The 57,671-nt window shown below is 62.3% G+C and carries 43 protein-coding genes, 2 tRNA genes and 7 pseudogenes (2 of these 52 cut by a window edge); 33 read left to right on the top strand and 19 right to left on the bottom strand.

What is annotated here, in order from left to right; all coding sequences use genetic code 11:
• Positions 1-849 (bottom strand): annotated as a pseudogene (locus tag HU719_RS03325) (lipid A biosynthesis lauroyl acyltransferase) (it extends 82 nt beyond the left edge of the window).
• Between the two features lie 100 nt (positions 850-949).
• Here HU719_RS03325 and minC point away from each other — a divergent pair.
• From minC to HU719_RS03300, 5 genes and pseudogenes are all read left to right on the top strand, one after another.
• Positions 950-1,697 (top strand): annotated as a pseudogene (minC, locus tag HU719_RS03320) (septum site-determining protein MinC).
• Positions 1,698-1,793: 96 nt separating this feature from the next.
• Positions 1,794-2,606: a septum site-determining protein MinD gene (minD, locus tag HU719_RS03315; RefSeq protein ID WP_186520613.1), complete on the top strand. Its 813-nt coding sequence runs from the start codon at positions 1,794-1,796 to the stop codon at positions 2,604-2,606.
• Positions 2,576-2,863 (top strand): cell division topological specificity factor MinE, encoded by a 288-nt coding sequence (gene minE / locus HU719_RS03310; protein WP_217843711.1) that lies wholly within the window; start codon positions 2,576-2,578, stop codon positions 2,861-2,863. Before minD ends, minE begins: the two co-directional genes overlap by 31 nt.
• A gap of 113 nt (positions 2,864-2,976) precedes the next feature.
• Entirely contained in the window at positions 2,977-3,612 is a 636-nt protein-coding gene (locus HU719_RS03305; protein WP_186520611.1) for an RluA family pseudouridine synthase, read from the top strand.
• A 187-nt stretch (positions 3,613-3,799) separates the two neighbouring features.
• Positions 3,800-5,088 (top strand): annotated as a pseudogene (locus tag HU719_RS03300) (M18 family aminopeptidase).
• Here HU719_RS03300 and HU719_RS03295 read toward each other — a convergent pair.
• From HU719_RS03295 to HU719_RS03285, 3 genes are all read right to left on the bottom strand, one after another.
• Positions 5,064-5,873 (bottom strand): hypothetical protein, encoded by an 810-nt coding sequence (locus HU719_RS03295; protein ID WP_186537043.1) that lies wholly within the window; start codon positions 5,871-5,873, stop codon positions 5,064-5,066. The pseudogene HU719_RS03300 and the gene HU719_RS03295 overlap by 25 nt on opposite strands.
• A 46-nt stretch (positions 5,874-5,919) precedes the next feature.
• Positions 5,920-6,354 (bottom strand): hypothetical protein, encoded by a 435-nt coding sequence (locus HU719_RS03290; RefSeq protein ID WP_217843693.1) that lies wholly within the window; start codon positions 6,352-6,354, stop codon positions 5,920-5,922.
• 223 nt (positions 6,355-6,577) lie between these two features.
• Positions 6,578-6,961 (bottom strand): hypothetical protein, encoded by a 384-nt coding sequence (locus HU719_RS03285; RefSeq protein WP_217843692.1) that lies wholly within the window; start codon positions 6,959-6,961, stop codon positions 6,578-6,580.
• 577 nt (positions 6,962-7,538) lie between these two features.
• Here HU719_RS03285 and HU719_RS03280 point away from each other — a divergent pair.
• From HU719_RS03280 to HU719_RS03250, 6 genes and pseudogenes are all read left to right on the top strand, one after another.
• On the top strand, positions 7,539-7,706 hold the full coding sequence (locus HU719_RS03280) for a hypothetical protein (RefSeq protein ID WP_186520607.1): 168 nt from the start codon (positions 7,539-7,541) through the stop codon (positions 7,704-7,706).
• 44 nt (positions 7,707-7,750) lie between these two features.
• Positions 7,751-9,903: pseudogene (locus HU719_RS03275) on the top strand (mechanosensitive ion channel family protein).
• Positions 9,904-10,487: 584 nt separating this feature from the next.
• A complete protein-coding gene (locus HU719_RS03270) occupies positions 10,488-11,528 on the top strand; it encodes a SagB/ThcOx family dehydrogenase (RefSeq protein ID WP_186537039.1) in 1,041 nt (346 codons plus the stop codon).
• 30 nt (positions 11,529-11,558) lie between these two features.
• Positions 11,559-12,155, top strand: coding sequence for a diiron oxygenase (locus tag HU719_RS03265; protein ID WP_217843691.1), 597 nt, complete (start codon positions 11,559-11,561; stop codon positions 12,153-12,155).
• A 340-nt stretch (positions 12,156-12,495) separates the two neighbouring features.
• Positions 12,496-12,891, top strand: a complete 396-nt coding sequence (locus HU719_RS23745; RefSeq protein WP_217843708.1) for an MFS transporter — start codon at positions 12,496-12,498, stop codon at positions 12,889-12,891.
• A 106-nt stretch (positions 12,892-12,997) separates the two neighbouring features.
• Positions 12,998-13,762, top strand: a complete 765-nt coding sequence (locus HU719_RS03250) for an MFS transporter (RefSeq protein ID WP_217843690.1) — start codon at positions 12,998-13,000, stop codon at positions 13,760-13,762.
• On the opposite strand, the gene phnR is transcribed toward HU719_RS03250, so the two are convergent.
• On the bottom strand, positions 13,674-14,387 hold the full coding sequence (gene phnR / locus HU719_RS03245; RefSeq protein ID WP_186537036.1) for a phosphonate utilization transcriptional regulator PhnR: 714 nt from the start codon (positions 14,385-14,387) through the stop codon (positions 13,674-13,676). The genes HU719_RS03250 and phnR overlap by 89 nt on opposite strands.
• A gap of 319 nt (positions 14,388-14,706) precedes the next feature.
• Between phnR and HU719_RS03240 the strand changes: the two are divergent.
• The 6 genes and pseudogenes from HU719_RS03240 to HU719_RS03215 all read left to right on the top strand — a co-directional run bounded on the left by HU719_RS03240 (position 14,707) and on the right by HU719_RS03215 (position 19,910).
• A pseudogene (locus tag HU719_RS03240) lies at positions 14,707-15,763 on the top strand (ABC transporter substrate-binding protein).
• A 63-nt stretch (positions 15,764-15,826) separates the two neighbouring features.
• A complete protein-coding gene (locus tag HU719_RS03235; RefSeq protein ID WP_186520603.1) occupies positions 15,827-16,633 on the top strand; it encodes an alkaline phosphatase family protein in 807 nt (268 codons plus the stop codon).
• Positions 16,630-17,468 (top strand): annotated as a pseudogene (locus HU719_RS03230) (ABC transporter permease). Before HU719_RS03235 ends, HU719_RS03230 begins: the two are co-directional and overlap by 4 nt.
• Positions 17,458-18,252: an ABC transporter permease gene (locus HU719_RS03225; protein WP_186520601.1), complete on the top strand. Its 795-nt coding sequence runs from the start codon at positions 17,458-17,460 to the stop codon at positions 18,250-18,252. Before HU719_RS03230 ends, HU719_RS03225 begins: the two are co-directional and overlap by 11 nt.
• Before the next feature lies 1 nt (position 18,253).
• Complete coding sequence (locus HU719_RS03220; RefSeq protein WP_186537033.1) at positions 18,254-19,243, top strand: ABC transporter ATP-binding protein; 990 nt, start codon at positions 18,254-18,256, stop codon at positions 19,241-19,243.
• 13 nt (positions 19,244-19,256) lie between these two features.
• On the top strand, positions 19,257-19,910 hold the full coding sequence (locus tag HU719_RS03215) for an HAD family hydrolase (RefSeq protein ID WP_186537032.1): 654 nt from the start codon (positions 19,257-19,259) through the stop codon (positions 19,908-19,910).
• 323 nt (positions 19,911-20,233) lie between these two features.
• On the opposite strand, the gene HU719_RS03210 is transcribed toward HU719_RS03215, so the two are convergent.
• The gene (locus HU719_RS03210; RefSeq protein ID WP_186521338.1) at positions 20,234-21,196 is read right to left on the bottom strand and encodes a zinc-binding dehydrogenase; all 963 of its coding nucleotides are present in this window, start codon (positions 21,194-21,196) and stop codon (positions 20,234-20,236) included.
• A gap of 140 nt (positions 21,197-21,336) precedes the next feature.
• On the opposite strand from HU719_RS03210, the gene HU719_RS03205 reads away from it, so the two are divergent.
• Entirely contained in the window at positions 21,337-23,412 is a 2,076-nt protein-coding gene (locus HU719_RS03205) for a carboxy terminal-processing peptidase (protein ID WP_424803849.1), read from the top strand.
• 166 nt (positions 23,413-23,578) lie between these two features.
• Here the strand turns inward: HU719_RS03205 and HU719_RS03200 are convergent, their stop codons facing one another.
• From HU719_RS03200 to HU719_RS03175, 6 genes are all read right to left on the bottom strand, one after another.
• Positions 23,579-23,947 (bottom strand): hypothetical protein, encoded by a 369-nt coding sequence (locus HU719_RS03200; RefSeq protein ID WP_186521342.1) that lies wholly within the window; start codon positions 23,945-23,947, stop codon positions 23,579-23,581.
• The gene (locus HU719_RS03195) at positions 23,944-24,285 is read right to left on the bottom strand and encodes a helix-turn-helix domain-containing protein (RefSeq protein ID WP_186521344.1); all 342 of its coding nucleotides are present in this window, start codon (positions 24,283-24,285) and stop codon (positions 23,944-23,946) included. The genes HU719_RS03200 and HU719_RS03195 overlap by 4 nt, the downstream gene beginning before the upstream one ends.
• A 90-nt stretch (positions 24,286-24,375) precedes the next feature.
• Positions 24,376-24,816, bottom strand: coding sequence for a YkvA family protein (locus HU719_RS03190; protein ID WP_186536345.1), 441 nt, complete (start codon positions 24,814-24,816; stop codon positions 24,376-24,378).
• Positions 24,817-25,102: 286 nt separating this feature from the next.
• The gene (bamJ, locus tag HU719_RS03185) at positions 25,103-25,831 is read right to left on the bottom strand and encodes a BamJ family beta-barrel-assembly machinery protein (RefSeq protein WP_186521348.1); all 729 of its coding nucleotides are present in this window, start codon (positions 25,829-25,831) and stop codon (positions 25,103-25,105) included.
• A gap of 188 nt (positions 25,832-26,019) precedes the next feature.
• On the bottom strand, positions 26,020-26,952 hold the full coding sequence (gene pcaQ, locus HU719_RS03180; RefSeq protein WP_186536343.1) for a pca operon transcription factor PcaQ: 933 nt from the start codon (positions 26,950-26,952) through the stop codon (positions 26,020-26,022).
• 10 nt (positions 26,953-26,962) lie between these two features.
• Positions 26,963-27,925, bottom strand: a complete 963-nt coding sequence (locus HU719_RS03175) for a helix-turn-helix transcriptional regulator (RefSeq protein ID WP_186536341.1) — start codon at positions 27,923-27,925, stop codon at positions 26,963-26,965.
• 339 nt (positions 27,926-28,264) lie between these two features.
• Between HU719_RS03175 and HU719_RS03170 the strand changes: the two genes are divergently transcribed.
• From HU719_RS03170 to HU719_RS03140, 7 genes are all read left to right on the top strand, one after another.
• Positions 28,265-29,608: an MFS transporter gene (locus HU719_RS03170; protein WP_186521354.1), complete on the top strand. Its 1,344-nt coding sequence runs from the start codon at positions 28,265-28,267 to the stop codon at positions 29,606-29,608.
• A gap of 104 nt (positions 29,609-29,712) precedes the next feature.
• The gene (locus tag HU719_RS03165; protein ID WP_186521356.1) at positions 29,713-30,405 is read left to right on the top strand and encodes a fumarylacetoacetate hydrolase family protein; all 693 of its coding nucleotides are present in this window, start codon (positions 29,713-29,715) and stop codon (positions 30,403-30,405) included.
• Between the two features lie 14 nt (positions 30,406-30,419).
• The gene (locus HU719_RS03160; protein ID WP_186536339.1) at positions 30,420-31,184 is read left to right on the top strand and encodes an SDR family oxidoreductase; all 765 of its coding nucleotides are present in this window, start codon (positions 30,420-30,422) and stop codon (positions 31,182-31,184) included.
• Positions 31,185-31,451: 267 nt separating this feature from the next.
• Positions 31,452-32,402 carry a 2-hydroxyacid dehydrogenase gene (locus HU719_RS03155; protein WP_186536337.1) on the top strand — a complete coding sequence of 317 codons (951 nt, stop codon included), beginning with the start codon at positions 31,452-31,454 and terminating at the stop codon, positions 32,400-32,402.
• Positions 32,403-32,520: 118 nt separating this feature from the next.
• A complete protein-coding gene (locus HU719_RS03150; protein WP_186521359.1) occupies positions 32,521-32,946 on the top strand; it encodes a DcrB-related protein in 426 nt (141 codons plus the stop codon).
• 111 nt (positions 32,947-33,057) lie between these two features.
• A complete protein-coding gene (locus HU719_RS03145) occupies positions 33,058-37,527 on the top strand; it encodes an RHS repeat-associated core domain-containing protein (protein WP_367616361.1) in 4,470 nt (1,489 codons plus the stop codon).
• Complete coding sequence (locus HU719_RS03140; RefSeq protein WP_186536333.1) at positions 37,524-38,093, top strand: hypothetical protein; 570 nt, start codon at positions 37,524-37,526, stop codon at positions 38,091-38,093. Before HU719_RS03145 ends, HU719_RS03140 begins: the two co-directional genes overlap by 4 nt.
• Positions 38,094-38,262: 169 nt before the next feature.
• On the opposite strand, the gene nirD is transcribed toward HU719_RS03140, so the two are convergent.
• The 3 genes from nirD to HU719_RS03125 form a co-directional block, all read right to left on the bottom strand.
• On the bottom strand, positions 38,263-38,625 hold the full coding sequence (gene nirD, locus HU719_RS03135; protein ID WP_186536331.1) for a nitrite reductase small subunit NirD: 363 nt from the start codon (positions 38,623-38,625) through the stop codon (positions 38,263-38,265).
• Positions 38,625-41,177, bottom strand: a complete 2,553-nt coding sequence (nirB, locus tag HU719_RS03130; protein ID WP_186536330.1) for a nitrite reductase large subunit NirB — start codon at positions 41,175-41,177, stop codon at positions 38,625-38,627. The genes nirD and nirB overlap by 1 nt, the downstream gene beginning before the upstream one ends.
• Positions 41,178-41,540: 363 nt before the next feature.
• Positions 41,541-45,314: a bifunctional nitrate reductase/sulfite reductase flavoprotein subunit alpha gene (locus HU719_RS03125; protein WP_186536329.1), complete on the bottom strand. Its 3,774-nt coding sequence runs from the start codon at positions 45,312-45,314 to the stop codon at positions 41,541-41,543.
• A gap of 409 nt (positions 45,315-45,723) precedes the next feature.
• Between HU719_RS03125 and HU719_RS03120 the strand changes: the two genes are divergently transcribed.
• The 4 genes from HU719_RS03120 (at position 45,724) to HU719_RS03105 (ending at position 50,319) form a co-directional block, all read left to right on the top strand.
• Positions 45,724-45,927 (top strand): ParD-like family protein, encoded by a 204-nt coding sequence (locus tag HU719_RS03120; RefSeq protein ID WP_186521367.1) that lies wholly within the window; start codon positions 45,724-45,726, stop codon positions 45,925-45,927.
• Positions 45,924-46,706, top strand: coding sequence for a type I methionyl aminopeptidase (map, locus tag HU719_RS03115; RefSeq protein WP_186536327.1), 783 nt, complete (start codon positions 45,924-45,926; stop codon positions 46,704-46,706). Before HU719_RS03120 ends, map begins: the two co-directional genes overlap by 4 nt.
• A 278-nt stretch (positions 46,707-46,984) precedes the next feature.
• The gene (locus HU719_RS03110) at positions 46,985-47,677 is read left to right on the top strand and encodes a DUF1266 domain-containing protein (RefSeq protein ID WP_186523486.1); all 693 of its coding nucleotides are present in this window, start codon (positions 46,985-46,987) and stop codon (positions 47,675-47,677) included.
• The gene (locus HU719_RS03105; RefSeq protein ID WP_186536325.1) at positions 47,674-50,319 is read left to right on the top strand and encodes a J domain-containing protein; all 2,646 of its coding nucleotides are present in this window, start codon (positions 47,674-47,676) and stop codon (positions 50,317-50,319) included. The genes HU719_RS03110 and HU719_RS03105 overlap by 4 nt, the downstream gene beginning before the upstream one ends.
• On the opposite strand, the gene HU719_RS03100 is transcribed toward HU719_RS03105, so the two are convergent.
• The 3 genes from HU719_RS03100 to HU719_RS03090 all read right to left on the bottom strand — a co-directional run bounded on the left by HU719_RS03100 (position 50,313) and on the right by HU719_RS03090 (position 52,333).
• Complete coding sequence (locus HU719_RS03100; RefSeq protein ID WP_186536324.1) at positions 50,313-52,010, bottom strand: molecular chaperone HscC; 1,698 nt, start codon at positions 52,008-52,010, stop codon at positions 50,313-50,315. The two genes, HU719_RS03105 and HU719_RS03100, sit on opposite strands and share 7 nt — an antisense overlap.
• A gap of 157 nt (positions 52,011-52,167) precedes the next feature.
• Positions 52,168-52,244 (bottom strand) — tRNA-Asp (locus tag HU719_RS03095).
• Positions 52,245-52,257: 13 nt separating this feature from the next.
• Positions 52,258-52,333 (bottom strand) — tRNA-Val (locus tag HU719_RS03090).
• Between the two features lie 203 nt (positions 52,334-52,536).
• On the opposite strand from HU719_RS03090, the gene rdgC reads away from it, so the two are divergent.
• From rdgC to sugE, 3 genes are all read left to right on the top strand, one after another.
• The gene (gene rdgC / locus HU719_RS03085) at positions 52,537-53,457 is read left to right on the top strand and encodes a recombination-associated protein RdgC (protein ID WP_186523480.1); all 921 of its coding nucleotides are present in this window, start codon (positions 52,537-52,539) and stop codon (positions 53,455-53,457) included.
• Between the two features lie 345 nt (positions 53,458-53,802).
• Positions 53,803-54,768, top strand: a complete 966-nt coding sequence (locus HU719_RS03080) for a bile acid:sodium symporter family protein (protein ID WP_186536323.1) — start codon at positions 53,803-53,805, stop codon at positions 54,766-54,768.
• Positions 54,769-55,045: 277 nt separating this feature from the next.
• A complete protein-coding gene (sugE, locus tag HU719_RS03075) occupies positions 55,046-55,363 on the top strand; it encodes a quaternary ammonium compound efflux SMR transporter SugE (RefSeq protein ID WP_186521163.1) in 318 nt (105 codons plus the stop codon).
• A 19-nt stretch (positions 55,364-55,382) separates the two neighbouring features.
• Here sugE and HU719_RS03070 read toward each other — a convergent pair whose 3' ends face one another.
• Positions 55,383-57,257 (bottom strand): MFS transporter, encoded by a 1,875-nt coding sequence (locus HU719_RS03070; RefSeq protein ID WP_186536322.1) that lies wholly within the window; start codon positions 57,255-57,257, stop codon positions 55,383-55,385.
• Positions 57,258-57,503: 246 nt separating this feature from the next.
• Between HU719_RS03070 and HU719_RS23805 the strand changes: the two are divergent.
• Positions 57,504-57,671: pseudogene (locus tag HU719_RS23805) on the top strand (methyl-accepting chemotaxis protein) (its annotated part continues 897 nt past the right edge of the window); the annotation flags it as partial.

Genomic DNA, 57,671 nt, shown 5'->3' with positions numbered 1-57,671 from the left:
CACTCGCGCAACACACCTTCGATCCACTGGTTGATACGCAGGCAATCGGCCTCTTCGCTTTCGCCGGGGAAGCCTTCCAGCGCCGGGTGAACAACCAGCCGGTAACCGCTGCCGTCTTCAAGGCGCTTCTGGGTGAACGGGATGACCCGCGCCTTGCCCAGGCGGGCGAACTTGGTGGTCGCGGTGACCGTTGCTGCCGGGATGCCGAACAGCGGCACGAAGATGCTCTGCTTGCTGCCGTAGTCCTGGTCTGGTGCGTACCAGATCGCCCGGCCCTTGCGCAGCAACTTGAGCATGCCGCGCACGTCTTCGCGCTCGACGGCCAGCGAATCGGGGTTGTGGCGCTCGCGGCCACGGCGCTGTATGAAGTCGAACACCGCGTTGCCATGCTCGCGGTACATGCCGTCGATGGTGTGCACCTGGCCAAGCAACGCCGCGCCGATTTCAAGCGTGGTGAAATGCACCGCCATCAAGATCGCGCCCTCGCCTTCGCGCTGGGCAGCCTGCAGGTGCTCGATGCCTTCGATGTGGGCCAGGCGAGCCAACCGGGCCTTTGGCCACCACCAGCTCATGGCCATTTCGAAGAAGGCGATGCCGGTGGACGCAAAATTTTCTTTGAGCAAATGCAACCGTTCGTCGTCCGAAAGCTGCGGGAAGCACAGCTCCAGGTTGCGCGCAGCTGCGCCGGCGCTCACCGGCCAGGCGGAACATCACTGCGCCCAGGCCACGCCCCAGCCCCAGCAGCACGCGGTAAGGCAGTTGGGCAATCAGCCACAGCAGCCCAAGGCCAAGCCACAGGGCCCAGAATTGCGGGTGAAGATAGAAGGTACGAAAACGCGGGCGTTCCATTGAAGCTTCCGGCAAGACGAGGGCCGGGCATTCTACATCGGTTGCGGCCAATCAGTCTTATCGCTATAAGTCAGGGCACTTTTCTCGCAACAAGCCGTCTATGCAGACCATGAGCCTCAACCAGACACCCGACAACGCCCCCGTGTTCCAGCTCAAGGGCAGCATGCTTGCCATCACCGTGCTGGAACTGGCGCGCAACGACCTCGAGTCCCTCGACCGCCAACTGGCGGCCAAGGTCGCTCAGGCGCCGAATTTTTCAGTAACACGCCGTTGGTACTGGCGCTGGACAAGCTGCCAAGTGGTGAAGGCGCCATCGACCTGCCCGGGTTGATGCGCGTCTGCCGCCACCACGGCCTGCGCACCCTGGCGATCCGTGCCAGCCGCATCGAGGACATCGCCGCCGCGATCGCCATCGACCTGCCGGTGCTGCCGCCTTCCGGCGCGCGCGAGCGCCCGCTGGAGCCGGAGCCTGAGGTGCGCAAGCCCGAACCTGCGCCAGCGCCGGCCGAGCCGCAAGTGCGCCCGACGCGCATCATCACAGCGCCCGTGCGCGGCGGCCAGCAGGTCTATGCCCCGGTGGCGACCTGGTGGTGACCGGCTCGGTAAGCCCCGGTGCGGAACTTCTGGCCGATGGCAACATCCATGTGTACGGCGCCATGCGCGGGCGAGCCCTGGCTGGCATCAAAGGCGACACCAAAGCCCGCGTCTTCTGCCTGCAGATGACCGCGGAAATGGTCTCCATCGCCGGCCAGTACCGGGTCTGCGAAGACCTGCGCCGCGAACCACTGTGGGGTACGGCCGTGCAGTTCAGCCTGTCCGGCGACGTGTTGAACATCACCCGTCTTTAACGGATACTTGCCGGCATTTTTAGCGCAACTTCTTTATCGTTGCCGTTTCATGTATTTGCAGGGACGTCTGTCCCGACTATTTTAGGGTGAAACACCTTGTCCAAGATCATCGTGGTTACTTCCGGCAAAGGGGGTGTGGGCAAGACCACCACCAGCGCCGCCATCGGTACCGGTTTCGCCCTGCGCGGCCACAAGACGGTCATCGTCGACTTCGACGTCGGCCTGCGTAACCTCGACCTGATCATGGGCTGCGAGCGCCGCGTGGTGTACGACTTCGTCAACGTGGTCAATGGCGAAGCCAACCTGCAGCAGGCCCTGATCAAGGACAAGCGTCTCGAGAACCTCTACGTGCTGGCCGCAAGCCAGACCCGTGACAAGGACGCCCTGACGCTCGAAGGCGTCGAAAAAGTCCTGATGGAACTCAAAGAGCAGTTCGAATACGTGATCTGCGACTCCCCGGCCGGTATCGAAAAAGGCGCGCACCTGGCGATGTATTTCGCCGACGAAGCCATTGTCGTGACCAACCCCGAAGTATCGTCGGTACGTGACTCGGACCGCATGCTGGGCATCCTGTCGAGCAAATCGCGCCGTTCCGAAAACAACGAAGACCCGATCGTCGAGCACCTGCTGATCACCCGCTACAACCCTGAGCGTGTGGCCGGCGGCGAAATGCTGAGCATCGACGACGTCACCGACATCCTGGCCATCAAGCTCAAGGGCGTGATCCCCGAGTCGCAGGCCGTGCTCAAGGCCTCCAACCAAGGTGTGCCGGTTATCCTCGACACCGAAAGCGATGCCGGCCAGGCGTACAACGACACGATCGACCGCTTGTTGGGCAAGGAAGTAAAACTTCGTTTCGTCGAAGTGCCGAAGCAAGGATTCTTCGCGCGTCTGTTTGGAGGCAAGTAAACCATGAACCTTTTGACTTCTTTCGCGGCAGACAGAAACAGACCAGCGCGTCGGTAGCGAAAGAGCGTCTACAGATCATCGTGGCGCACGAACGCGGTCAGCGCAGCACGCCGGACTACCTGCCTGCCTTGCAGAAGGAACTGGTCGAGGTGATCCGCAAATACGTCAACATCGGCAACGATGACGTGCAGGTCGCACTGGAAAACCAGGGCAGCTGCTCGATCCTCGAACTGAACATCACCCTGCCTGATCGCTGATATTCCAGCGCTACAAGGCTGACCCTGTGGGAGCGGGCTTGCCCCGCGATGGCGTATCCACGCTGTCGCGGGCCAGGGCCGCTCCCACAGTGCTTTGCAGAGAACACCTGAACATGCCGCTGTCGAACATCCAGATCCTTCACGAAGACGCCGCGATCCTGGTGATCAACAAGCCGACCCTGTTGCTGTCGGTGCCGGGCCGCGCCGACGACAACAAGGACTGCCTGATCACCCGCCTGCAAGAAAACGGCTACCCCGATGCGCTGATCGTGCACCGCCTGGACTGGGAAACCTCCGGGATCATCCTGCTGGCCCGTGATGCTGACAGCCACCGCGAGCTGTCGCGCCAGTTTCATGACCGCGAAACAGAAAAAGCCTACACCGCACTGTGCTGGGGCCAGCCGGCGCTGGACAGCGGCAGCATCGACCTGCCACTGCGCTACGACCCGCCGACCAAACCCCGCCACGTGGTCGACCACGAGCAGGGCAAACACGCACTGACCTTCTGGCGTATCGTCGAGCGCTGCGGCGACTACTGCCGCGTGGAACTGACACCCATCACCGGCCGCTCGCACCAGTTGCGCGTGCATATGCTGTCTATCGGCCACCCGCTGCTGGGTGACCGCCTGTACGCCAACCCGCAAGCACTGGCAGCCCATGAGAGGCTGTGCCTGCACGCCTCGATGCTGAGTTTCACCCACCCGGTGTCCGGGCAGCGGGTGAAGTTCGAGTGCCCTGCGCCGTTCTGAGCGGTAAGTGTCGAGCTGCAAGCGGCCAGAAAAAGCGCAGGCAAACCACGCCCGGCCCATCGCCGACTGCCTTCGCCCAAGCTTGCAGCGCCCAAAACCTCGTGTAGTTCGCGGCAGCACTTGCCCTGCGGGCTGCCTTTGCTTGAAGCTTGCGGCTTGCAGCTTGAAGCTCAATCTGGAGTGAGTTATGCGCGATGCCCTGAACGCCGGCCTGATCGAATTCCTCAAGGCCTCCCCGACGCCCTTCCACGCCACCCAAAGCCTCGTGCACCGCCTGGAAGCCGCAGGCTACCAGCGCCTGGACGAGCGTGACAGCTGGGCCACCGTGCCTGGTGGGCGCTATTTCGTAACCCGTAACGACTCCTCGATCATTGCCATTCGGCTGGGCAAGCACTCCCCGCTGATCAGCGGCATTCGCCTGGTCGGCGCCCACACCGACAGCCCGTGCCTGCGGGTCAAGCCGCAACCGGAGCTGCAGCGCCAAGGCTTTTGCAACTGGGTGTCGAGGTGTATGGCGGCGCGCTGCTGGCGCCCTGGTTCGACCGCGACCTGTCGCTGGCCGGCCGCGTGACCTTTCGCCGCGACGGCAAGGTCGAAAGCCAGCTGGTCGACTTCAAGCTGCCGATCGCGATCATTCCCAACCTGGCCATCCACCTCAACCGCACCGCCAACGAAGGCTGGCAGATCAACCCGCAGACCGAGCTACCGCCTATTCTGGCCCAGGTTGCAGGCGATGAACGGGTCGATTTCCGCGCGCTGCTGACCGAGCAACTGGCCCGCGAGCATGGCCTGAACGCCGATGTAGTGCTCGACTACGAGCTGAGCTTCTACGATACCCAGGGCGCTGCACTGATCGGCTTGAACGGCGATTTCATCGCCGGCGCGCGCCTGGACAACCTGCTGTCGTGCTATGCCGGGTTGCAGGCACTGCTGGCGGCCGACACCGACGAAACCTGCGTACTGGTGTGCACCGACCATGAAGAGGTCGGCAGTTGCTCGGCCTGTGGCGCCGACGGCCCGATGCTCGAGCAGACCCTGCAACGCCTGCTGCCGGACAACGACGACTACGTGCGCACCATCCAGCGCTCGCTGCTGGTGTCGGCTGACAACGCCCACGGCGTGCACCCCAACTACGCCGACAAGCACGACGGCAACCACGGCCCCAAGCTCAACGCCGGCCCGGTCATCAAGGTCAACAATAACCAGCGCTACGCCACCAACAGCGAAACCGCCGGCTTCTTCCGCCATCTGTGCATGGCCGAAGAAGTCCCGGTACAAAGCTTCGTGGTGCGCAGCGACATGGGCTGCGGCTCGACCATCGGCCCAATCACCGCCAGCCACCTAGGTGTGCGCACGGTGGATATCGGCTTGCCGACCTTTGCCATGCACTCCATCCGCGAGCTGTGCGGCAGCCATGACCTGGCGCACCTGGTCAAAGTGCTGGACGCGTTCTACCGCAGCCGCGAACTGCCCTGATCGCCCGCAGGGCCTGCCTCGGGTGACGGGGCAGGCTCGGGGTTTGTGGGGGCGAGCAAGGCTTCCAGGTTCAGGCGGCCCTTGGGGGCCCATTGCATGTAATCGAGGACCGAGAAGTCACTCGGTAACGTGCCCTGCGCCTGCTCCGATTCTGCTAGCCGCACAGCAACCTGCTCACGCTCATTGCTCGGATACTTCAGCCGTTCGGCAGGGGACATCTGGTCGAGTAATTCAAGATAGGCACGGCGTAGCGGGCGGACATCCGATGTTTCCAGTGCATAGCCCATAACGCCCGAAAAGTACTGCTCATCAAGATCCTCCCTGGCATACAGCGCCGTATAGCGCTCTTCATCAGAAAACCCTTGGCCGTTTTCGATTATGTCGGTGAGGCCAGCACGGTCCAGCCCGGCAAACGGATTTTGCACTTGGCGATCGTTGCTGAAGCGGCCCGCAAGAAATGCCAGGGAGGCCCGAAAACGCTCGGCCTCATCGGGCGTGTAGTGCTCAGGAGCATCGGTTTGAGTGAATGCCCCCTGCCCCGCCTCATGGAAACGCCCAGTTACTCGTTGGCCCAAGCCAGCCGCCCCATAGACGTTTTCATAAAGGGCGCGTGAGTCGGCAGCACTTTGCTGCCCAACCGCCAGAGCCCGCCCCTGCTCGGAGATGATCACTGCGTCATTTTGAGCCGATGCAGTGTGGGGACTATCGGCTTGGACGGGAGGTGATTGAGGTTGCGCGGGGGCTTTCCAAGTTACTGCACCTTGAGGAGATGGATTGATCTTCATGGTTCACCTGTCATTAGAGGGCGGGGCACAAATGCCCCGCGTTGGGTCACTTGATAGTGAAACGAACCGAGTAGTTGTGCGGCATGTTGAAATCTGCCTGCTCAAGCTGAGCCAAACATGTCGCGCGCACTTTCCCTATTGAAGCGGCTTCTTTCTTCCATACTGCCCCAGGATTCGGAAACTGAGCAGAGTGCGAGGCTGAAAACCGGCATTGTTTTTGTCCTGATGTATAAACAAACCGCATACCAGATACAGAATCAGCAAGACTGGTAACCACGAAAGTGCGCGTATCGCCCGAGAACACTTCAGCCATACCCGGTTCAGACACACCAAGTAGGTATTCATGGGTAAATTTCGCAGTGCCTGTAGTCTGATTATCGATCGACACCTTGTAGTAGTAGTGTTTTGAGCAAATGCGTAGCCACTGATAATCCATAGTACAAGCAAAGTAAGAGCTTTCATTCTGTGCATGATAAATCATCCTAAGTCGAGCCGAGCGGGTTATTCCGCCGGCACTCACCGCTGTATCGACTCGAGTGTGTATTTCTGTGTAGGACGTGAGTCTGATAAATGCGTAGGACGTTTCACCTGCAAGCGTCAGATTTAGCACCCTCTACCTCGCCCACACTTCTGCATACAAATGGTTGCTTATACGTCCGTGCGTGACTGGGCTGAAGAAGTGGGTTCAACTACCGTCGCGTCTGCTAAGACCTCGCGGTTACAGCGGCCCTTTGGGTCCCAATTAATATATTTCCACAGAGAGAAGCCTGAGGGAGGCTGCCTTGCTCTTCCTCTGCATGGGCAAGCCTGGCGGCAACGGCCGCCCGTTCATTGTCTGGATAATTGAGGCGCTCTACGGGGGTCAGGTTATCCAGATATTCGAGATAGCCTTTTTCCATCGGCCTATGATCATGGGTGCTAGTCGTATATTCAGCAAGACGGGTGAAGAACATATTATCCAACGCTCCTTTCGCCCTAAAAGCGGCATAACGCTCTTCCTTAGTGTAGCCTGCCTCATCCATTTCAATGGCCGCTAGTTCACCCCGCCCCATTCCCCAGAATGGGTTCTCATCAAACTTGGTCTCCACCCCGAAAGTTTATATATGCCGTCGAGATACCGCAGAGTTTTGGTGAAACGCTGTGCATCGACGGGGCCATAATCCTCCGGAGGCGCCAAGCTTTTGAACGCGTGCTCACCTAGAGTACGGTACTCATTCCCAACTTGCTGATCCAGCCCTCTGGGGCCATAGATCCGCGCATGCAACGCCCATATCTCATTCTTGGTCTTGGCTGTGGCAAGGCTCTGTTCTGAGAGGCTGACCTGATCGCCGTCAACGACCGGCAACTGCTGCTGACTGGGGATGAACGTAAAACAGTGACGGGCAGTGCCGGAAGCGAAACTGTTACAGGCAGTACTTTCATGGCAGATCCTCCAATAAATAGCGTGTTCTAAAACGCTGCTTCGCTCGCGCCAACCACTATGCAATGTGTGGTGAACGCTTTATCGGCCCCGCCCGATTTTCCTATAGGAAATTATTCTGAGAAAGTTGTGGGAAATTTCCCCGCATAGCCCAAAACAGTAAATAATTTGTGACGCATCCCCTTTGCCACCCCATGCGGGCTAAGCTTGTAGAAACACTCCGATACCGCAGAAGGACCCCTGCCATGTCCCCGTTCCTGTCACTGTTCGTCCCGGTTTTCCTGTTCCTCATGCTGCTGACCATCGGCTTCGGCCTGCGTGAGCGCAATGTCGGGGTGCTGATGATGTGGCTGGGTACCTTGGGCATCTTTGGCCTGACCTGCTGGAAGATCCTGGAGAAACTGCCCACATAAACCTCTACACTCGGGCAAACGTTTTGCCTGAGGTAGATTTCCCGGTGCCTGCATTTCTGCGTTGCCTTGCCCTTCTGCTACTGCTGTTCGTCACCCCCACCCACGCCGCCGGCTTGCGGGGCTGCTGGGTAGCAGCGCGCCCGCGCAGCCACAAGCCAGCGAGCCGTTGGGCAAATCGCTGGATGAGGTGATCAAGAACCTTGAGAACGACCAGCAACGGGCAAAACTGCTGGCCGACCTCAAGAAGCTGCGCGATGCCACCCGCCAATCGCAGCCCAGCGTCGAGCAAGGCGTGCTTGGGCTGATCGGCGGTGCGCTGCATGACTTCGAACAGCAGTTCAGCGGTGACGCCAGCCCGTTCGTGCGCTGGTCCGAAGAAATCGACCTGGCCCAGGATGAACTGGCAGCCCTGGTGGTGCCGGTGCATCAGTGGCCGGCAATTCTGTTCGGCTTTGCCGCCGTGATTGCGCTGTGGAGCGTGCTGGCCTACACCTTCAACTGGGTCGGCCACCGGGTGCGGGTGCGCTTTGGGCTGACCGAGGAACTGCCGCAGCATCCACGGCCCTGGGACCTGGTGCGCTTTGCCCTGCGCAAGCTCGGGCCGTGGCTGGTGGCGCTGGTCATTACCGTCTACCTGAGCTTTGCCCTGCCTTCGTCACTGGGCAAATCCATGGCCATGGTGCTGGCCTACGCCTTGGTGGTCGGTACGCTGTTCTCGGCGATCTGCGTGATTGCCTTCTCGCTGCTCGACGGCCCGCACCGCCACCGCGCGCTCTACATCCTGCGGCACCGGGCGTTCCGGCCACTGTGGCTGATCGGCAGCTTTGCAGCCTTCGGCGAGGCGCTGAGCGACCCGCGCCTGACGGCAGCCTTGGGTATCCACCTGGCCCATGCCCTGGCCACCCTGGCAAACGTCATCGCCGCACTGTGCACCGGGCTGTTCATCCTGCGTTTTCGCCGCCCCATCGCCCACCTGATCCGTAACCAGCCGCTGTCCCGGCGCCTGACCCGGCGCACGCTGAGCGACACCATCGAGATCCTTGGCAGCTTCTGGTACATCCCGGCGCTGATTTTGGTGGCCATTTCGCTGTTCGCCACCTTCGTCTCGGCCGGCGACACCAGCACCGCCCTGCGCCAGTCGCTGATGTGCACGGTGCTGGTGGTGCTGTGCATGGTGCTCAACGGCCTGGTGCGCCGCCACGCCGCCAACCCCAAGCGCGTCAACCGGCGCCAGGAGGTGTACACCGAGCGGCTGCGCAACTTCGGTTACGCGCTGGCGCACTTGCTGGTGTGGCTGTTCTTCATCGAACTCGGGCTGCGCGTCTGGGGCCTGTCGATGATCCGCTTCGCCGAGGGCGACGGCCACGAAATCAGCCTGCGCCTGCTGGGCCTGGCCGGCACCTTGATTGTGGCGTGGCTGGTGTGGATTCTTGCCGACACCGCCGTGCACCACGCGTTGGTGCGCTCACGCCGCGGGCAGGCCAATGCCCGCGCACAAACCATGATGCCGCTGATCCGCAACGTGCTGTTCGTGGCGATCTTCCTCATTGCGGTCATCGTGGCCTTGGCCAACATGGGCATGAACGTCACGCCACTGCTGGCCGGTGCCGGTGTAATCGGCCTGGCGATCGGTTTTGGCGCGCAATCGTTGGTTGCCGACCTGATCACCGGGCTGTTCATCATCATCGAAGACAGCCTGGCCATCGACGATTATGTCGATGTCGGCGGCCACCTAGGCACGGTCGAGGGCCTGACCATCCGCACCGTGCGCCTGCGTGATATCGACGGTATCGTGCATACCATCCCGTTCAGCGAAATCAAGAGCATCAAGAACTACTCCCGCGAGTTCGGCTACGCGATCTTCCGCGTCGCCATTCCGCACAACATGCACATCGACCAAGCCATCACGCTGGTGCGCGAGGTGGGCCAGAAGCTGCGCAGCGACCCGCTGATGCGCCGCAACATCTGGTCACCGCTGGAGTTGCAGGGTGTGGAGAGTTTCGAGTCAGGCTCGGCAGTACTGCGCGCCCGCTTCAAGACCGCGCCGATCAAGCAGTGGGAAGTGTCGCGGGCGTTCAACCTGGCGCTCAAGCGCCAGCTTGACGAAGCCGGGCTGGACCTTGCCACACCGCGCTTGTCGGTGCAGGTGGTCACGGCCGGGGGTGGGGATGTTGTGGAGCGCAGTGTTTCTGGGTGATTTGCGAGGAAAAGGTTTGCAGCGATCACGTGTGCGAGAGGTCAGACTGCGATGAGGCCGGTACAGGGTTGCACATAACCAACGTGCGGGCGCCCCAACAGGGCATCGCTGCCCGGTATCTAGACGGTAAACGGGAGGCTGTATGTATTTTAATTACACAGCCCCTGCTAGCTGTGCCTTACAAAGTCCGCTGTATTCTAAATAACGCCTTCCTATCATTAAAATAGCCCCACCGACAAATTGTCGATCTATTACCCTGAGCATCGCCGCTAGGAACTGACCTACGGGGTCAAAATCGAGTGAGTGTAGGACAGAAGCTGTTTTCTGCTGCGCGCAAGGACTTTTCCTACATGACTGATCGACTTTTCCCGCACAATCAAAGCTTGTACATCTTCCCATATTGCCTAAGCTGAAGATGTCGCAATCAAGCGATATCAACGGAGAACAATAATGAAAGAAGTGAAAATGGAGTCATCCAAACTAGCAAATCTGGCCCATCTGGTGCGTAAGGCGCAGTAAGCGCTAGCTGAAAATTCTAGGCGTAGTGCCGGCCTGCGCCTAGCATCCCTCCGGAGGCACTAGTAATGAACGATGGCTGCTTTTTTATAATTTTTGAAAAGAAACTGATCTGTTGGAACTATAGGAGTCACAAACAGTACGAACTTACTTTAGCACATGCACAACGACTTATCTTTTTGGCCTACAACCCAGACAAAACTGACAAAAACAACCCACTAGACAGCGAACTTAAAAGCAGCGGAATTTTAGACTCAACGCCGTATAACTCGTGGGGCTGGGATATACTTTCGCACATTTTTCATTTTGGCACTAAAAACATCCCACTCGACTTTCAACCGGGTGACAAATCCGAATGGGCAGCGCACTATCTAGAACACTGTGAAGATATTTCAAACAAAGAAATACCTACAATCAGCCAAGGCCAGAATATCAAGGACACCGTAAGTTTACCAAGATCATTAAAGCTAAGCACAGTGGAAAGCACTCTTAAACTCCGATCGACATCTAGAGTCTTCTCCGACCACCCTGTGCAACGCAACATCTTCGCGAGACTCCTAGAGTCTTCTCTTAGTTTCAATGCTGAAAGAAAGCTACCTGACACAGCGGGCATTGCAGAGATGTTTCGCAACCGCCGCAGCAGTCCTTCCGGTGGAGGACTTAATGCGACGGAGGCGTATGTCTACGTCCACAACATTGAAGGCATCAAGCGAGGCATCTACTATTACAACCCCACTGAGCACTGCTTGCACTTAACCTCCTCAGAACTGCCTGCCTTGGGAAATCTTTTATCAGGGCAGCATTTTGCGGACGATCTTGCGTTAGGATTTTTCCTTACCTCTAGGCTCGATAAGCTATGGTGGAAGTATGAACATTCGCGAGCATATAGAAATGCGCTACTTGAAATTGGGCACGTGGCACAGACTCTACAAATCGCAGCGACCTCCTTGGGCCTAGGAACTTGGCCGACTGGCGCACTTAACGAAAATCTTATCGACCCTCTCCTAGGCATAAAAGATTCTGATGAGCAGGTATTCTTTTTTGTAGGATGCGGCTATACGGACGGAGCCCCCACACCTACAGAACTTCAAGCAATGATTAAAATTTAAATATCTTCATTCGGACAACGGGCAGGCACCATGAAAAAAACCGATAGCTGCCGCTACTTTGCCACCTGGGATACAACCAGTACCGTTCGTTCCCGCCCTAACCGTTACTTGTTTACAGATACCGAATTCAGCGAGACCACTCCTGAGCGCTGGTTCCCCAAAGCTCTAATCCCGCTTGCCAACCAAGCTGGAATGGAAATCCTGCCAGAGGCGGCTCTTCTGAGAATACATATCGGCCACTTAGTTCATTTCCTGGACTACACGACCGAGCTAGAGATATCCTATGTAAACCGTGCTATATGCTGTATAACCCAGGGGGCACTCTCTCAACATTTTAGCTCACAAGAACGTTTCTGCGCCCTTAAACTTTACGCCGACGAAGGATATCACGCGCTATTTTCCAGAGAGCTATCAGATCAAGTCACAAATCGATTCTCTCTTCCTCGAATGCGATCTGCAAGGCTTCACCATCTGGACAGAAGTCGCGCGACGCAACGTCATAAACACCAAGAGCTCGCAGCATTTATAATTGCCTTTGTATCAGAAACCATCATCACCGAGAACTTTCATGGCTATCACACGGCGACTTACTACCACCGATACTCCACATGTTTCAAGATCACTTAATCGATGAGTCACGGCACTCAATTTTCTTTTCAGACCTGTTCGTAACATTATGGGGAGGACTGTCCAACTCTCAAAAAGACTTCATGGTAACCTGCCTGATAAAAACCATCCCTTTTTTTCAAGGCCGAACATCCACTTCATACGATTAATCGCTGACACCCATCTGACCGTCATAGAAAATGCCATCAAAACCCTGCAAAACAATTGGCTGGATAGAATATCAGACTCAACGGCACTAACGATGAGAGCAATAAAACGTACCGACCTATTTAAAAATCATACCTACATTAACGCGTTCCGTGAAAACGGATTGCCAACATGACAAACCACATTAACAAACATCACCCCACCCCTAACCTCCCTGACCCTATTAGTTACCTTTCTTGGTGTTTTCCCACTGGATGTCATTCTCCCGTCGTTTCCCGCCCTCGCCGTAGAGTTCAATACTTCAACCCAAAGCATTGCCTACTCCGTAACGCTGTTCATCTTAGCAGTGTCGGCATCCCAAATCATCATAGGCCCGTTGTCGGATGCCCTAGGCCGCAAACGCCTGCTCGTCATCGGGCTTTTAGCATCAGCAAGCGGGGCGGCGGGTTGTCTGCTGTCCGACAGTTTCGAAGTTTTTCTTTTATTCCGTTTGCTGCAAGCATTAGGCTGTGGCTGCTTCGTGCTCACCCACGCATTGGTACAAGATCTGTACGGGGGCAAGATCGAAATAACATGCGAATCTTGTTAACAAGTGCCAGCGGGCTGTTTATTTCCTTATCCCCGTTTGTTGGAAGCATGCTCCAAGTTCACTTTGATTGGCAGGGTAGTTTTTGGGTGTATGCAGCGCTAGCAGCTTGCAGCGCGATAATGGCCTTTACGGTGCTACAGGAGCAGCCGGCGCCTGCGAAGGTGGAGGGCATCATTGCAAGCTACAGGGCCCTCACAAAGGACGGGCTTTTTTAATCCTCACTTTATTTTCCTGCCTGGCATTTGCCTGCCATTTTTCATTTATCATCAATGCGCCCTTGATCTTGATGGACCATATGGATTTTTCGGTGACAGGTTTCGGCGTCGTATTTACCGCTTATGGCTCGGCCTATGTCTTGGGCGGTGTGGTCGCTCGCTGGCTGAGCCGTCATGCGCGTGCAGGCTCGCAAATCGGGATTGGTTTCATGCTCGTCGGTTGTTCGGGTATTACCTCATTTATATGGGGGCTTGCAGCACAAGCGTCGGTTACCAGTGTTTTGCTGCCTGTGATCATCTGCGCCACCGGCATCACCATTATCAGGCCCGCGGCAACGTCCCTGGCTCTGGCCCGGCACCCCGAACGCGCGGGCGCTGCAGCCTCCCTAAGTAGTACCTTAGTATTCGGCACCGGAGCACTGTTCGGCGCCGTGCTTGCGACCACCGGCGTCCAGGTCATGGCGAGTCTCGCTACGACATTCTTCATCACGGGAGTAATCGGCTTGGTGCTGCTTGTTCAACTGCCTGACTTGGATTCTCAGGAGGCAATCAGCCCAGCCACACCCCTCACCCCGCCTCGGCCCGTATGCGAATCGCATCATGCCGCCAATACTCCAGATCACAATCAATCAGATGCCCGTGCTGATCGCTATTGACCCGGGTGATATGCAGCCCAGGGCTGCCGGCCGAGACTTTCAGGGCGCTGGCCGCCTCCACCGGCAAGGCCGTCGGCAGTATCTCGAAGCACACCTGCCCATATTCAAGCTGGTAGTGCCGGGCGTAGATCTCGGTCAGCGACTGGGCAAGGTCCAGCTGCAAAATGCCGGGAAAATACTGCGGGTTGAGGTAGTGCTCGGCATACAGCACCGCACGGCCGTCAATACGCCGTAGCCGGCAGATGCGTACCACGCTCGACAGCGGCGCCAGGCGCAGGCGTGCGCAGATGGCGGCGGAGGCGGGTTGCAGCCGCGCCGACAGCAACTCGGTGGCAGGCTGGCGGCCCTGGTTGCGGACCATCGCGTGGAAGTGGCTGCGCTCGATCAGGTCATAGGTCAGCCGGTCGGGGGCCACGAACCAGCCGCGCCGCTCCTCGCGGTAGATCAACCCTTGGGCTTCCAGCTGCACCAGTGCCTCACGCAGGGTGATACGCGTGGTATCGAACACCTCGCTGAGCTTGCGCTCGGCCGGCAGCTTGCCGCCCGGCGCCAGCAGGCCGTGTTCTATCTGCTCCTGCAAGGCGTGGCAGATGGCTGTTACCGCACGCGGTGGCGTCGCTTGCATCAAAGGTTACCTATCTGGACTAGTCCAGCCCCATAACAGGGCAGGTGGAGAATAGTGCAAGCCTAGGCAGGGCTGATGAACATCCTGTGACAACGGCTGCCCGCCAGCCCTTGCCAGAACCGCGCCAGCCCACGCAGCACCTGTGGTCTACGCTGTAATGCCAGGGCCGTGTGGCACCCGTGCACGCCCGCCCCTTACATCAAATTGTCATGCAAGCGGCCTAACTTGGCTCAAGGTTTGCTGACCTAGACCAACGTCAAGCAGGCACGGCTTCTCCTCATCACAACGAATGCAAGGCACCCCACCCAAGGAGCTTCGGATGAAAAAGTTGTTCATGGCGTCACTGCTCGGTTCCGCCATCGCTTTCGGCACCTCGGCCATGGCCCAGGACCTCAAGGCCCTCGAAGACGCTGCGCGCAAAGAAGGCGCGGTCAACAGCGTCGGCATGCCCGATGCCTGGGCCAACTGGAAAGGCACCTGGGACGTCCTTGCGAAAAATACGGCCTCAAGCACAGCGACACCGACATGAGTTCGGCCCAGGAATCGCCAAGTTCGACGCAGAGAAAGACAACGCCAGCGCCGACATCGGTGACGTTGGCGCAGCGTTCGGGCCGATTGCCGTCGCCAAGGGCGTTACGCAGCCTTACAAGCCGAGCACCTGGGACCAGGTCCCGACCTGGGCCAAGGACGCCGATGGCCACTGGGCGCTGGCCTATACCGGCACCATCGCGTTCATCATCAACAAGGACCTGGTCAAGGAAGGCGAGCGGCCAAAAACCTGGCACGACCTGGAAAAGGGCAAATACAAGGTTGCCATCGGTGACGTCGGCACTGCGGCCCAGGCGGCCAACGGCGTGCTGGCGGCGGCCATCGCCTACAAGGGCGACGAAAGCAACATCGAGCCGGGCTTGCAGCTGTTCACCAAGCTGGCCCAGCAAAAGCGCCTGTCGCTGGCCAACCCGACCATCCAGACCCTCGAAAAGGGCGAAGTGGAAGTCGGCGTGGTGTGGGACTTCAACGGCCTGAGCTACCGCGACCAGATCGACCCCAAGCGCTTTGAGGTGCTGATCCCCTCGGACGGCTCGATCACTTCGGGCTACACCACCATCATCAACAAGTACGCCAAGCACCCGAACGCCGCCAAGCTGGCCCGCGAGTACATCTTCAGCGACGCCGGGCAGACCAACCTGGCTATCGGCCACGCCCGCCCGATCCGCGCCGAGCACCTGAAACTGCCAGCCGACGTGCAGGCCAAGCTGCTGCCTAACGAGCAGTACCAAGCGGCCCAGCCGATCAAGAACGCCGAGGTGTGGGAAACCACCTCCAAGGCCCTGCCGCAGAAGTGGCAGGAGCAGGTGATCATCGAGATGGAATAAGCGCCGTCTGCGGGCAGGAGCGGGCTTGCTCGCTCCTGCCCGCCCTATGCCCTTGGAGCGAACATGCAACACAACGTCATTCTGGTCCTGCTCGACGGCCTCAACTACCAGGTCGCTCACCACGCCATGGGCCACCTGCACGCCTACGTCGAGGCCGACCGCGCCGCGCTTTACCGGGTCGAATGCGAGTTGCCGTCGCTGTCGCGGCCGCTCTACGAATGCATCTTGACCGGGGTGCCGCCCATCGACAGCGGTATCGTGCACAACAACGTCAACCGCCTGTCCAACCAACGCAGCGTGTTCCACTACGCCCGCGAGGCTGGCCTAGGCACGGCAGCGGCGGCCTACCACTGGATGAGCGAGCTGTACAACCGCTCCCCGTTCGACCCGCTGCGCGACCGCCACACCCACGCGCCGAAGTTGCCGATCCAGCACGGGCTGTTCTATTACGCCGATCACTACCCCGACTCGCACCTGCTGGCCGACGCCGAGTACCTGCGGCGGCGCCATGCACCGAACTTTCTGCTGGTGCACCCGATGAACATAGACGACGCCGGCCACCGCCACGGCCTGGACAGCAGCCAGTACCGCAACGCTGCGCGCAGCGCTGACATTCTGCTGGCCGACTACCTGCCGCGCTGGCTCGAAGAGGGCTATCAGGTGCTGGTAACCGCCGACCACGGCATGAACAACGACCGCTCGCACAACGGCCTGCTGGCCGAGGAGCGCGAGGTGCCACTGTTCGTGTTCGGCAAGGCGTTCAGCCTGGATCCTGCGGCCAAGCCACTGCAGACCGAGCTGTGCGGCACCATCTGCCAACTGCTGGGCGCCGCCCACGACAAGACCGTCTGCCGGGAGCTGCTCACGTGAATTCCAGCCGCCGAGGCCGCTACCTGGCCCTGCTCTGTTTATTGCCGTTCGCGGTGTTTTTCATCATTTTCCAGATTGCGCCGCTGGCCTGGGTGGCGATCAACAGCCTGCAAAGCGACAGCGGTTGGGGCTTGGCCAACTTCAGCAAGGTGTTCGCCTCGAAGTTCTATCTGCAAGCGCTGCAACGCAGCCTTGAGATCAGCTTCTGGTCGAGCCTGTTCGGCATCGTGATCGCCACCCTGGGCGCCTACTCGCTGCACAAGGTCGACTCGCGCCTGCGCGACTTCGTTACCGCCTTCGCCAACATGACCAGCAACTTTGCCGGCGTGCCGCTGGCGTTCGCCTTCATCATTCTGCTGGGCTTCAACGGTGCGCTGACCTTGCTGCTCAAGCAGATGGGCCTGCTCGGCGACTTCAGCATCTATTCCAAGACCGGGTTGATCCTGGTGTACACCTACTTCCAGATCCCGCTGGGGGTGCTGCTGCTGTTCCCCGCGTTCGATGCGGTGCGCGAAGACTGGCGCGAATCCGCTGCGCTGCTGGGCGCCAGCCAATGGCAGTTCTGGCGGCATATCGGCCTGCCGGTGCTGGCCCCGGCGTTGCTGGGCACCTTCGTGATTCTGCTGGCCAACGCCTGGGCGCCTATGCCACCGTCTATGCCCTCACCACCGGCAACTTCAACGTACTGCCCATCCGCATCGCCGGGCTTGTGGCAGGTGATATCAGCCTTGACCCGAACCTGGCCAGCGCCTTGGCCATGGTGTTGGTGGGGCTGATGACGCTGGTCACCGTGGTTCATCAATGGCTGTTGCGAAGGAGCTACCATGCGCGCTGAAACTGGCAAGGGCGGGCTCTACCACAAGCTGGTGGTGTACCTGTTGTTTCTGATTCTGCTGCTGCCGCTGGCCGGCACCCTGCTCTACTCGCTGGCCACCAGTTGGTCGGCGACCATGCTGCCCAGCGGGCTGACCTTCAAATGGTATGTGGCGCTGTGGAGCGAACCGCGCTTTCTGGCAGCCTTTGGCCAGTCCCTGCTGGTGTGCGTGGGGGCCTTGCTGCTGTCGGTACTGTTGATTCTGCCGCTGTTGTTCGTGGTGCATTACCACTTCCCCAGGCTCGATGCGTTCATGAACGTGCTGATCCTGCTGCCGTTCGCGGTACCGCCGGTGGTGTCCTCGGTGGGGCTGCTGCAACTTTACGGCAGCGGGCCGATGGCGATGGTCGGCACGCCGTGGATTCTCATCGGCTGCTACTTCACCATCGCCCTGCCGTTCATGTACCGGGCCATCACCAACAACCTGCAGGCCATCAACCTGCGCGACCTGATGGACGCCGCCCAACTGCTCGGTGCCAGCACCTGGCAGGCCGCGATGCTGGTGGTGCTGCCCAACCTGCGCAAGGGGCTGATGGTGGCCTTGCTGCTGTCGTTCTCGTTCCTGTTCGGCGAGTTCGTGTTCGCCAACCTGCTGGTCGGCACCCGCTACGAAACCCTGCAGGTTTACCTGAACAACATGCGCAACAGCAGCGGCCACTTCAACAGCGCGCTGGTGATCTCCTATTTCGCCTTCGTGCTGGTACTCACCTGGGTGGCCAACCGTTTGAACAAGGACAAGACCTGAGATGAGCTTTGTCAGCGTACAGAAACTGCAAAAAAGCTACGCCGGTAGCCCCGTGTTCGAAAACATCGACTGCCAGGTCGAGCGCGGCGAGTTCGTCACCCTGCTTGGCCCGTCCGGTTGCGGCAAGTCGACCTTGCTGCGCTGCATCGCCGGGCTGACGCCGGTAGACAGCGGGCAGATCCTGCTCGACGGCCAGGACATCGTGCCGCTGACCCCGCAAAAACGCGGCATCGGCATGGTGTTCCAGAGCTACGCGCTGTTCCCCAACATGACCGTTGAACAAAACGTCGCCTTTGGCCTGCGCATGCAGAAGGTCAAGGCCGACGAGAGCCAGGTGCGGGTGCGCGAAGTGCTGGAGCTGGTCGAGCTGAACAGCTTTGCCGGGCGCTACCCGCATCAGCTTTCTGGCGGGCAGTGCCAGCGGGTGGCGCTGGCCCGCTCGCTGGTCACCCGCCCGCGCCTGCTGCTGCTCGACGAGCCGCTGTCGGCGCTGGATGCACGCATTCGCAAGCACCTGCGCGAGCAGATCCGCGCCATCCAGCGCGAGCTGGGGTTGACGACTATCTTCGTCACCCACGATCAGGAAGAAGCGCTCACCATGTCGGACCGCATCGTGCTGATGAACCAAGGGCGCATCGTGCAGAGCGGCGATGCCGAAACCCTCTACACCGCCCCGGTCGACCTGTTTGCCGCAGGCTTTATCGGCAACTACAACCTGCTCGACGCCGACCGCGCCAGCCGCTTGCTGCAACGCCCGGTCAGCGGGCGCCTGGCGATCCGCCCGGAGTCGATCACCCTGGGCCTGAACGGTGAGCTGGACGCCGAGGTGCGCAGCCACAGCCTGCTCGGCAACGTGATCCGCTACCGGGTGCAGGTGCGCGAGGTCGAGCTGGTGGTGGACGTGCTCAACCGCTCGGCAGCCGACCTGCACGCCGATGGCAAGCGCGTATCCTTGTCGATCGACCCAACGGCGCTACGGGAAGTGGCCTAAGGAGACGCAGCACATGGCACTGGCAATTTTCGATCTGGATGAAACCTTGATCCACGGCGACTGCGCGTCGCTGTGGAGCGAACAGATGGCCCGGCTTGGCTGGGTCGATGGCAAGGCATTCCTCAAGCGCGACCATGAACTGATGAAAGCCTATGGCAAGGGCCACCTGCAAATGGAGGACTACATGGCGTTCAGCCTGGAGCCGATTGCAGGCCGCACCCTGGAGGAAGTCGAGCACCTGGTCGAGCCGTGGGTCGAGGAGGTGATCGAGCCGATCATCTTCGGCGATGCCTGCCGCTGCATTGCCGAACACCGCAAGCGCGGTGACCGCATCCTGATCATTTCGGCCAGCGGCACGCACCTGGTGGGCCCGATTGCGGCGCGCCTTGGGGTGGAGGAGTACCTGGCCATCGAGCTTGAGGCGATAAACGGGGTGTATACCGGCAGGACCCACGGCGTGCTGACCTACCGCGAGGGCAAGATCACCCGTTTGCTGGAATGGCTGGACCAGGAGCAGGAAAACCTTGAGGGGGCGAGTTTTTACTCCGATTCGCGCAATGACTTGCCGCTGTTGCTAAAGGTCGATCACCCGGTTGCGGTTAACCCTGACCCGGTGTTGCACGAACATGCACGGACCCATGGCTGGCCGGTGCTGAGCTGGGTTTGAGCGGCGGGTCTGCCGGTGCCGGCCTCATCGCAGGCTGGCGCCAGCTCCCACAAAAGCTGTGCCGGGCCGTGATAGATGTGCCCGACTGAGACCCTGTGGGAGATTCTATGGTTTTGTACAACCCTGTTTTCGCCAGACATATCTCCTTGTGGCGAGCGGGCTTGTCCCGCGTTGGGCTGCGCAGCAGCCCCTTGTTTTCAGGGCTGCTGCGCAGCCCAACGCGGGACAAGCCCGCTCGCCACAACTCTCTATCGTTTCCCTCAGGATTGGGTACAACGAGCAATGTTGCGCTTGAGCTCGGCCTGCGATGGGGCCAGGCCTGCCTACTTGAGGCTTGGGTCGATGACCATCACCAGCTTGCCCGAGACCTGGTTGCTTTCGAGCGCGGCATACGCTGCCTGGGCGAACTCCACTGGGTAGGTGTCGACCAATTGCGGCGACAGGCGCCCTTCGCTGAACAGCGGCCATACCTGCACAGCCAGCTCGCGCAGCAACTCGGCCTTGAAGCTGTCGTCCCGATTGCGCAAAGTCGAACCGGTGATCTCCAGGCGCTTGCCAAGCACCACGCCAAGGTCCAACTCGACCTTGCGCCCGCCCATCAGGCCGATGATCACCCAGCGCCCGTCACGCGACAGCACCTCCAGATTGAGCGCACCATAACTGGCGCCCACCGGGTCCAGCACCACGTCAAACGGGCCCAGGCCTTTGAGGTCGTCGAGGTTCTCGTTGCGCACCACCCCGCCTGCGGCCCCAAGCGCCTCGCAGTAAGCCAGGCGCTCCTTGGAACCGACGCTGACCCACACCGGGCTACCAAACGCCTTGCACAGCTGGATGGCCGCCGAGCCCACACCGCTGGCGCCGGCATGCACCAGCACCTTCTCGCCCGGTTTCAGTGCGCCGAGCTGGAAGATGTTCAACCACGCCGTGGCATACACCTCCGGCAGCGCCGCCGCTTCGTGCAGGCTCAGGCCTTCAGGCACCGGCAGCACATGACGTGCATCGACCACCACCTCTTGCGCCATGGCGCCGCTGGCCAGCAGCGCGCACACCCGGTCGCCAACGCGCCAGGCAACGCCTGCGCCGACTTCCTCGATCACCCCGGCGCACTCCAGCCCCATATAAGGGCTGGCACCAGGGGGTGGGGGGTATAGCCCGGCCTTTTGCAGCAGGTCGGCGCGGTTCAACCCGGCAGCCGCCACTCGAATGCGTACCTGCCCTGCGTCGCAAGCCGGACGTTCGGCTTCGACCCAGCTCACATGTCCTTCAACGCCTTGCAATGCCTTCACAGTGCCTCCATAGTTGAGTCATGACTGAGCCTGGGGAACGCTTGCCCCAGGCTTTTTGCAGTATTTGGCCGGCTTCATGGAACCGGCGAAGGAAAAGACGGCCTACTATGCGTGATCAATTGCCCACACGTCGAATCAGCATGAAGCATCTAACTACCAGCCTCGCCCTTGTAATCGGGCTTGGCAGCCTCACGCTCGGCGGCACTGCGGCCGCCGCCAACAAGTGGGACAGTCTGCAACCGGACCGTGACGAAATCGTCGCCAGCCTGAACGTGGTCGAGCTGCTCAAGCGCCACCACTACAGCAAGCCGCCCCTGGATGACGCCCGCTCGGTGATCATCTACGACAGCTATATCAAGTTGCTCGACCCCTCGCGCAGCTACTTCACCGCCGCCGACATCGCCGAGTTCGACAAGTGGAAAACGCAGTTCGACGACTTCCTCAAAAGCGGCAACCTCGACCCCGGCTTCACCATCTACAAGCGCTACCTGGACCGTGTGAAACAGCGTCTGGACTTCGCCCTGGCAGAGCTTGCCAAAGGCGCGGACAAGATCGACTTCACCGTCAAGGAAGACCTGCTGGTCGACCGCAAGGACGCCCCGTGGCTGAAGAACCAGGCCGAGCTGGACGAGCTGTGGCGCAAACGCGTCAAGGATGAAGTGCTGCGTCAGAAAATTTCCGGCAAGGATCCCAAGCAGATCCAGGAAACCCTGACCAAGCGCTACAAGAACCAACTGGCGCGCCTGAACCAGACCCGCGCCGAAGATATCTTCCAGGCGTACATCAACACCTTCGCCCAGTCCTACGACCCGCACACCAATTACCTGTCGCCGGATAACGCCGAAAACTTCGACATCAACATGAGCCTGTCGCTCGAAGGCATTGGTGCTGTGCTGCAAAGCGACAATGACCAGGTCAAGATCGTACGTCTGGTGCCGGCAGGCCCCGCGGCCAAGACCAAGCAGGTGGCACCGGCCGACAAGATCATCGGCGTTGCCCAGGGCAACAAAGAGATGGTCGATGTGGTCGGCTGGCGCCTGGATGAAGTGGTCAAGCTGATCCGTGGCCCGAAAGGCTCGGTGGTGCGCCTTGAGGTGATCCCGGCCAGCAATGCGCCGAGCGACCAGACCAGCAAGATCGTCTCGATCACCCGCGAGGCCGTGAAGCTTGAAGAGCAGGCGGCGAAAAAGTCGGTGCTCAAGCTCAAGCAGGATGGCCGCGACTACAAGCTCGGCATCATCGAGATTCCGGCCTTCTACCTGGACTTCAAGGCCTATCGCGCCGGTGACCCGGACTACAAGAGCACCACGCGCGACGTGAAGAAGCTGCTGACCGAGCTGCAGAAGGAAAAGGTCGACGGCGTGGTCATCGACCTGCGCAACAACGGCGGTGGCTCGCTGCAGGAAGCCACCGAACTGACCAGCCTGTTTATCGAGAAAGGCCCGACGGTGCTGGTACGCAACGCCGACGGCCGCGTCGATGTGCTCGAGGATGAAAACCCCGGCGCGTTCTACAAAGGCCCGTTGGCACTGTTGGTAAACCGCCTGTCGGCGTCGGCGTCGGAGATTTTTGCCGGCGCCATGCAGGACTACCACCGCGGCCTGATCATCGGCGGCCAGACCTTCGGCAAAGGCACCGTGCAGACCATCCAGCCGCTCAACCACGGCGAGCTCAAGCTGACCCTGGCCAAGTTCTACCGGGTTTCCGGGCAGAGCACCCAGCACCAGGGCGTACTGCCGGATATCGACTACCCGTCGATCATCGACACCAAGGAAATCGGCGAGAGCGCCCTGCCCGAGGCCATGCCTTGGGACACCATCCGCCCGGTGGTCAAGCCTGCGGTCGACCCGTTCAAGCCGTTCCTGGCCCAACTCAAGGCGCAGCATGATGCGCGTAGCGACAAAGACCCGGAGTTCGCCTATATCCGCGATCGCCTGGCACTGACGCAAAAGCTGATGAACGAAAAGACCGTCAGCCTCAACGAGCAGGTTCGCCGCGCTCGCCACGACGAGATCGAAGCCAAGCAGTTGGCGCTTGAGAACGTACGGCGCAAGGCCAAGGGCGAAGAGCCGCTCAAGGAGCTGAAGAAAGAAGACGAGGACGCGCTGCCAGCCGAGCCTGACGATACCAAACCGGAAGACGACGCGTACCTGTCCGAAACCGGGCGCATCCTGCTCGATTACTTGAGCTTGAGCACGTCGGTGGCCAAGCACTGAGCCGTTCACATACGTCAGGGCAGCGTAGTGTGACCTGTTATCAAACAGTCATCGCGCTGTCGTGAAACAGAAGGGCCGGACATACCAATGTCCGGCCCTTTTTCATTCAGTAAAGCAGCAGAGAACTGGGCAGCGTGGGAGCGGGCTTGACCCGCGATGAAGCCGGTCAGGCCTCTTCCGGGTAACGGTATTCGAACACCCGCACCACCTCAGAAGCATGCCATGACGCCGCCTCCATGCCATCTACCGGCCCGGAAAACCGCCCCAGCCGCTCCACACACTCGAAAAAACCGGTACGCGGAAGGCGGCTGGCACCCTGGCTTATCACCAGCGAGCTGCGCAGCGGCTGCTCGGCGCGGGCATCAAGCACAGCCAGGTATTCCAACGCAGCGGTTAGCGTCTGCATCGCCGGGCTAGGCAATTGCAGGCGCTCAAGCAGCGCGCGGTAGGTGAGCAGGTGGCGTTGACGGCGGGCCAGGTCAAGCTCGGTCAGCAGGCTTTCCCATTGCTGGCGGCTGATCCTGACCTGACTCATGACGGATCGCTCCAGCCACCCACCCCCAAATGCCAGGCCAGGGCGCGCAAGATCGCCGCATCCGGGCGGCGCTCGCCTGATTCGATCATGGCCAGGTACGCAGGGCTGATGCCCACATTGCGCGCCAGCAACTCCGGCGCGACGCCTTTGGCTGTGCGCAATGCCTGAAGCTCACTCAACGCATGCAGGCTTGGGCTTGCCGGGCTTTGAGCTTGCTCGGCGGCGCCAGGCGCACTGGCCGGCGCCTGCCCTGCTGCTGCCAGAAGGGCCTGATACTGCTCCCAGGGAACCACTGCGTACTCGGGCTGACCGTCCCGGGTTATGACCTGAATACCCATACAACCCCCTTAACTTCGGACTACGGCATGTAATCCCTAGGCATAACGCTTATGCCAATTATATTACCAACCTCGGGGGTTCGCCGGGAATCAATGCCCAAGGCGCTCCAGACGCAGCGCTTCGGGGCTGTCGGGCAGGCGCTCGACCACGCGAAGCTTCTCCGGCGCCTGGCTGCTGCGCCAGTCCTTGAAGCGGCCCAGCTCATCGGCAACGGTCTTGAGTACCCAGCTCAACACGGCAATGTCATCGAGAAAACCAACGCCCAGCAGCCAGTCGGGGATCGCATCCAGCGGGCTTACGAAATACAGCAGGCCGGCAACGATGGTCACCAGTGCCTTGGGGCTGATGGCGCGGTACTCACCCCGCCACCAGGCCAGGCAGAGCGCCTGCATCAGCCGCAGGTCCTCGCGCAACTGCCCAAGCTTGGGGCCTTTGCGCGCCACCGCGAACAGCAAGGCAGGCAAGCGGCCACGGCTGAGCAGGCGCTCGGCAAGGGGGAGAAAGCGGGTGAAATTCCAGGGAGCGCTCATGCAACCTCCAGAGGAGCCGGTAGGTTATCCACAATTATTGTGGATAACCTTGTGAACAGGACCGTGTTTTGGCCCATATCGCGCCCGCCCGGCAAGGGCCGGGCACGGATCGGGCATTTTTTACACAGTCGTTTCAGAGCCGCAAACGTTTTGCGACAGGGAAGGCGTTGACGGTGCTACATGCACATTGCTTGCGACAGTGAATGACGGCTGCGGTTCGCGTCAAGCCGTGCACAAATGAAAACGCCCCGTCGAAACGGGGCGTTTTATGCAGCAGACGGCTACCTTATTGCGCAGGTGCCTGTTCTGCGTCCTGCTGGGCCGGGTCTTTGATGCCCAGCAGTTCGAGGTCGAACACCAGCACCGAGTTGGCTGGGATCAACGGGCTTGGGCTTTGCGCACCGTAGGCCAGCTCAGCCGGGATGTACAGCTTGTACTTCTCGCCAACGTGCATCAGTTGCAGGCCTTCAACCCAGCCTGGAATCACGCCGCTGACCGGCAGGTCGATCGGGCTGCCGCGCTCGACGGAGCTGTCGAACACCTTGCCATCGATCAGCTTGCCTTCGTAGTGGACGGTAACCACGTCAGTCGGCTTAGGCTGTGGGCCGTCGGCTTTCTTGACCACTTCGTACTGCAGGCCGGAGGCGGTGGTGACCACGCCTGCCTTCTTGCCGTTCTCTTCAAGGAATTTCTTGCCGGAAGCAGAGGCTTCTTCGCTGGCTTTGGCCAGGCGTTCTTCGGCGCGCTTCTGCAGGGCGGTGAAGGCTTCGACCAGTTCGTCGTCCTTCAGGCGCTGCTCTTTCTTGCCGACGGCGTCTTCGATGCCCTGGGCAACAGCTTTCGAATCCAGGTCGTCCATGCCTTCCTGAGCCAGGCTCTTGCCCATGTTCAGGCCGATGCCGTAGGAGGCTTTCTGGGCCGGGGTCTTCAGCTCGACGCTGCTGGTCTGGGCGTCACAGCCCGCCAGCACCAGACTTACCAGGGCAACCGCGGCCGCCAGACGATGTTGTTTCATGCTGATTCCTTGTTCATGCGCCATAAGGGCAAATCAGGGTAAAGCCGCGAGCTTAGCAGGCGGTCGGGACCAATGGCTACCGGCATAAGAGCCAGTTGACGGCAGATAGTTCCTACGTGAAAGCTTGTTCATGAGAGGCGCAGGATTGCGGGTTGCCAAGCGGGGTGCCTGGAGGGCGGCCCGTTGGCTTATGGATACTCCCCCGCCCGGTAAAGCTCCGCCACTTCGCGCAGCACCTCGCACACCCATTGCGCCGGCAGGCTCTGCGCCAACCCTGCGTTGCGGCTGATGCCCACCGAGCCGCCCGGCTCGCGCACACCGATGTCCAGCTCCGCCAGCTCGCCACAGCCAAGGTCGATCAGCACCGCATCCCGCGGCGCCACCCACACGGCATCACTGCCCAGCAGATAGCGCCGGCTCAAGGCCAGCGAAAGCGTTTCCAGCCGCTGCGCAGGCATCTGCATGCCTGCCTGCACGAACAGGCTGTCGGCATGCTGGCGGATGGTCGTGCCGGACGGCGGCAGCACCAGTGGATACCGCCCCACCAGCGCCCGCTCGACAGGCTGACGCGCCAGCAGCGGGTGCCCCGGGCGCACCACCAGTGCCATCGACTCACTGTACAGGTGCTCGAACGACAACCCCTGAATCTGCGGGCTGTCGGTCATGCGCCCGACCACCAGTTCCAGCTCGCCCAGGTGCAACTGGCCAAGCAACTGCGCACTGACCCCGGTGACCACGCTGATCACCAGCGCCTCATGGCGCTGATGCAAGCGGCACAGCACCTCGGGCATCAGCAGCCCTTCCACCGTCGACAGCACGCCAATGCGCACCTGCGATGGCGCCCGCGCCTCGCCGCGTACGCTGCCCACGCCATCGCGCAGGGCCTGCACGCTGGGCCCGGCATAACGCATGAACAGGCTGCCGGCCGGGGTCAGTTCGACGCCTTGCCGGGTGCGCTCGAACAGCCGCGTTTCCAGCAGCGCTTCGAGCTCTTTGAGGGTTTTGGAGATGGCCGGCTGGCTGATCGCAAGCACGTCGGCAGCCCTGGCCAGGCTGCCCTGACGGGCGATTTCCAGGAAGCACAACAGGTGGCGGAACTTGATGCGGGTATCGAGGTTCATGCCCGGCAGTTTATCCGTGCGCGCCAGCCCTGCAAGCGGGGCTTTGCAGGGTGATCGCCTGCGGCGTGTCCGGGTCGCGCTGCTGGCGCCGAAACTGGCCCGGTGGCAGGCCGTGAATCTGCCGGAAACGCCGGCTGAAATACGCCTCGTCAGCAAACCCGCACAAACGCGCCACCTCCCCCACCGGGCGACTGCCATTGAGCAGGTAATTGCGCGCCGCATGCATACGCCGCTCAAGCACCAGTTCGCTGAAGGTCTTGCCCACCTCCTTGCGCAGCCAGTGGGTCAGGTAGCTGGGCGCAAGGTAGGTGGCCGCGGCGACCTTGGGCAGGTTCAGGTCGGGGTCGTCGATGTGCCTGCGCAGGTAGTCGCTCATCCGCCCAAGGGCTGCACGCCGGCTCTGTTCGGCGGCGTTGCTCTCGGCCAATTGGCGCAGGGGTTCGGCGTAGTGGCTGCAAACCGTGCCGATCAGTTGCAACAGCAGGCCCTTGAGCATCTCGCGGCTGCCGAAGCCACGGTTGGCGTCCAGGTCGCGCATCTGCTCGACAAGGCCCATCACCTTGACGAACTGCTGCTCGTCGAGGTGGTAGTCCAGGTGCTCCTGAAAACGGAACGGCGACAGCTCCGGGGCCAGTTGAATCGATACGTCCTCAAGGTCCATCGGGTCGCAGTCCAAGTGCGGCAGCAGGAAGGTCTGGGAGAAGTTGATCACCACGAAATCACTGGCCGGCGGGTGCGGGATCACATGCACACGGTGCGGCAGGATGAACGCCAGGGTGCGCCGGGTGAACGGGCGCTGCGCGGCGCCAATGTGCTGCTGGGTGTCGCCACCGAGGTTGATCTGGATCTGGAAATACTCGTGCCGATGAGGCGCGGTTTCAGCAGGTCGGCCACGCGCATCACGGATGTGAAAATCCATCAGCTCGCTGCGCTGCTGCATGACGTAGGTGGGCACCGGAAGCTTGGGCGGCATGGTGGAGGGCTCCTTTGTTCTTGTGCCGGGCTTGCCCTGCAATTCTGCCCCTGTCATCGGAATCATCGCAAGAAGTTGTACGACGTCGAAACTCCACGGGAGACGTCGCATTTCAAAAACCACCGTGCGCCATTTCCCGCCAAAGCCTTGCAAACCGGGGCTAAAAGCCAAACCCAAGCGTGAAACCCCGTTCGGCCGATTTCTTGGACAAACCCGACCCCCCCCTCAAACAGCAGCAAAAACGGTCTAAAAACCCCGTTGATCCAAACCAGTTGTACGACCACTCTAGCCACGGACTGCAGCCCAACCTCTCCAAAAACAACAAACGAGGTCGACTCAATGTCGAGCACGCCAAACTCCCGTACCGCGTCGGCGCCGTTCGCGCTGGACGCCGCGCCCGCCCACCGTCTGCCCACCCGGCGCCGGTGGTTCATGCTCGCCCTGTTGCTGGTGGCGACCATCATCAACTACGTCGACCGGGTCAATATTTCCATCGCCGCACCCTTCATGGCCAAGGACCTGGGCCTGGATAAAGTGGAGATGGGCCTGATCTTCTCGGCCTTCGCCTGGACCTACGCCCTGGCATTGGTGCCGGCCGGTTTCATCGCCGACCGCTTTGGTTCACGCCTGACCTACGGCGTGTCGCTGATCAGCTGGTCGGCGGTTACCGTCGCCCAAGGCCTGGCCACCGGTTTTGCTTCGCTGTTCGGCCTGCGCCTGGCCGTCGGTGCCATGGAAGCGCCGGCGTTTCCGGCCAACAGCCGTGCGGTCACCGTGTGGTTCCCCGCCCGCGAACGCGGCATGGCCAGCAGTATCTATGTGTGCGGGCAATACCTGGGCACGGCACTGTTCACCGGCGCCCTGCTGTGGCTGGCGACCACCTACGACTGGCGCCACGTGTTCTACAGCACCGGCATCGTCGGCATCGTGTTCGGCGTGGTGTGGCTGTTCCTGTACCGCGACCCGCTGAGCTGCAAGAAGGTCAGCAAGGAAGAACTGGCGTACATCGAAGACGGCGGCGGGCTGGTCAAGAGCAGCCAGCAACGCACCCGCTTCGACTGGCGCCAGGTCGCCGAGCTGTTCCGCTACCGGCAAATCTGGGCGATCTGCCTGGGCAAGTTCGCCAGCACCTCGGCGCTGTACTTCTTCCTGACCTGGTTCCCCACCTACCTGATCGAGGAACGCCAACTCACCCTGATCAAGGTCGGCGTGTTCGCGGTCATGCCGTTCATTGGTGCCACGGTGGGCATCCTGCTCGCCGGCATTGTTTCGGACCTGCTGATCCGCAAGGGCTACTCGCTGTCGTTCGCACGCAAATTGCCGCTGGTGGTGGGGTCGATGCTGGGCATGTCGATCGTGCTGGTGAACTTCACCGACTCCAACGTGCTGTGCATTGCCGTGCTCACCCTGGCCTTCTTCGCCCAAGGCATCGCCTCGTCGTCGTGGGCAGCGGTTTCGGAAGTGGCGCCCAAGGAACTGATCGGCCTGACCGGTGGCGTGACCAGCCTGGCAGCCAATATAGGCGGCATCGTCACGCCCATCGTGATCGGCGCCATCGTGCATGCCAGTGGCTCGTTCGCCATGGCGTTCTGGTTCATCGGCGGTGTGGCGCTGATGGGCACGCTTTCCTACTCGTTGCTGCTGGGCAAGCTGTACCGGATCGAGCTCAAGACCGCCGCCTGAGCCAGCGAAAGACCCCGGATTTGTCCAACACCACCCCGCTTTCGTCCAACTTCCAGCGGCCAGCGCTGATTACGCTGGCCACTCGCAACCAGAGGATTCACCCCATGACGTACCTCTTCAGCCCACCTGCCGTGGTCAGCCTGCCCATCCAGGGCACTGACGCACGCTTCCCGGTAGGCCGGGTGTTCTGCCTGGGCCGCAACTACCCGTGGCCACAGGCGAGCGACCCAGCGCCGAGCGAGCCGGTGTTCTTCATGAAGCCTGCCTGCAACGTGGTCGAGGCCAAGGGCGAGCTGCCCTTCGCACCGGCCACCGACGAGTTCTGCCACGAGATCGAACTGGTGGTGGCGATTGGCAAAGGCGGCGCCAACATCGACCCAGCCCATGCCCTGGAACACGTGTACGGCTACGCCGCAGGCCTGGACCTGACCCGCCGCGACCACCAGCGCCTGGCCAAGCAGCAGGGCCTGCCGTGGGAAGGCGCCAAGGTGTTCGAAGCCGCTGCGCCGATGACCGCCATCGTGCAGGCCAGTTGGCCGCTGGATGCCGAGCTGTGGCTCAAGGTCAACGGCCAGGAGCGCCAGCGCGCTCACCTGTCGCAACAGACCTGGCCGCTGGATGAAGTCATCGCGCGCCTGTCGCGCCTGCTGCCGCTGCGCCCTGGCGACCTGATCATGACCGGCAGCCCGCCCGGCGTCGCCACGCTGGAGCCGGGCGATGTGATCCACGCCGGCATTGACGGTATCGCCGAACTGACCCTGCAGGTGGGCCCGCGCCCCGCCTCCCAAGCCGCCTGACACCGGAGCCGCACATGCCACACGCACCTACCAAGAAAATCGCCCTGGTCACCGGCGCCGGCAGCGGCATCGGCCGCGCCGTCGCGCTGGCGCTGCTCGAAGACGGCTTCAGCCTGGTGCTCGCCGGGCGCCGCGCCGAGCCGTTGCAAGCGCTGGTCGAACAGGCCCGCGCCGCAGGCCACGAAGCCATGGCCGTGCCGACCGATGTGCGCGACGAGCACAGCGTCGCAGCCCTGTTTGCCGCCATCGAAGAGGTGCACGGGCGCCTTGACCTGATCTTCAACAACGCCGGCATCAACGCCCCAGCGGTGCCCATCGACGAGCTGCCACTGGAAAACTGGCGCAATGTGGTCGCGACCAACATCGATGGTGTGTTCCTCTGCGCCCGCGCAGCCTTCGGCCTGATGCGCCGCCAGCAGCCGCAAGGCGGTCGCATCATCAACAACGGCTCGATCTCGGCGCATACCCCGCGCCCGTTCACCGCGCCCTACACCGCCAGCAAGCACGCGGTGCTGGGCCTGACCAAGGCCCTGGCGCTGGATGGCCGGCCTTATCAGATTGTCTGCAGCCAGGTGGACATCGGCAACGCCCTGACCGAACTGTCCGAGCGCATGACCCGTGGCGTGCGTCAGGCCAACGGCGATATCGCCCCCGAACCCATGGTCGATGTGCGCCACGTGGCCGATGCGGTGCGCTATATCGCCGCGCTGCCGCTTGAGGCGAACGTGCTGAACATGACCGTGATGGCCAGCAACATGCCCTTCGTTGGCCGTGGCTGAAAACTTCCGTGGGAGCGGGCACTAGCAAGCCTGCATGCCGAATTCAGGGGTGCAGTTCTGTGCATGCCTGTTATGGCCTCATCGCAGGCTGCCGCCAGCTCCCACAGGGCCCGCGTCAACCGCAACATTGGTGGCTGGCTCAGTTTCTGTGGGAGCTGGCGGCAGCCTGCGATGAGGCCATAACAGGCTTGCACTAAACCAAAGAATCTCTCACGCCCCGGTTCTCGGCAATCGCCTACACCCTAATCATTGTTCCTGGAGTACCCCATGAAACCTGAAGTCCTGCAACTGAGCGCAATCCTGATCCCGCAGATCCGCGAGCGCCTGGAAACCCTGTTCACGGTCCATCGTCTGTTCGAGCAAAGCGACAAGGACGCCTGGCTGGAGGCCAACGGTGCCCGCATCCGCGGGGTCATCACCGGCGGCCACACCGGCATCACCCAGGCGGTGATGGCGCGTCTGCCCAACCTTGAAGTGATCGCGGTCAACGGTGTCGGCACCGATGCCGTCGACCTGGCCTACGCCCGCGACCGCGGCATCCCGGTCACCGCCACCATTGGCGCGCTGACCGAAGACGTCGCCGACCTTGCCATCGGCCTATTGATTGGCGTGGCCCGCGGCATCAGTACCGGCGACCGTTTCGTGCGCGCCGGCCTCTGGGCCACCAGCCCTACCCCGCTGGCACCGCTGCCACTGGCGCGCCAGGTATCGGGCATGCGCGTGGGCATCGTCGGCATGGGCCGGGTGGGCCGCGCCGTGGCCCAGCGCGCTGCCGCGTTCGGCTGCCCGATCAGCTACACCGACCTGCACGCCCAGGACGTGCCCTACAGCTTCGAGGCCGACCTTGCGCAACTGGCCCACAACAGCGATGCGCTGATCCTCGCCGCTGCCGCCGACAAGGGTGAGGCGCTGATCACCCGCGACGTCCTCAAGGCGCTGGGCCGCGAGGGTTACCTGATCAACATCGCCCGCGGCAAACTGGTCGACGAGCCGGCCCTGCTGGCAGCGCTCGAAGCCGGCGAAATCGCCGGGGCCGCGCTGGATGTATTCGCCGACGAGCCGCGCGTCCCCGAAGCGTTGTTCGCCCGTGAGGACGTGGTGCTGCAACCGCACCGCGCCAGCGCCACCGTGCAAACCCGCACGCGCATGGGCGAAATGGTGGTTGCCAGCCTGGTCGATGTATTCGCCGGGCGCCAGCCGCAAGGGCTGGTGCAGTAGGCTCGAAGCCCCCAGCACCGGGCGATTCGGTGACCGCTGTCACTTGCCTGTCGCCCGGTGCTTGCAGGCTGCGCGGCGAAGCATTAGCGTGTTCGGCCTCGACGCATGGAGCAGCGCTATGGCCGCCTACCTGACCCAGGACCTGACCCTGGAGCTGGGCAATGAAACGCCCGAAGACACCAGCATGAACATGCTCGCCTTCCGCGAGCGTGGCACCAGCCTTGTAATCGCCCGCAGCCCGTTGCCTGCCGGGCAAACCCTTGAAAGCCTGTACCAACAGCAGCTTGAGCAGTTGCGCGAGCGCCTGGGCGCAGTGATCAGCGAGCCGCAGCCAGTCAGCGCCGGGGCTGCACAGAACATTCATGGGTTGGAAATCAGCCTGCAGTTCAAGCGCGGCGAAGTGGTCTCCTATCAGCGCCAGCTGGCCTACGCCCCTGCCGGGCAGGCCCGTTTCGTGGCGATCAGCTACAGCAAGGAAACCCCGCTGGAGCCCGCCGACCTGGCCCATTGGCAGGCCATCAAGGCCGGTTTGCAACTGAACTGACACGCCCGAAAGAGACGGCACATGGACGATAGCCTGCACGCCGCCCGCCTGGGCGACCTCATCCTGCACCCACCTTTGATGGCCGAACTGGTCAGCACCCTCACCGAGGCCGTGGTCTACGCCGCCGCTACGGCGGCGGTAGCAGCAGCCATTGGCGGCGCGGTGGTAGCGGTGGTCGGCACCGGCGGTGCGGCCACCGTGCTGACGCCACTGATCGCCGGTGCCCTGGTGGGCGCTGCGGCCATGTTGCCTGGCGGCGAAGACAAGAGCATTGGCGAGCAGATCAGCGGCTTCAGCGACTGGGTCGGCAATTCGATGTTCCCGCCGGAGCCTTATGGGGCGATCCAGACAGGTTCGGACAACACCCATATCAACGGGATACCGGCAGCGCGGGCGGCAGGTATCAGTACCGGCCCGGTTACCGCCGAGGCTCCCGAAGAGGAGCCCTCAATACTGGAGAACGTCGGCGCCTACGCCATGCTCGGGGCATCCATGATGCTGCCCATCATCGGTCTGGCCCAGGAAATAAACGGCATTTTCAACCCCCCGATCAGCCAGGCCGCAGACCCGGGAACACAGCCTGCAAACCACGACAAGGCACAGTGCAGCAAGCACCCGCCAATGCCAGAGCAGTTCGTGGCGCAAGGATCGGACAAAGTCTTCATCAATGGCCAACCAGCCGCCAGGGTAGGCGACAAGACTACCTGCGACGGCCCTATCGGCATGACCTTCTCACCGAACGTGCGTATTGGCGGCGGTACGCTGACGGTGCGAGATATCCGCGATGGCAAAAGCGCGCTGGCGAAGGCCATCGGCTTGGTCGCTGGTATGCTCATCGCTCGCCGCGGACGTGTGCGTGCACGCCCCGGCAAAGCCCCCAAGCCTGGTTCGAAAATCCCGCGCTGCAAAGGGAGGCCGGTGGTGGTGTCAACGGGCAGCAAGCTGCTCGACGGCCCTGAGGATCACGATTTCACCGTGCCGGGGCTGCTGCCAATCGAATGGACTCGGCGCTACGACAGCAATGATATGCGCACTGAGGGGCTGCTGGGCAAAGGCTGGAGCCTGCCCTATGAGGCTGAAGTCCAACGGGTGGAACACCCTCAGGGCGGAGATCTGTGGATCTACGTCGATGAGGAAGGTACCCGGCTGGAGCTAGGCCGGCTGCAGGTGGGCAGCGCGTTCGTCAGCTCGATGGACGGCCTGGCATTTTTTCAGCAGGACTCTGGCATTACTGTGGTTGAAGACATCTATAGCGGTCGCTATCAGGTGTTCAGCGTTGACCCGCTCAACAAGCGGCGTTCCCGACTGGTACAACTCGGCGACCGCAACCTCAATCGTCTTGACCTTTTGCATGATGTTTCGGGCCGCCTCCAATATCTGGTTGATACCTTCGGCCGAACGGTTGTCGAGCTGTGCTACGACGCTGTCCATCCTCGCCGAGTTGCGCAGGTCAGGCGGGTTTATCTGCGCCCAGGCAACGAGTTCGATGTGCTCAGCCACGAGCCTCTGGTCACTTACGGCTACACCGCAAGCGGGCAGCTCAGCGAAGTCACTGACCGAGAGGGGCGATGTGTCAGGCGTTTCAGTTACACCGCTGAAGGCTACATGGCCAGTCAGACACTGCCGGCTGGCGGAGTCTTCCATTACCAGTGGCAGCGCTACCCGGTACTTTCCAGGCCCGCCCACGGAGAAAGCCTCAGCAACACCTCGATGCCGACCTTGCTCGAGACCCAACCAGATCATGAATGGAGAGTGGTGCGTCACTGGGGAGGCACAGGCGAGGAATACCATTTCGAGTACGATATTGCTACCGGCCATACACAAGTCACCGACAGTTTGGGACGGATAGAGCACTTCCTTTGGGGCGCCCAGTACGAGCTTTACGCCTACACCGACCCCAACGGAGACTGTTGGCGAGAAACCATCGAGAACGGTCAGCTTGTCGAGACACAGGACCCGCTGGGTAACACCTGGCGTTATAGCTATGACTCGATCGGCCGGATGGTGGCCAGTGAAGACCCGCTGGGGCGCACTCACACCTACCTCTACACCGAGCACTGGTCCTTGCCAACCAGCGTGACCGATGGCGCTGGCCGAACTCGCAGATACCAGTACGACCGCAAAGGCAACCTGACCTGCGAAACAGACCCGTTGGGCAGGCAGACACGCTATCAGCACGACGCACATGGCCGCGTCATCCGTATCACCGACCCGCTGGGCAAAATACGGCACCTGCAATGGAACGACCATGGTCAACTGCTGGCCTATCGCGATTGCTCGGGGATGCAGACCACCTACCGCTATGACGCACGCGGAAATCTGAAGCAAACAACAGATGCGCAGGGGGCAGTGACCCACTTCGATCACGACGGGTGCGCGAACCCGATCTCCATCCAGCACCCAGATGGTCGCGTCGAGCGCTACGTGTTCGACAGCTCAGGCCAGCTATCCAGGCATATCGACCCGGCTGGCCAGGCTACTCAATGGCAGTACGACAGTTGCGGGCGCCTGGTCAGCCGCACCGATGCAATGGGTTTGACCGTTCGATACACCTACGATGCCTACGGGCGCATGCGCCAGTTGAGCAACGAAAACAATGAGCACTACCATTTTGAATGGGACGCCCTTGATCGGCTGGTCGCGCAACAAAATCTCGATGGCAGCGGAACCAGTTATCGCTACGCGGCCAACGGTGAGCTGACGCAGCTACGCCACCCTCGCCAGATAAACGGGGAACAGGCGGCGCAGATACAGCATTATTGCAGGGATGCAGCAGGCCGCCTGGCAAGCAAACGTACCGCCGACGGGCTGACCGAATACCTCTATGATCACGCCGATAATCTGCTTTCAGTGCAATTCACCAGCCTGAAAGGCGAAGTGCAGCAGGTAGCTTTCAGCTACGACCCGCTGGATCGGATAATCAGCGAAACTGCCCAACTGGGTACGCTGCAACTGGAGCGCGATGAACTCGGCAACTTGCAGACGGTGATCCTCGACGACCTGCGGCGGATCAACTACCTGTATTACGGTTCTGGCCATCTGCACCAGATCAACCTCGACGGGCGAGTCATCAGCGACTTCGAGCGCAACGACTTGCACGCCGAAGTTCTGCGCAGCCAGGGACAGTTGGCTACTCGCACCCGCCATGACTTCGCCAATCGCATCGTGCAAAAGGCCATATACAACGCCGATGCCTCCAGCGCTTCGCTGGCGTTGTTGCAAAAAGACTACCAGTACGACGCGGGCGGGAACCTGGCCGCGGAGACACTGACGCCATTCCAGCCCTGCCCGCCAACCTCATCTGACAGGCTTTCGCAGTTGCCTGGCATGGCCGGCTTCACCTTGCCCTCGCAAACCACGCGGCGCTACGACCATGGGCCCACCGAGCGCCTGCATGCAGTCACATCCACCACCGCTGACAACCCAAGCCCGCGAGTGGAAATTCATGCCTATGACAAAGCCGGCAATCTGCTTGACGGTTATCAGGTCAATCGCACCGTAAGGCATGACCAGTTGCTCAGTCACGACGGCAAGCACTATCGCTATGACGGTTTTGGGCGCCTGGTCGAGAAGCGCTGCGCCAGCATGTTGACGCAGCGTTTCGAGTACGACGCAGAAGACCGCCTGACGCGGGTGCATCAACAGCGTGGCCCGATCAGCGAGAGGATCGAGTTCACCTACGACCCACTCGGTCGCCGCACCAGCAAGACCCTCTATCGCGAAGGGGTCGCCCAAGCGCTCAGCCACACGCAGTTTCAATGGCAGGGGCTCCGCCTGTTGCAGGAGATTACTGATAGTCGGGCGAGTGTGTACGTGTACACCGATGCTTACGGCCATGAACCGTTGGCGCGCATCGATGGTTGTGCCGGCGAGGAACGCCTGCGGTACTTCCACACCAATGTGGCCGGCCTGCCTGAGCAGCTCAGCACAGAGGATGGCGAAATTGTCTGGCAGTGCCAGTACAGCGCTTGGGGCGCCCCGCTGGATGAGCGACACAGCGCGGATGAGACCCAGCCGCAAAATCTACGCTACCAAGGGCAGTACCTGGACCGCGAGACGGGCCTGCACTACAACACGTTCCGCTACTTCGACCCGGACATCGGCCGCTTCACTCAGCCCGACCCCATAGGTTTGGCGGGCGGTACCAACCTCTATCGTTATGCGCCCAACGCATTGCTCTGGATCGATCCATTCGGCTGGATGCCATTCTGGAAACCACTCAAGCACGATGGCATGGGGCATCACCCGTTTCCTCGCGGGCACGCCGATGACCATGGTTTCTCCGAACTCTCGAGCAAGTGGGACTCACCCTCCTGGTACCCGAACGAGGTCGACGGCTCAGATAAAGTGCACGAGAATTTCCACAAGGCAATCGCCAAGGAGGGGGTACCGTTCTCGAGCAAGTTCAAAGGAACTACGGCAGACCTGCTGAGCAAGATCGACAAAGCGTATAAACCGTTCACTGAAAAGGGCTTCCTGAAGATTCCCCGGACTGGGCAAATTCTGGCCAAGGACGTGACCATTGGCGAAGCCTTCCGAAAAATCATCGGTTCCAGCAAAACACCAGGATGCGATCTATGAAGAACATCGCCAACATCACGCTGTACGCTCCCGGGATCGTGCTGTTCGACCCACACACCTTGCAGGCCTTCCTGCGCCGCATCGACTACCGCTCCAACGATGTATTTGATCTGTTCATCAATGATCAGGCGGTAGGCAACCAAGCCATCGTCGAGGGAGTGATCTTCCCCATCTACCAAATTCCAGATGATGACTATGCGGTATTCGTAGACGATGCTGGCACCTTGGCCACAGGTGCCACCAGGCACCTCACCTACCACGGTGCACCGCTGCATATCACCTCAGGGGTACTGATTGTGGCCGACCTCGGGGCACTCATGGCTTGGGACCCGCAGTTTTTCACAAATTACCTCGCCAACTATGAGGACCGGCTGAAGAACAATGATTACCTTGAAGTTGCCCCAGGCAATTACCTGGTCGACATCAGTGGCTACAGCGGGCTAGGGGCGCCGCTGCATCCATTCGGCTACGGCCTGCACTTCAAGCCGGTGCAGCAATTGCCCGCAACCCTGCCCCGTGAAGATTTCGACTTCTCGCTGGAAAGCGTAATGCCCCACATGGGCTGATCGACGTGCAGTGCCAGGCTCTGTCTGAAGTGTATCTGCACTCGCCCGTACGGCGTTGAAACGGGGCTCGGAATGCTCATGTACTCCAATACAGTCGAGCACGACCCCGGCCGTGCCTTGCCCCGTCTCGCCTTGTCTGGCCTTCGCGCAGACATATTTCAGACAGACCCTAGCGCCGGGCAAGCTCCACCTGGCCGCCGCTGATCCGCGCTGCCCACACCGGCAGCGCCTGTTGCGGGTCCTCATGGCAACGCCCGCTGTCCAGGCAGAAGTGCTGTTTGTACAGCGGCGCGGCCACCACCAGCTCACCTTGTACCGAGCCAACCAAGCCACGCCCGATGATGTTGGCCCCCGAGCGCGGGTCGCGGTTGCCGACGGCAAACAGCTCACCGCCCTGCCCCGGCAGGTAGAACAGCGCCACCTGCTGGCCTTCGTGCCAGACCACCACCCCGGAATCGGCGACCAGATCAGCCGCAGTGCACACGGCTTGCCAGTTGCTTTGCGTCTTTACAGCAGCATTGGAAAGGTTCATCACACAGCCTCCTCATGGGTCGGGATCAGGTGCAGCGCGCCGGCCGGGCGGCGTTGGCCGCGTTCGCGGACAAAGTGCACGTCGGGGTCGGGGCGTTCGTCGTTGACGAAGGTGCGGAAACGCTTGAGTTTTTCCGGGTCGCTCAGGGCGTTGGCCCATTCGCATTCATACTGCTCGACCACATGCTGCATCTGCGCTTCAAGCTCGGCAGCAATGCCGAGGCTGTCGTCCAGCACCACCTGCTTGAGGTAGTCCAGGCCGCCTTCGAGGTTCTCGCGCCATACCGAGGTGCGCTGCAGCTTGTCAGCGGTACGGATGTAGAACATCAGCACACGGTCGATCAGGCGCACCAGGGTTTCGTCGTCAAGGTCGGTGGCGAACAGCTCGGCGTGGCGCGGGCGCATACCGCCGTTGCCGCACACGTAGAGGTTCCAGCCCTTGTCGGTTGCAATCACGCCGATGTCTTTGCTTTGCGCTTCGGCGCATTCGCGGGTGCAGCCCGATACCGCGAACTTGAGCTTGTGCGGCGAGCGCAGGCCCTTGTAGCGGTCTTCCAGGCGCAGCGCCATGGCCACGCTGTCCTGCACGCCATAGCGGCACCAGGTGCTGCCGACGCAGGACTTTACCGTGCGGGTGGACTTGCCGTAGGCGTGGCCGGTTTCGAAGCCAGCCTCGATCAGCTCGCCCCAGATCAGCGGCAGTTCGTGCAACTGGGCGCCGAACAGGTCGATGCGCTGGCCGCCGGTGATCTTGGTGTAGAGGTCGTATTTTTTTGCCACCTGGCCGATGACGATAAGTTTTTCCGGGGTGATTTCGCCACCAGGAATGCGCGGCACCACTGAGTAGGTGCCGTTTTTCTGCATGTTGGCCATGAAGGTGTCGTTGGTGTCCTGCAGCGGCACAAGCGCCGGGTCCATGATCGGCTGGTTCCAGCACGAGGCCAGAATGTTGCCCACTGCCGGCTTGCACAGGTCACACCCAACATGGCCCTTGCCGTGGCGTTGCAGCAGGTCGGCGAAGGTGCGAATGCCCTCTACCCGCACCAGCGCGTAAAGCTCCTGGCGGGTGTAGGCGAAGTGCTCGCACAGGCTCTTGTCCACGGCCACCCCGCGGGCGCTGAGCTCGTGCTCGACCACCTGCTTGAGCAGCGCCGAGCAACCACCGCAACCACTGGCAGCCTTGGTGCAAGCCTTGACCGAACCCAGGTCTGCACAGCCCCCGTCGATGGCGGCGCACACCGCGCCCTTGCTGACGTTGTGGCACGAGCAAATGGTCGCGCTGTCGGGCAACGCATCGGCGCCAAGCGCTGGCGCACCTGCGCCTTGCGGCAGAATCAACGCCGCAGGGTCGGCCGGCAGCTTGATGCCGTTCTGGGCGTACTGCAGCAGGGTGTCGTAATAGCTGTTGTCGCCCACCAGCACCGCACCAATCACATGCTTGCCGCTGGCATCGACCACCAGGCGCCGGTACGAAGCGTTGGCTTCATCGATGAAGCGGTAGCTGCGCGCACCCGGCGTGGCACCATGGGCATCGCCGATGGAGCCGACGTCGACGCCCAGCAGCTTGAGTTTGGTCGACATGTCGGCACCGGTGAACGCCGGGGCTGCCTCGCCCATCAGCAACGCCGCAAGGTTACGGGCCATGGCATAGCCCGGCGCAACCAGGCCGAAAACGCTGCCGTTCCACGAGGCGCACTCGCCGATGGCGAAGATCTGCGGGTCGCTGCTGGTGCAGTGGTTGTCGATCACCACCCCGCCACGGGGGGCGACTTCCAGGCCGCAGGCACGGGCCAGGGCGTCCTGGGGGCGGATGCCGGCCGAGAACACCACAAGGTCGGTTTCCAGGTGTTCGCCGCCGTCGAAGTTCATGCGGTAGCGGTAGTGCTCGCCGGCGCTGATCGACTGGGTAGCGCGGGACAAGTGCACGCCCACGCCCAGCGCTTCGATCTGCGCTTTCAGGGCGGCGCCGCCATCAATGTCGAGCTGCACCGGCATCAGCCGTGGGGCGAACTCCACCACATGGGCTTGCAGGCCGAGGGATTTCAGCGCATTGGCCGCCTCCAGCCCCAGCAGCCCACCGCCGACCACCACGCCACGGCGCGCCGAGCTTGCGGCAGCGCGGATGGCGTCCAAGTCATCGAGGGTGCGGTAGACCAGGCGCGCATCGCCCGCCGAACCTTCAACCGGTGGCACGAACGGGTAGGAACCGGTGGCCAGTACCAACTGCGCATAGCCGTAGCGGCCCTGGGCGGTGACCACTTCGCGGCGCTCGCGGTCGATTTCCAGCACCGCCTCGCCCAGGTGCAGGTGCACGCCGTTGTCGCCATAGAACGCCTGGTCGCACAGGGCCAGGGTTTCGGCGCAACTGCCGGCAAAGTATTCGGAGAGGTGCACACGGTCGTAGGCGCGCTGGCGCTCTTCGCCGAACACATGCAGCTCGAAGCGCTCAAGCGCACCGCGTGCGACCAGTTGTTCGACACAGTGGTGGCCAACCATGCCGTTGCCGACAATGACCAGTCGTTCTCTGGGTGCGCCGTTCGCTGTTGCCTTCATAGCCGATCCTCGATCACGGAAAACAAAAAAGGCGCCTGGAGCTAAAGCTCCAGGCGCCTTTGCCTGTACTCATCAGTGTGTGCCCGTGGATGATCGCCGTTGATCAGCGGGGCTGTTGTGCAAAGGTCAAAGCAGGGACTGTGCCAAACCTTGCAAGCGCGGTCTCTGTAGGAGCGGCCTTGTGTCGCGAAAGGGGTGCGAAGCAGCCCCAGCCCTATGAGCGTGGTGCGCGTATCCTGGGGGCGCTTCGCCCCCCTTTCGCGACACAAGGCCGCTCCTACACCATCAAAGCAACTTCCGCGCAGCCGTTGAACCACGCCGAAAACGAACCAACCCAGTGCAACGCTCACCACTCTGGTGCACTCAATACACATCCCGGCGATAACGCTTGTCGCGCCCCAGCGCCTCGACATAAGCGCCCGCCGCAGCGTCATCCATGCCGCCATGCGTGGCCACCAACTGGCGCAGCGCGCTATCGACGTCCCTGGCCATGCGCTGGGCGTCGCCGCACACATACACCACCGCCCCCGCCTGCAACCATTGCCATAGCTCGGCGCCATGCTCCAGCAGGCGGTGCTGCACATAGATCTTCTCGGCCTGATCACGGGAAAACGCCGTGCTCAGGCGCAGGTGCCCACTGGCCTCCCAGGCCTGCAACTGGTCGCGGTAGTAGAAGTCGCAGGCCGCTTGCTGCTCGCCGAAAAACAGCCAGTTGCGCCCGCTGGCCCCGCGCACTTCACGCTCTTCGAGAAAACCGCGAAACGGCGCGATGCCTGTGCCGGGGCCGATCATGATGATCGGCGTGGCGTCGTCGTCAGGAAGATGAAAATGCTTGGAGGGCTGCGCAAAAATCGCCACATCAAGCGCACCGGCACGGTCGGCCAGAAACGTCGAGCACACCCCTTTGCGCGCGCCATAGCGCACCGTCGAGGTAGTCAGGTGCACCTGGCCTGGATGCGCAGCAGGGCTTGAGCTGATCGAATACAGGCGCGGCTGCAACGGTTTCAGCAGGTCCAGCCAGGTGTCCAGCGCCAGCTGCTGGGGGAAGGCGCGCAGCACATCGGCCAGTTGCCGGCCCCAGAGCCAAGCCTTGAGTTCGCCAGGCTCAAGGCCCGCCAGGTCTGCGCTGGTTTGGCTGAACACGTCCAACTGCGCGGGCGTCACCCGAGTGATATCCAGATGGCGCGCCAATGCGTAGGCAAGCGTCATCGGCGGCTGGCTCTTGAGCTGCACCTGGGTGGTGCCATCGAGCTGCATCAGCGCCAGCACCTCATCGACCAGTGCCGGGCAGTTGCGCGGCCATACGCCCAAGGCATCGCCGGGCTGATAGGTGAGGCCGCTGCCGCTGAGGTCGAACACGATCTGCCGGGTTTCCTTGCTGGAGCCGGGGCCGCTGAGCAGCCGATTTTCCAGCAGCGGAGCCCGCCATGGCTGTCGGCGGCTGTGGCCGTCAGCCAGCGGCGCGGCCTCGGCAAGCGGTGCAGCGCTGCCCAGCTGTGCCAGCAGCCTGGCCAGCCAGTTGTCGAAGGCTTCGTCGAAGTCCGGTTCGCAATCGACCCGGTCCAGCAAGCGGTGGGCGCCGAGTTCGGCCAAGCGCTGGTCGAGCTTGCGCCCAAAGCCGCAAAACTGGCCGTAGCTCGAATCGCCAAGGGCCAGCACCGCATAGGGCAGCGCGGCGCAGTGCATGCCCTGCTCGCCTTGCAGGGCGTGCCAGAACGCCGCGCCGCTGTCCGGGGCGTCGCCATCGCCGAAGGTACTGGCGATCAGCAGCACGCTGGCGGCGCCCGCCAACTGCTGGGGGCTCACCGCTTCCATGCAGCTCAGCTCAACGGCAAGCCCGGCGCTGCGCAGGCGCTCGGCGCAGCTTTGGGCCAACGCTTCGCCGTTGCCGGTCTGAGAAGCCCAGAGCACGCGGTGGCGCGGCGCTTGCGCAAGTGCAGGCTCGGGTGGCGCTGCAAGGTCCAGCTCGACCGCCTCGATACGCTCCCCCGCCACACGTTCCAGCGCCACCGCGCAGTGCTTGAACGCCGGCTGCAACGAGGTGGGGTCCACCGCATCGCAGGTAACGGCGTTGATTGCCAGTTGCTCGCCATACAGGTCGTTCCAGTGGAACGGCGCAAAGCAGCTGCCGGGCAGTACCCGGTCGCTCAGCCTGGCCGGCAGCAGCGCCTGGCCACGCCGCGAGCGAATCGCCACCTGGTCCTTGTTGGCAATGCCCAGGCGCTGGGCGTCGTCGGGATGAATCTCGACAAAAGGCCCAGGGTCGAGCTTGTTCAGGCTCGCCACCTTGCCGGTCTTGGTCAGGGTGTGCCACTGGTGCTGCACACGCCCGGTGTTGAGCACGAACGGGAAGTCCGGGTCGGGCAGTTCGGCAGGTGGCAGCCAGGGCCTGGCGAAAAAGCGCGCCTTGCCGCTGGCAGTGGGAAACGCCAGCGCAGGCACCTGGCCGTTGGCGCCGCGCAACAGCGGCTGGCTGATGCCATCGTTGCGGTAGCGCTGCGGGCTGCGGTGATCGGCCCGCCCCGGTGCGCTGGGCCACTGCTGCGGGCGCTCGCGCAGTTGGCGGTAGCCGATGCCGCGCAGGTCGTAGCCGGTGGCGGGGTTGCAGAAACGGCGGATTTCCTCGAATACCGACTCGGCATCGGGGTAGTCGAACGCATGCCCGTAGCCCAAGGCGCAGGCGATGCGGGCGATGATGCGCCAGTCTTCCAGGCTCTGCCCCGGCGGCTCGACGGCGCGCGGCATCAGCGTCAGGTTACGCTCGCTGTTGATCATCACGCCCTCCCCTTCTGCCCACAGTGCAGCGGGCAGCAGAATGTCGGCGTAGCGGTTGCTTTCAGTGTCCAGAAACGCATCCTGGCTGATCACCAATTGCGCCTGGGCCAGGCCGTCGATCACCTGCTGGCGGTTGGCGACGCTGGCCACCGGGTTGCTGCAGATAATCCAGCAGGCTTTGACCTCACCGCTTTTCATCTGCTCGAACAGCGCCACCGTGCCTTCACCGCCTTCGCTGCGCAACGTGCCCGGCGCCAATTGCCACTGCTGCTCGACGAAGGCGCGGTCGGCGGCCACCTGCGCCGAGCGCTGCCCCGGCAGCCCGGGGCCCATGTAACCCATCTCGCGCCCGCCCATGGCGTTGGGCTGGCCGGTCAGCGAAAACGGCCCGCTGCCGGGGCGGCAGATGGCGCCGGTGGCCAGGTGCAGGTTGCACAATGCGTTGCTGTGCCAAGTGCCGTGGATGCTCTGGTTCAGGCCCATGGTCCAGCAGCTCATCCAGTCACCGGCCTCGCCGATCAGCCGCGCGGCCTGATGGATGGCGGCAGGCTCAAGGCCGGTGATGGCCGCCACGCGCTCGGGGGTGTAGTCGGCCAGAAACGCCGGCATCTGCGCCCAGTCTTCGGTGTGCTGGGTGATGAACGCCGGGTCGGTATGGCCGTTGACGTGCAACAGGTGCAGCAGGCCATTGAGCAGCGCCATGTCGGTGCCTGGGCGCAGTTGCAGGAACAGGTCGGCCTTGTCGGCAGTCGCACTACGCCGAGGGTCGACAACGATCAGCCGGGCGCCGGCCTTGAGCCGGTCGAGCAGGCGCAGAAAGAGGATCGGGTGACAGTCGGCCATATTCGCGCCGATCACCAGAAACACCTCGGCACGCTCGAAGTCCTGGTAGCTGCCGGGCGGGCCGTCGGCGCCCAGCGACTGCTTATAGCCGCTGCCGGCGCTGGCCATGCACAGGCGCGAGTTGGACTCGATGTGCCGGGTGCGGATGTAGCCCTTGGCTAGTTTGTTGGCCAGGTACTGCGCCTCCAGCGACATCTGCCCGGACACATACAGCGCCACGGCGTCGGCGCCATGCTGGTCGATGATCGCCCGCAGCCGCGCTGCCGCGTCTTCGATGGCGGCATCCATGCCGGTACGCACCGGCGGCTGCTGGCGCCGGCGGCGCACATAGGCGTGGGCCATGCGTCCGACCTCGAGCGGCACATGGGCAGTGAGGCCCTTGGTGCACAGCCGCCCGAAGTTGCTGGGGTGCTGCTTGTCGCCGCTAACCTTGACCACCCTGCCTTCGCGCACGCTCATGACAATGCCGCACCCTACGCCGCAATACGGGCAAACGCTGCGCACCTCGCTGCTGCTCATCGGCGATCTCCTGCTGATGAAACGCCAAAGGCGCCGGCTGCCGCGCCTGCACAAGCAAGCGAAGCAACACGGCGCCTTCGTCGTGATGAAAAAGCGGCCATCGACGTTGATGGCCTGGATGCAGGAGTCACAGCAAAAGCCGGGCCAGCCCAGAGGGGCTGACTCTGTGGGAGATTCCATGGTTCTGCGCAAGCCTGTGCTGGCCTCATCGCAGGCTGTCGCCAGCTCCCACAGAGACCGCGCACAGTCGCAATATTGAGGCATTGCCCAGCCCCTGTGCGAGCTGGCAACAGCCTGCGATGGGGCGCGCAGCGGCCCCAAAACTGCACACGCCCGCACCGGGGTGTGGCACAGCACATGCACAAGAGGATATGATCCGTATACGTTTCATATACAGGTACAACCCGCCATGGGCATCGTCAAGATCTGCGACACCCTCCACGAAGACCTGCGCGTGGCCAGCGCTGCCCTGTCGCGCTCGATCAACGCCCAGGCCGAGCACTGGATTCGCCTCGGCATGCTCGCCGAGCTGCACCCGCAAGCCACCTACCAGGACCTGCTGCGCCAGTTGCTGCGCCAGGAGCAAGCCAACCTCAAGGAACTGCTGCAATGAGCCAGGTCATTCTCAAGGACGCCGCGCAACTGGCCCTGATGCGCCGTGCCGGGCAGTTGCTGGCGCAGGTGTTCGAGCACCTGGACGGGTTCATCGGCCCAGGCGTGACCACCCTGCAGATCAATGACCGCGCCGAAGCGTTCATCGTCGAGCAGCTCAAGGCACGCCCGGCGAGCAAGGGCCAGTACGGCTTTCCCTATGCGCTGAATACCTCGGTCGACCACGTGGTCTGCCACGGCATGCCAAAGGTTGACGAGGTGCTCGCCGAAGGCTCGATCGTCAACGTCGACATCACCCTGGAGCAAGGCGGCTACATTGCAGACTCATCGAAGATGTACTGCATCGGCGCTATCAGCGAAGACGCTCGGCGGCTGGTCGACACCACCTATGAGGCGCTGTTCAAGGGTATCGCCCAGGTGCGCCCCGGGGCGACTCTGGGCGATATCGGCCACGCCATCCAGGCCCATGCCGAGGCCGCAGGCTACAGCGTGGTGCGTGAGTACTGCGGGCATGGCATCGGCCAGCAGATGCACGAAGCGCCCGAAGTGCTGCACTACGGCCAGCGTGGGTTGGGCCTTACCTTGCAGCCGGGGATGGTGTTTACCATCGAGCCGATGATCAACCAGGGCGGGCGCGGCACCCGCACCCTGCGCGACGGCTGGACGGTGATCACCCGCGACCATTGCCTGTCGGCGCAGTGGGAGCATACGGTGGCGGTGACCGAGAGCGGGTGCGAAGTATTGACCTTGCGCGCCGAAGAACGGGCAAGGTTGGGCTGAACTGCCGAGTGATCCCGCAGTCGCAGCTGAGCGCGGTTTTCTGTAGGAGCGGCCTCGTGTCGCGAAAGGGCTGCGTAGCAGCCCCTGCGATATCAGGATGGTGCGCAAATGCTGGGTGCGCTTCGCACCCCATTCGCGACACAAGGCCGCTCCTACACAATCAAAAGCGAGGCCGGTAAAGGCGTGCGCCACCCCGCAAACCCCGCACCCGACATTTATCTTGCCCCGGCCATTGCTTTACAATCCGCGCCATTTCCCGCGCCTCAAGGACCCTGTTCATGGAAGACTCCGCGCAGAACTGGCTGCACGCGCTTTCAGCACCCATGGCCGCGCTCAACGGCGCCAGCTATACCGCCCCGCAATACTACGAAGGCAAGGACGAGACCGACCTTGAACGCTGGTGGGGCATCGCCAACCGCGCGCAGTTGCTCGACATGCTGGGCATGGCCGACACCGGCCACGCCACCGAACTCAGCGGCGCCTACTGGCAATACCAACGCTGCCTGCCCAGCCAGTGGCAGGCACTGCTCGATACCCTTACCCCGCGCCAGCGCATCCTTCACGAGTATGCCGCGCGCACCTACCCCGACTGCGGGCCGGGCGGCACCCGTGCCTGGGACCTGGGGCGCATGGGCTTTTTGCTGCGCGCCGGGGTCAAGAAGGGTTTCGTGACCCTGGACGAAAGCCTCTACCTGCACTACCGCTTGGCCCTGCGCGCGCGCCACTACTACAACCGCTGGCGCAGCTACCAGGCCGGCTACCTGTTCGGCAAGGCGCTGTGGAACGTCGGCGACTCCAGCGACGACACCCTGGCCGCCAACCTCGAACGCCAAGGCAACGAGCACTGGAACCGCTGCATCCAGCTCAACCTGCGCATGGGCGCGCTTGACCTGTTTGCCAGCCTGCCGTGGGATCTGGACATACCCGAGCCACCCCGCCCCGACACCCTGGAAGAGGACTGCTGGTCATGAGTTGCTGGATTCGTCTGGGCATCGAGCCAACCCAGGACCTCGATGCCATCCGCCTGGCCTACCGTGGCCGGCTGCCGGCGCACCACCCGGAAACCGACCCGGAGGGCTTCCAGGCCCTGCGCGAAGCCTACGAGCAAGCCCTGCGCCTGGCCCGCGAAGACGATCTCGACCCGGATCCTGAAACCCACCACGAGCCGCCGCCGCCCCACCCGGCGCTGCAGCGCTTCTATACGATCCTCGAAGAACCGAGCCTGCGTTTCGACCCACCGGTGTGGCAGGCCTACATCGCCGAGCTGGACGAGCTGCCGCTCAACGAGCTGGACGACATCAGCAAGCCCCTGTTGCATGCCTTGTACGACTCCGGCCCCCTGTCGCACAACTGCGTCAACCTGCTGGCCAAGCGCATGGCCTGGGCGGACCAGTTGCTGCGCCTGGACAACCCGCAGCAGATCGAAGCTCTGCTCAACCGCTTCGAACAGCCCGACCCGTTCGACACCGGGTTGATGCGCGACTGGCCACCCGCGGCGCAAATGGAAACCCTGTGGTATTTCCGAAGCCTCGAATACACCTACCAGCAGCGCCCGTTGTTCGAGTACGCCGATTTCGTCAGCACGCATACCTGCCTGGCGATCCCGGACGACCCAGTGCTCATCCAGCGGCTGACCGAGCAGTTCTGCCATGCCGCGATTCCCAACCAGACGTTCTATGCGCAACTGCAGGCGCGCCAGGAGCAAGGCGAAGACAACGCCGACCTGCTCTACATGCTTGCCACCCAGGCCAATGCCTTGGGCGCCGAAGAGCAAGCGCTGGAATGCTGGCTGCGCCTGTATCGAGAGTACCAACACCCGCAAGCCGAGCGCTGGCTGCTGGAGCTGTGCGCGCATCATCAGCCGCAGCGCCTGCCATTGCTAATTCAGGCGTTCGACCGCCTGAGCAACCCGGACAGCTGGCCAGCAGAGCTTGACGACGCTGCGCACCTCTGGGGCAGCCCCGGGCAGACGCCGCAAACCCTGTCGCGCTGGGCGGAGGCTTCGCACCGGCAGTTGGGTGGCATCGCCGCGACCTTCATCGACTGGCGGCTGGACGGCGACGACGAACTGCCGCTGCTGGCCTGGCTGCTGCAAATCCAGGACGACAGCGAACTGCACCGCCTGTACTGGCAGGCCTGGGCCCTGCAGCGCGGCGAAAGCGGCTTGCTGCGCCTGATACTCGAACAGCGCCCAAGCGACGACCCGCTGGACGGTTTGATCATCGAAGGCTTCCAGCGCCAGGCCGCGCAACAACTGCACTGGCTTGAGCACAATCCCGTTGCCCTGGCGCTGGCAGAGTATTGCCGGGACACCCAGCCGGGTGCCGAAATGCCTGACGGCCTGCTTGAAGATTCCGTACGCTCGGCGTGCCGCGAATGGCTGCGGCGCATGCGCCAGTATTCGGCCCAGGCGGTGTACGAGCTCAACCGCCACTTCGACATGCCGCGCATGTTCACCGTGCCATTTGCCATGAAGTTGCAGGGCCAAATGGCCGAAGATGGCGTGACCCTGCCGCCGATGCCTGAAGGCGACGCGCTGTGGCAATGGCACCGCCAGCAGTTGTTCATGCTCGCCACCCTCGACCAGCCGACCCGCTGGCTGGCCATGATCGACCCAGCCCTGCCGGGCCAGTTGCAGTACACGCCGGAGCATCAGTTTGCGGCCACCCACAACCTGTTGCTGAACCATCAGGGCGGCGGATTGCTCGGCAGCCTGGACCGCAGCGATGCCGCACAGGCCACCCTTGCCACCCGCCTGTCGACCCTGCAGCGCGCCTTGGAAAGCGAGCGCCTGCCACAGGCCGAGCTGCTGGCCGACTGCCTGGACAATGACGACGGCCGCCTGCTCGAAGACAATGCGCTGGGTTACCTGCTGCTGTGCGCAGCGCTGTACCACGACCGCTCGCTGGACGAAGAGCGGCGCACGCGCCTGCGCAATCGCCTTGAAGCGGTCGATCTGCATGGCGCCTGGTTCGACCCTTGGCGGCGCGACCTGGTCAACGGCAAGCTGCGCACCCCACCGGCCGCGGCGCTGCGTGAGTACAGCCTGGACAAGACGCAGGTCGACGGGCTGACAGATGCCCTGGAACACTTGCTGGTGCAGTGCACCCTGCCCAGCACCCGCGCCTTGCGTGCACTGCAAAAGGTCAAGGACGACCCGAACCAGGACCCAGGGCTGCGCTGCGCGGCCATGGCCGTGCTGTCCTGGGGCGAGCGCATGCTCAACAACGACCCGCTACAGCCGCAACCTGCACCTTGGGCATTCTGGAAGCTCAAGAGCCGGCTGAACCGCACAGGCTACAGCCTGCACCTGCTGGCGGTGGTGTTGAGTGGCGTGTTGATGCTGCAGTCACCGTGGATGATGGCGACCATGTCCGTGGTGCTGGTGCTGGCAATGGTCAGCGGCACACTGCGCCGCCTGCGCGACCTGGGCCGCGGGGTGCCGTCGCTGCTGTTGCTGCTGGCGCTGAGCCGTGTTGTGCCGTTCCTGCCGCTGTTGCTGCTGGTGGCCCCCGGCGACAAGCTGCCGAACCGCTACGGCCCGCCGCCGGGTGTTGCCGACCCGTTGCAAGGCGGCCTGCAGGCCACCTTGCGCCGCATCAACGGTCAGTAACGCAGGTCGTCGAGCGCCCGGCTCAAGGCCTGGCGCTCGCGGTTGATATCAGTGGCCTGCTGGCCTGCCAGCACCTGATTGAAGGCGTCCAGCCAGCTGCTGATCAACTCGCGCTCATCACCCAGGCTCTGCATCCAGGCGCGCTCAAGACGCGCCAGCAGGGTGCGGTTGGGCAAGGTGTCGCGCGGGTGGATCTTCAGCTTGGCCAGCCGCTGTTCACTGGCCTGGCGCGCATCGGCGTCCAGCCCTGTGGGGCTGCGGTCAATGCTGTGGCTGTGTTTCTGGCCACTTTCAATGAAGGTCACGTCCACTTCCAGCAGGCCGTTGATGTCGTAGCTGAAGCGCACATCCAGCGACTGGATCTCACCGGTCGGGCGCAACGGCACATCGAAGCTGTCCACCAGAATGTTGTCGCGTACCCACGGGCGCTCGCCCTGGTAAACGGCGATGCGCACTTCTTTCTGCTCGGCATGGGTGCTGTAGAAACGCTGCACCTTGGAGGTCGGGATGATGGTGTTGCGCTCGATGATCGGCGAGAAAGCGCCGGTGACATCGCTGCCACGGGACGAGGCGATACCCAAGGTGTAAGGGCACACATCGGTCAGGATCAGCTCGTCGATGGCGGCGTCGCGCGCCTTGCAGGCTGCCTGGCTGGCGGCGCCGAGGGCGACGATGGTGTCTGGGTCGAGGTGACGGTATGGCAGGCGACCAAACAGCTTGGCCACCAGTTGCTGCACCTGCGGCATGCGTGTTGCGCCGCCCACCAGCACCAGGCTGTCCAGCTCGCGCGGGCTCAGCCGCGCATCGCGCAGGGCCTGTTCGATGGGGGCGCGGACCCGCGCCAGCAACGGCGCCCAGATCGACTGCAACTTGAGCTCGTCCACCGGCCATTCGCGGGGCTCGCCATCGCCGCTCCAGCGCAGCGTGGCACCGCTCTCGCCCAGCTCGCGCTTGAACTGCTCGAGCGCATCGGACAGGCTGGCCAGCGCCTGGGGCTGCATGGTTTCGGGCTTCAAGCCCCAATCGCGCATGCAGGCTTGCAGCAGCGCTTCGGTGAAGTCTTCACCGCCCAGGTAGTTGTCGCCGGTGGACGCATGTACTTCGATCAGCGGCAGCGCGTATTCCAGCACGGTCACATCGAAAGTGCCGCCGCCCAGGTCGAACACCAGCGTGCGCTCGCACTTCTGCTCGTGCAGGCCGTAGGCCATGGCGGCGGCGGTGGGTTCGTTGATCAGCCGCTGCACCTTGAGCCCGGCAAGTTCTGCCGCGAACACTGTGCGCTTGCGCTGCTCGTCGCTGAAATAGGCCGGCACCGAGATGACCGCCTCGCTGACCGGGCAACCGAGGTAGGCCTCGGCGTCCTGCTTCAGGGCACCGAGCACCAACGCCGACAGCTCTTCGGGGGAAAAACGGTGTTCGCCGAGGACGTACTGCTTGTCGCTGCCCATGAAACGTTTGAAGGCAGCCACAGTGCGCTCAGGATGGGTGGCCAGGCGGGCACGGGCGGCCTGGCCGACCAGAATGCTGCCGTCGTCATCGACGCTGACCACCGAAGGGGTCAGCACTTCACCCAAGGCGTTGGCGATCAGGCGCGCTTCGCCTTGCTGCCAGACGGCAATCAGGCTGTTGGTGGTACCCAGGTCGATACCCAGGAGCGGTGCGGCGGGAGTAGAGAAGCTGGCATCCTGCATGGTCGGTCTCTTGCTTGCGGAAAGACCCGGCGCTCGGCCTGCTGGCCACGGGCGGCGGACAGGGGGCATTCTGACAAAAAGCCAGACACAAAAAAAGCGACCCTAGGGTCGCTTTGTCTGTTGCTTCAAGGTGTTCAGTGGGCCTTGAAGCATAATATGGCGCGGCGGACGGGACTCGAACCCGCGACCCCCGGCGTGACAGGCCGGTATTCTAACCGACTGAACTACCGCCGCGCTATACATCGAGTGGTGGGTGATGACGGGATCGAACCGCCGACCCTCTGCTTGTAAGGCAGATGCTCTCCCGGCTGAGCTAATCACCCTTCGTCTCGGTGTGGCGCGCATTCTACGGACGACACCCCACCCTGGCAAGCACTTTTTTGAAATTATTTTGAATATTTTTCAAAGACCTAGCGCCACCCCCTTTTCTTCCTTAATAGCAGCTACTGGCCCAATGACAGGGTTGGCCTGGAACCTCTGCTCGGAGAATAATGCCCGCCTTATGCATTAAGGAGAGATTCACCCCATGTGGTTCAAGAACCTGCTGACCTACCGCCTGACCCAGGATGTCCCGTTCGAGCCTGAAGCACTGGAAACCGCCCTGGCCAGCAAGCCGGCCCGCCCCTGCGCCAGCCAGGAACTGACCACCTACGGTTTCGTCGCCCCGTTCGGCAAAGGCGAAGACGCACCCCTGGTGCACGTCAGCGGCGAGTTCCTGCTGATTGCGGCGCGTAAAGAAGAGCGCATCCTGCCCAGCAGCGTGGTCAACGATGCGGTGAAGGAAAAGGTCGAGGAGATTGAGGCCGAGCAAATGCGCAAGGTCTATAAAAAGGAGCGCGACCAGATCAAGGACGAGATCATCCAGGCCTTCCTGCCGCGCGCGTTCATCCGCCGCTCGATGATCTTCGCTGCCATCGCCCCGCGCCAGGGCCTGATCCTGGTCAACTCGGCCAGCGCCAAGCGCGCCGAAGACCTGCTGTCGACCCTGCGTGAAGTCATGGGCTCGCTACCCGTGCGCCCGGTCACCGTCAAAGTTGCGCCTGTTGCGACCATGACCGACTGGGTCAAGGCCCAGGCCCCTGCCGCCGACTTCTTCGTGCTCGATGAATGCGAGCTGCGCGACACCGCCGAAGACGGCGGCATTGTGCGCTGCAAGCGTCAGGACCTGACCGGCGAAGAGATCCAACTGCACCTGAGCACCGGCAAGGTGGTCACGCAACTGGCCCTGGCCTGGCAGGACAAGCTGTCGTTCGTGCTGGACGACAAAACCGTGATCAAGCGCTTGAAGTTCGAGGAGCTGCTGCAAGAGCAGGCCGAGCAGGATGGCGGCGACGAAGCGGCGCAGCAGTTCGATGCCAGCTTCCTGCTGATGATGATGACCTTCAAGGAATTCCTCCCGGCGCTTTTCGAGGCACTGGGTGGCGAGGATATTCCGCAAGGGGTCTGATCACGCCACGATTACCAAGGCGGGTGCTTGGGAGATGCCATGGTTTTGTGCACGCTTGTGGCGGCCTCATCGCAGGCCGTGCTCAACCGCAACATGGCTGGTTGGACCCAATCCTGTGGGAAATGATAGAGAGTCGTAGCGAGCGGGCTTGTCCCGCGTTGGGCTGCGCAGCAGCCCTGAAAACCCCGGGGCTGCTGCGCAGCCCAACGCGGGACAAGCCCGCTCGCCACAAAGCAGATCGCCACAAGGAGATATGTCTGGCGGGAACAGGTTTGTACAAAACCATGGAAGCTCCCACCTCAGCTAACCACCTGATCCACTACAAAACCTGAAAGGACCTGCCCAATGCGTGCCCTCGCCGCCCTGAGCCGCTTCGTCGGCAACACTTTCGCCCTGTGGGTGCTGGTGTTCGCCGTACTGGCCTTCCTTATGCCGCAATGGTTCATTGGCCTGAAGGTGGCCATTGTGCCGCTGCTGGGGCTGGTGATGTTCGGCATGGGCCTGACCCTCAAGCTCGACGACTTCGCCGCCCTCGCCCGCCAGCCGTGGCGGGTGGCGCTGGGGGTGGTCGCGCATTTTGTGATCATGCCAGGCATGGCCTGGCTGTTGTGCCAGTTGTTCCACCTGCCGCCTGAAATTGCCGTGGGCGTGATTCTGGTCGGCTGCTGCCCAAGCGGCACGGCCTCCAACGTCATGGTGTGGCTGTCCAAGGGCGACCTGGCCCTGGCGGTGGCCATCGCTGCGGTGACCACGCTACTGGCGCCGCTGCTGACCCCCGCGCTGATCTGGTTCCTCGCCTCGGCCTGGCTGCCGGTTTCGTTCATGGACATGTTCTGGTCGATCCTGCAGTTGGTCATGCTGCCCATCGTGCTCGGCGTACTCGCCCAGCGTCTGTTGGGGGCGCGGGTGCAGGCGGCGGTGCAAGTGCTGCCGCTGGTGTCGGTGGTGAGTATCGTGATGATCGTCTGCGCCGTGGTGGCAGCCAGCCAGGCGAAGATTGCCGAGTCCGGTCTGCTGATCATGGCGGTGGTGATACTGCACAACAGTTTTGGCTACTTGCTCGGCTACCTCACCGGCAAGTTCTGCAAGCTGCCGCTGGCGCAGCGCAAGTCGCTGGCACTGGAGGTGGGCATGCAAAACTCGGGGTTGGGGGCAGCATTGGCGGCGGCGCACTTCTCGCCGCTGGCGGCAGTGCCTAGCGCGCTGTTCAGCGTGTGGCACAACATCTCCGGGGCGCTGCTTTCTACCTGGTTCCGGCGGATGCAGGAGCCTGGGGCGCAAGTGGAACAGGCGGCGCCAGCCAAGGATTGAGGGTTGCCGTTGCGGCCTCATCGCAGGCTAGCGCCAGCTCCCACAGAGACCGCGCACAATCGCAATAATGAGGCCTGCCCCAGATTTCTGTGGGAGCTGGCGCTAGCCTGCGATGAGGCCGGAACAGGTTTACACCAAACCCCAGAATGTCCCTCATGGCGCCGGCTTGCCTGGCAAGCCACTAATCGGCACCATGGCACGCACAGTGAGGACGGCCTCACGACGCATCGCGTGACATTCGGGGACGGCCCCATCTCACTCTCGATGGAGGCTTAGCATGTCCTGGATCATCCTGTTTTTCGCCGGCCTGTTCGAGGTTGGCTGGGCCGTTGGCCTGAAGTACACCGACGGCTTCACCCGCCCACTCCCAACTGTACTCACCCTCGCCGCCATGGCGGTAAGCCTCGGCCTGCTCGGCCTTGCCGTGAAGGAACTGCCGCTGGGCACCGCCTACGCGGTGTGGACCGGCGTCGGCGCGGTGGGCACAGTCATCGCCGGGATCATCCTGTTCGGTGAATCCATGGCACTGGTACGGCTGGTCAGCGTTGCGCTGATCATCTGCGGCTTGATCGGCCTGAAGGTCAGCGCCAGCTGACCTTCATTACCCTCCTCGCTTAACGCACCTCGCCACGCAGCAGGCTCACCTGCTCGCGCAGCGTGCCTGGCTTGGCCATCTCGGCAGGGATGGCCTCGCCGGCCACCAGCGTTACCCGCGACCACAGGCGCCTGAACACACCCTTGTTCGGGTCACGGCTGAAGAAACTGCCCCACAAACCCTGCAACGCCAGCGGAATCACCGGCACCGGCGTGTCCTTGAGGATGCGGTTGACGCCGGCCTTGAACACGTCGATTTCACCGTCCGAACTCAACTTGCCCTCAGGGAAGATACACACCAGCTCACCGTCGGCCAGATACTGGGCAATCCGCTCGAAGGCGCGCTCGTACACCTTCGCGTCTTCACTGTGCCCGGCGATGGGAATGGCGCCAGCGGTGCGGAAGATGAAGTTCAGCACCGGCAGGTTGTAGATCTTGTAGTAGGTGACAAAGCGAATCGGCCGGCGGATCGCCCCGCCAATCAACAATGCATCGACGAACGACACATGGTTGCACACCAGCAACGCCGCGCCTTCATCTGGAATGCGCTGCAATTCGCGGTGTTCCACCCGATACATCGAGTGGCTGAGCAGCCAGATGAGAAAGCGCATGGTGAATTCCGGCACGATGCGGAATATATACGCATTGACCGCGACGTTGAGCAGCGACACCACCAGGAACAGCTGCGGGATGCTGAGCTCGACCACACTCATCAACACGATGGTAAACAACGCCGAAACCACCATGAACAGCGCATTGAGAATGTTGTTGGCGGCAATGACCCGCGCCCGCTCATGCTCGGCGGTGCGCGCCTGGATCAGCGCATACAGCGGCACGATATAAAAGCCGCCGAACACACCAAGGCCGACGATGGACAGCATGATCCACCACGCCTGGCTCATGCCCAGCAAGGCCAGCCAGTCGTGCGCCACCTCGGTGGTCGGCACATCACCGGAATGCCACCACCAGAGCAACCCGAACAGGGTCAGGCCGAACGAGCCGAACGGCACCAGGCCGATTTCGACCTTGCGCCCGCTCAGGCGCTCGCACAGCAACGAGCCGACCGCGATCCCCACCGAGAACAGCGTCAACACCAGCGTTACAACGGTTTCGTCGCCATGCAGCCAGTCCTTGGCGTAAGCCGGGATCTGCGTGAGGTAAATGGCGCCGACGAACCAGAACCACGAGTTGCCGACAATCGAGCGCGACACCGCGGGGGTTTGCCCCAGGCCCAGGCGCAGGGTGGCCCAGGATTGGGTGAAGATGTTCCAGTCCAGCTTCATCTGTGGCGCCACCGCCGCCGCACGCGGGATCCAGCGGCTGGCCAGGTAGCCCAGCACCGCCGTGCCGACCACACCGCCCGCCACCACCATGGCGTAACTGGCCGAGGACATCATCACACCGGCGCCAATGGTGCCGGCCAGGATTGCTAGAAAGGTGCCCATCTCGACAAGGCCGTTGCCGCCCACCAGCTCTTCTTCACGCAGGGCCTGGGGCAGGATCGAATACTTGACCGGCCCGAACAGCGCAGAATGGGTGCCCATGGCGAACAGCGCCACCAGCATCAGCACCAAGTGGCCCGTCACAAAGCCTGCGCCGCCAATGGCCATGATGGCGATCTCGGCGAGCTTGATGACGCGGATCAAACGGTCCTTGGCGAACTTCTCGCCGAACTGCCCGGCCAGCGCCGAGAACAGGAAGAACGGCAGGATGAACAGCAAGGCGCACAGGTTGACCCAGATCGAGCGGTCGCCTTCCAGGCTCAGCTTGTAGAGGATCGCCAGGATCAGCGACTGCTTGAACAGGTTGTCATTGAAAGCGCCCAGCGACTGGGTAATGAAGAACGGCAAGAAGCGCCGCTTGCCGAGCAGGGTGAATTGCGAGGGGTGACTCATCGTCCGTGTACCTGGTTGGGCTTTGTCATTGGAGGCACGCGAAGTGCGCAAAGCCACAAATCTGCACGGGAACGCCTGCCCAAGGCAACAGCCAATGCACAACCCGGCAAAAGTGATATCACTGCGACATCACCTTTTTACAATCTTTCGTTCAGATTTCGCGTACTCTGCCGACCATTCATATAGATGATTTGACCCAAGGCACATGCAGTGTGCCCCGCGCACGGAAAAGGAGCTCAACAGCAAATGTTCAGGTGGTTCGGCGATCTGAAGATCGCGCACAAACTCGCGGTTGGTTTCGGCCTGGTGCTCACCCTTGCCCTGGCGCAGTCGCTGGTGAGCTGGGACGGGCTGTCGAACCTGGTGCGGCGCAGCCAGGTGGTCAGCGCGGTATCGGGGGTGAACAACGCCTTG

The sequence above is a fragment of the Pseudomonas farsensis genome (assembly GCF_014268805.2).
Lineage (GTDB): Bacteria > Pseudomonadota > Gammaproteobacteria > Pseudomonadales > Pseudomonadaceae > Aquipseudomonas > Aquipseudomonas farsensis.
This window is presented reverse-complemented; position numbering and strand designations above follow the sequence as displayed.

Bases quoted from the DNA above. Each gene is read 5' to 3' on its own strand.
- HU719_RS03305 (WP_186520611.1), top strand. From the start codon at position 2,977: ATGCCGCTGTCGAACATCCAGATCCTTCACGAAGACGCCGCGATCCTG.
- HU719_RS03295 (WP_186537043.1), bottom strand. From the start codon at position 5,873: ATGAAGATCAATCCATCTCCTCAAGGTGCAGTAACTTGGAAAGCCCCC.
- HU719_RS03290 (WP_217843693.1), bottom strand. From the start codon at position 6,354: ATGATTTATCATGCACAGAATGAAAGCTCTTACTTTGCTTGTACTATG.
- HU719_RS03280 (WP_186520607.1), top strand. From the start codon at position 7,539: ATGTCCCCGTTCCTGTCACTGTTCGTCCCGGTTTTCCTGTTCCTCATG.
- HU719_RS03270 (WP_186537039.1), top strand. From the start codon at position 10,488: ATGAACGATGGCTGCTTTTTTATAATTTTTGAAAAGAAACTGATCTGT.
- HU719_RS03265 (WP_217843691.1), top strand. From the start codon at position 11,559: ATGAAAAAAACCGATAGCTGCCGCTACTTTGCCACCTGGGATACAACC.
- phnR (WP_186537036.1), bottom strand. From the start codon at position 14,387: ATGCAAGCGACGCCACCGCGTGCGGTAACAGCCATCTGCCACGCCTTG.
- HU719_RS03235 (WP_186520603.1), top strand. From the start codon at position 15,827: ATGCAACACAACGTCATTCTGGTCCTGCTCGACGGCCTCAACTACCAG.
- HU719_RS03225 (WP_186520601.1), top strand. From the start codon at position 17,458: ATGCGCGCTGAAACTGGCAAGGGCGGGCTCTACCACAAGCTGGTGGTG.
- HU719_RS03220 (WP_186537033.1), top strand. From the start codon at position 18,254: ATGAGCTTTGTCAGCGTACAGAAACTGCAAAAAAGCTACGCCGGTAGC.
- HU719_RS03215 (WP_186537032.1), top strand. From the start codon at position 19,257: ATGGCACTGGCAATTTTCGATCTGGATGAAACCTTGATCCACGGCGAC.
- HU719_RS03205 (WP_424803849.1), top strand. From the start codon at position 21,337: ATGAAGCATCTAACTACCAGCCTCGCCCTTGTAATCGGGCTTGGCAGC.
- HU719_RS03200 (WP_186521342.1), bottom strand. From the start codon at position 23,947: ATGAGTCAGGTCAGGATCAGCCGCCAGCAATGGGAAAGCCTGCTGACC.
- HU719_RS03195 (WP_186521344.1), bottom strand. From the start codon at position 24,285: ATGGGTATTCAGGTCATAACCCGGGACGGTCAGCCCGAGTACGCAGTG.
- HU719_RS03190 (WP_186536345.1), bottom strand. From the start codon at position 24,816: ATGAGCGCTCCCTGGAATTTCACCCGCTTTCTCCCCCTTGCCGAGCGC.
- bamJ (WP_186521348.1), bottom strand. From the start codon at position 25,831: ATGAAACAACATCGTCTGGCGGCCGCGGTTGCCCTGGTAAGTCTGGTG.
- pcaQ (WP_186536343.1), bottom strand. From the start codon at position 26,952: ATGAACCTCGATACCCGCATCAAGTTCCGCCACCTGTTGTGCTTCCTG.
- HU719_RS03175 (WP_186536341.1), bottom strand. From the start codon at position 27,925: ATGCCGCCCAAGCTTCCGGTGCCCACCTACGTCATGCAGCAGCGCAGC.
- HU719_RS03170 (WP_186521354.1), top strand. From the start codon at position 28,265: ATGTCGAGCACGCCAAACTCCCGTACCGCGTCGGCGCCGTTCGCGCTG.
- HU719_RS03165 (WP_186521356.1), top strand. From the start codon at position 29,713: ATGACGTACCTCTTCAGCCCACCTGCCGTGGTCAGCCTGCCCATCCAG.
- HU719_RS03160 (WP_186536339.1), top strand. From the start codon at position 30,420: ATGCCACACGCACCTACCAAGAAAATCGCCCTGGTCACCGGCGCCGGC.
- HU719_RS03155 (WP_186536337.1), top strand. From the start codon at position 31,452: ATGAAACCTGAAGTCCTGCAACTGAGCGCAATCCTGATCCCGCAGATC.
- HU719_RS03150 (WP_186521359.1), top strand. From the start codon at position 32,521: ATGGCCGCCTACCTGACCCAGGACCTGACCCTGGAGCTGGGCAATGAA.
- HU719_RS03140 (WP_186536333.1), top strand. From the start codon at position 37,524: ATGAAGAACATCGCCAACATCACGCTGTACGCTCCCGGGATCGTGCTG.
- nirD (WP_186536331.1), bottom strand. From the start codon at position 38,625: ATGAACCTTTCCAATGCTGCTGTAAAGACGCAAAGCAACTGGCAAGCC.
- nirB (WP_186536330.1), bottom strand. From the start codon at position 41,177: ATGAAGGCAACAGCGAACGGCGCACCCAGAGAACGACTGGTCATTGTC.
- HU719_RS03125 (WP_186536329.1), bottom strand. From the start codon at position 45,314: ATGAGCAGCAGCGAGGTGCGCAGCGTTTGCCCGTATTGCGGCGTAGGG.
- HU719_RS03120 (WP_186521367.1), top strand. From the start codon at position 45,724: ATGGGCATCGTCAAGATCTGCGACACCCTCCACGAAGACCTGCGCGTG.
- map (WP_186536327.1), top strand. From the start codon at position 45,924: ATGAGCCAGGTCATTCTCAAGGACGCCGCGCAACTGGCCCTGATGCGC.
- HU719_RS03110 (WP_186523486.1), top strand. From the start codon at position 46,985: ATGGAAGACTCCGCGCAGAACTGGCTGCACGCGCTTTCAGCACCCATG.
- HU719_RS03105 (WP_186536325.1), top strand. From the start codon at position 47,674: ATGAGTTGCTGGATTCGTCTGGGCATCGAGCCAACCCAGGACCTCGAT.
- HU719_RS03100 (WP_186536324.1), bottom strand. From the start codon at position 52,010: ATGCAGGATGCCAGCTTCTCTACTCCCGCCGCACCGCTCCTGGGTATC.
- rdgC (WP_186523480.1), top strand. From the start codon at position 52,537: ATGTGGTTCAAGAACCTGCTGACCTACCGCCTGACCCAGGATGTCCCG.
- HU719_RS03080 (WP_186536323.1), top strand. From the start codon at position 53,803: ATGCGTGCCCTCGCCGCCCTGAGCCGCTTCGTCGGCAACACTTTCGCC.
- sugE (WP_186521163.1), top strand. From the start codon at position 55,046: ATGTCCTGGATCATCCTGTTTTTCGCCGGCCTGTTCGAGGTTGGCTGG.
- HU719_RS03070 (WP_186536322.1), bottom strand. From the start codon at position 57,257: ATGAGTCACCCCTCGCAATTCACCCTGCTCGGCAAGCGGCGCTTCTTG.